This is a genomic window from Streptomyces sp. NPDC047043 (assembly GCF_040644055.1).
Taxonomy (GTDB): Bacteria; Actinomycetota; Actinomycetes; order Streptomycetales; family Streptomycetaceae; genus Streptomyces.
Window position 1 is genome coordinate 56,850 of sequence record NZ_JBEYVO010000035.1, and the last position, 55,084, is coordinate 111,933.

Below are 55,084 nucleotides of genomic sequence, written 5' to 3' on the forward strand. Positions count from 1 at the left end.
GCGCGTCGTACGCGCGCGCCCCCGGGCCAGATCCGATGAAGTGATCACATCAGGTCACGCCAACGGATCGCTAACATGTGGCCAACGGTTCCCCGTTCCGGCGTCGGCCGATTGGCGTGAAGTCGCTGGTGCCCTCGCCGGACAGCCGGAACGGTGGCGGGATTCCGCCAGGGACCGTCGTGCAATGGGTGGCGGGAAACCGTAGTGACGAGGGCGGGAATCCGCCAGGACGCGGGAAGGCAGTGGGCGGCGTGAGGCGGCGCGGGCTGCGGTTCGGACTGCTGGGGCCGCCGGTTCTCTACGACGACCAAAGTGGCGCCGTCGAGGTTGCGGAACCCCTCGCAAGCCTCGACGTCAAAGCCATCGGCAGCACCAAGGTCCGTGCCCTGCTCGCCGCCCTGCTGCTCGAGGCCGGGCGCATCGTCTCCGTCGAGTCGCTCAAGGACGCGCTGTGGGGCGGCTCGCCGCCCGCCTCCGCGCAGGCCTCGCTGCACAACCACGTGGCCCGGCTGCGGCGGCTGCTCGACGATCCCGAACGGCTGCGGGCGGTGCCGCCCGGGTATGTGCTGCGGGTCGAGCAGGGCGAGCTGGACGTCCATGTCTTCGAGCTGCATCTCGCCGCGGCGCGCGGCGCGTACGCGGCCCGCAACTGGGAGCGGGTCGTGCGCGAGTGCGCCTCCGCGCTCGCGCTGTGGCGGGGCACCCCGCTGAGCGGACTCCCCGCCGAACTGGGCGGATACGCGTTCGTGTCGCGTCTGCAGGAGGCCCGCCTGCTCCTCCTGGAATGGCGCTACGACGCCGAGCTGGCCGTCGAGGGCGCCCGACTGGACGGTCTCGTACCGGAGTTGGCGGCGCTGGCCGCCGAGTACCCGCTGCGGGAGGCCCACCACCGTCAGCTGATGCTCGCCCTGCACCGCACCGGCCGCCAGGCCGAGGCCCTGGCCGTCCACCGCGACCTGCGCACCCGCCTCGTGGAGGAGCTCGGCGTAGAGCCGGGTGCGGCGGTGCGGGAGGCGCACGTCGAGGTGCTCGCCGGCACCGCGGACCCGGGTGCCACGCGCGCGGACGACACCCCGCGCGGCAGCACGGACGACCCCGCGCCTGCCGTCCCACAACCGCCCCGGCCCGCCCAGCTGCCCCCGCCCCCCGCCCACTTCACGGGCCGCACCTCCACCCTCGACGACCTCCGCGGCACCCTCGAGCCCGGCCGGACTCCCGCGGTGGCCGTCATCAGCGGCATGGCCGGCGTAGGCAAAAGCGCCCTTGCTCTCCACGTCGCCCATGAACTCCGGGACCGCTTCCCCGACGGTCAGCTCTACGTCAACCTGCACGGCGCCACCCCGGGCATGACCCCCCTCTCGTCCGCCCAGGCCCTCACCGCCCTGCTCCGCGACCTCGGCACCGAGCCCCGTCACATCCCCGAACACCCGGACGCGGCCGCCGCGTTGCTGCGCTCCCTGCTCGCGCCGACCCACACGCTGCTGGTGCTGGACGACGCCGCCAGCGCCGCGCAGGTACGGCCGCTGCTGCCGGCCGGCTCCGGCTGCGCGGTCATCGTCACCAGCCGTTCACCGCTGACCGCCCTGGACGGCGCCCGGCGCTTCCCGCTCACCCCGCTGAGCGGCGAGGAGAGCGCGGCGCTGCTGCGGGCGGTCTCCGGCCGGGACGGCCTCGACGCGGCTCACCCCCTCGTCGAACTCACCGGCCGCCTTCCGCTCGCGCTGCGCATCGTCGCCGCCCGACTCGCGGCGCGCCGTGCCCTCACGCCGGACGTGCTCGCCGGTCAACTGGCCGCCACCGAAGGGCGGTTGCATCATCTGGAGTACGACGACCTGAGCGTGCGCCGCTCCCTGGCCGTCGCGCACGACGCCCTCGCCGCCTCGGAGCGCGAGGCCGACCGGGACGCGGCGCTCGCGCTGTGCGGCGTCGGTGCGCTCGACCTGCCCGCGTACGGTGCACCCCTGATCGCCCGCCTCACCGGCACCGATGCGCGCCGCGCCGAGGCCGCGCTGGACCGGCTCGTCGACGTGGCCCTCCTGGAGGAGACCGCCTACGGCCGCTACGCACCCCACGACCTGGTCCGTGACTTCGCCCACGAACTCGCCGGCGGCACCGCCGACGGCGACATCGACGAGTCCGCCCTGCGCTGGTACGCGGCCGTCGCCGAGCGCGCCCTCACCGCGATCGTCGAACCGGGTCTCGACCAGGACGACCGCCGCCGCCCGACCGCGGCCCAGCCGCCGGGCCACGCGGCGGAGGTCGCTGCCCTGCCCTTCTTCGAGTCCGCCGAACAGGCCTTCGCCTGGGGCGACACGGAGCTGGAGAACGTCGTCACGATGGTGGAGCGGTACGCCGACGACACCGACGACCGCAGGGCCGCCCGTGTCTCGGCACTCGTCCGCCTCTTCTTCCCCTATGTGCAGCGCAGCGGCCGTGTCGCCGAGATGGAGGTGCTCGGCCTGGCCGCCCTGCGCGTCGCGCGGCGGCTCGGCGACGAGGCGGCCGAGGCCTACGCGCTGGGCGACCTCGCCGGCCTGCACTTCCTGACCGGACGGCAGAGCGAGGCCCTGACCCTCAACGACCAGGCGCTGACGATCTGGCGGCGGCTCGACCGGGTCTCCTGGATGCGGCGCTGCCTCAACAACCGCGGGCTGCTGCTCGAAGGACTCGGCCGCTACGCGGAGTCCGGCCGGGCCCTGCGTCAAAGCCTGGAGTACTCGCGGCAGTTGAACGACCCGTACGGCGAGGCCGTGACCCACAGCCACCTCGGCAACCTGTACGAGCACACCGACCCGCGGGCCGCGATCGAGCAGCACCGGCGCTCGCTCGCCATCGGGGCCGAGATCGGCGCCGTGATCGTGCAGCACTCCGCGCACTGCAACATCGGCTACGCCCACCTCACCCTCGGCGAACCGGCAGCCGCCCTGCCGCACTTCGAGGAGAGCCTGCGCGTCCTCGGCGGCCACGGCGACTGGCACGGTGAGTCGCAGACCCGGCTGGGACTGGTGCGGGCACTTCGCCTGCTCGGCCGTACGGAACGGGCCGGAGGTGAATGCGCCGAACTGCTCCGCCGCGCGGACGAGCGAGCCGACCGCTACACCGGCGGTCTCGCCCGCCACCAGCAAGGGCTTCTGCTGCAGGAGCGCGGGCGCGCGGCGGAGGCGTACGAGGAGTGGCGCAAGGCGCTCCAGGCGCTGGACGGGACGGACGAGAAGGCCGTGGTGACGGAGCTGAGAGAGCTGCTGACCGGGACGAACACCCGCTGATCGCCACGTGCCCGGGCAACGGCCGACAGGTCAACCACCGCCGTCCCCCCTTCATTTCGCGTCCGCATAGCACTCCACCACCGCCGTCGTGAACGGAAACCGCACCGGCGTCTCCCCGAACGTCAGCCGTCCGGCCAGCTCCGCCGACTCCCGGATCGCCGTCACGACCGCCTCCGCCTCCTCCTCGGGGCAGTGCACGATCACTTCGTCGTGCTGGAAGAAGACCAGCTCGGCCGCCATGCCCGCGCAGGCCTGGCGGAGTGCGGCGAGCACCAGCAGGGTCCAGTCGGCCCCGCTGCCCTGGACGACGAAGTTGCGGGCGAAGCGGCCGCGGGCGCGGGTGTTCGTGGAGGCGTAGCCCGGCACCCACTCGGTGCCTGCCCGGGCCTCGGCCGGCTCGTCCTGGGGGATGCCGGCCTCCTCGGAGGCGTCGTCGCCCGCCCCGGCCGCCGGCGGGCAGGTCCGCCCCAGCCAGGTCCGCACGAGCCGCCCCTCCTCGCCCGCGCGCGCCGCGTCGTCGACGTACGCCACCGCCTTGGGGAACCGGCGTCTGAGCGCGGCGAGGTTCTTCAGGCCGTCGCCGGAGGTCTGGCCGTAGACCGCGCCGAGCACGGCGAGCTTGGCCTGGGCGCGGTCGCCGGAGAAGGCCCGGTCGGAGACGGACTGGTAGAGGTCGGTCTCGCGGCCGGCCACCTCCATCAGACCCGGGTCGCGGGAGATGGCCGCCAGCACGCGCGGTTCCATCTGGTCGGCGTCCGCGACGACCAGCCGCCAGCCCGGATCGGCGACCACGGCGCGCCGGATGACCTTGGGGATCTGCAGGGCGCCCCCGCCGTTGGTGACCCAGCGGCCCGTGACCGTCCCGTGCGCCATGAACTCGGGCCTGAAACGACCGTCGCGGACCCAGTCCTGCAGCCAGGACCAGCCGTGGGCGACCCAGATGCGGTACAGCTTCTTGTACTCGACCAGCGGCTTCACGGCCGGGTGGTCGACCGACTCGATCTCCCAGCGCCGGGTCGACTTGACCTTGATCCCGGCCTGCGCGAACGCCTTTATGACGTCGGCCGGCAGATCGGGCCGGACCCGGCGCCCGAACGCGGCGGACACCTCGTCCGCGAGCTCGGCCAGGCGCCGGGGCTCGCCACCGCCCGCGTACCGCTCGCCGAGCAGTTCGTGCAGCACCTGGCGGTGGACCTCGGCGCTCCAGGGCAGCCCGGCGCGGTTCATCTCGGCGGCGACCAGCATGCCCGCCGACTCGGCCGCGGTCAGCAGCCGCATCCGGTCGGGGTGCGCGGTGGTGTCGTGCCGGCGCTGCTGCTCGGCGTACACCTCGACGAGGTCGGGCAGCGGCACATGGACGGTCTGCGGTTCGAAGAGCGGGGACTGCGCGCCCGGTTCGGCGGAGCGCTGGGGCGGGTCGGGCGGTACGGGGCCGCCGCGCAGCCGGGCCAGGGCGGCGGCCGCCGAGTGGGGCTCGCCGTACCGCCCCTCGTGGCCGAGCAGGAGGGTCTCGGCGTCCTCGATGTCGTAGCACCGCTCCACTCGCACCCCCGTGGCGAGCAGTCGCGGATACACCTCGGCCGTGGACCGCCACACCCATCGCGCGACCTCCGGCCGGGCCCGCACGGCCGTCGCGAGGTCGGGCTCCCACAGGACCGGCCCGGCGAGCAGCCCGTCCGGACCGAGGGGGGCGAGCTCCACGCCACCGTCCTCGGCCGGGGCGAGTGCCCAGCGGTCGGTCATGGTTGCGAGTGTGGCAGGGGGGTCTGACAACGGCCTGCGGCAACGGCCTCAGCTCGGCTCGGGCGGTGCCTGCAGGTACTTCTCCAGAGCCTTGGCGAGCTCGGCCTCGATCGGCTGCTTCTCGATGCCGAGGCCGGCCAGCACTCCCGAGCCGTGCTCGAACTCCAGCAGGGCCAGCAGGATGTGCTCGGTGCCGACGTAGTTGTGGCCGAGGCGGAGGGCCTCGCGGAAGGTGAGCTCCAGGACCTTCTTGGCGTCGGAGGCGTACGGGACGAGCTCCGGGGCCTCCTCGGCGGCGGGCGGGAGCGCGGCGGTCGCGGCCTCCCGCACCGCGTCGTGGGAGACGCCCTGCGCGGCGATCGCCTTGGCGGCCAGGCCCTCCGGTTCGGCGAGCAGACCGAGGACCAGGTGCGCGGGCACGACCTCGGTGTGGGGACCTGCCTTGGCCTCGTTGTGCGCGGTCATCACCACGTTGCGGGCCCGCAGGGTGTAGCGGCCGAAGCCCTGGTTCGGGTCGAGGGCGGTCGACTCCTTCGGCACGAACCGCTTCTGCGCGGCCTGCCGGGTGACGCCCATGCTCTGGCCGATGTCCGTCCAGGAGGCCCCGGAGCGGCGGGCCTGGTCCACGAAGTGGCCGATCAGGTGGTCGGCCACCTCGCCGAGGTGATCGGCGGCGATCACCGCGTCCTGGAGCTGGTCGAGGGGTTCGGTGTGAACCTTCTTGATCGCCGCGATGAGGTCGTCGAGGCGTACGGATGACGTGGTCGGGTTCGTCGACATGTGTCAACCGTAGGTTGACAGCCATTACCCGTCAACCCCGGGTTGACACTCGAAATGCCTTACGCGCGCGTGCCTACTTCGGTGTGGCCACCAGCCGTACCGCCAGCCCCGTGAACACCGTTCCGCTGAAGATGTTCAGCCCGCGCGCCACCCGCCGGCTGCGGCGCAGCAGCGCGGAGAGCTTCCCGGAGAGCAGACCGATGGCTCCCTCGACGACGAAGCCCATCACGACGATCGTCACGCCGAGGACCATGAACTGGCCGGGCACGTGCCCCAGTTCGGGATTCACGAACTGCGGCAGGAAGGAGATGCTGAAGAGGATCGCCTTGGGGTTGAGCAGGTTGGTGAGGGCTCCCTGCCAGAAGGCGCGCCGCCGGCCGGGCCCGGCGGGTGCGGCGCCCTCCCCGGCCGGCGTCCCGCGGTCGCGGAACGCCTTGACCGCCAGGTACAGCAGATAGGCCGCGCCCGCCCAGCGCAGGACGTGATAGAGCGTCGGAACCGTCGTGAACAGCGCCGAGAGACCGAGCGCCGCGGCGGCCGTGTGCACGAGCATCGCGCAGGCGGTGCCGAGGGCCGCCAGCACCCCCGCCGTGGGTCCTCCCCGTCCGCCCATCGCAACGATGAACATCATGTCGGGGCCGGGAGTGATACAGAGCGCGAAAGCGGTGACGAGATACGCCGCGTACAAGGACATGTCCACCATGCGGCCATGGTCGAACCCACCGGGGAGGGGAGCGACCGAATTTCGGGGTGTGAGACGAGTCCGGAGAAATGCCGTGTGAGTCGTAGGTGGACGGTGGTTGACTCACCTGCCATGACGACGACCACGCTGACGACGAGCTCCTCCGCAGACCCCGCCCCGTCCTCAACTCCCGCCCCCCTCACGGACGTTCCGTCAGTCGTCGACGAGACGGCCCGGCTCCTCACCGAGCACTACGTCTTCCCGGACGTCGCCGAACAGCTCGCCGCGCTGCTGCGCCGGCGCCTGGCGGAGGGGGCGTACGACGTGGAGAGCGCCGAGGAGCTCGGCGGCCTGGTCACGGCGGATCTGCAGTCCGTCAACGGCGACCTGCACCTGCGCCTCAAGTACCACCCCGACCGGGTGCCGCAGGGCCGGGGCGAGGCCGCGGCCGCCGAGATGCGCCGCAAGTTCGACGCCTCCCTGGGCGGCGTGCCCCGGGTCGAGCTGCTGGACGGCGGAACCGCCCTGCTCGAACTCGCCCCCGCGCTCTTCCCGCTGTCCTGGTCGGCCGAGCCGCTCGCCGCCGCGCTCACCCTGGTCGCCCGCGCCGACGCGCTGATCCTGGACCTCAGGGCCAACACCGGCGGCGACCCGGACACCGTCGCCTTCGTCTGCAGCTACCTGCTGGACGAGCGCACCCACCTCAACACCATGTACGCACGCGTGGGCGACCGCTACGACCAGTCCTGGACCCTGCCGCACGTCCCCGGCGCCCGCTTCGGCGGCACCAAGCCGGTCTACGTCCTCACCGGCCCCCGCACCTTCTCCGCCGCCGAGGAACTGGCCTACGACCTCCAGCAGCTGGGCCGCGCGACCGTCGTGGGGGAGACCACCCGCGGCGGCGCCCACCCGCGCGAGGGCTGGACCGTCCACCCGAACCTGGAGGCCACCATCCCCGTCGGCCGCTCGATCAACCCGGTCTCCGGCACCAACTGGGAGGGCACCGGCGTCCTCCCGGACGTCCCGTGCCCGGCCCCCGACGCCCTCGACCGGACACAGGCCCTGATCCGCGGCTGATCCGGCTGTCAGTGCCGCGTGGCACGATCGACGAGTGACCAGCACTACGTCCAGCACCGTCGAACGCGCCTTCCGGGCCGCCCTGTACGCCGAGACCGACACCGCCCTCGACACGGGCGCGTCCCTGCTGGCCGCAGACCCGGCCGCGGACGCCGAACTCGCCCGCCGCGGCCGGGAGTTCGTGGCGGCGGCCTGGCGGCGCGGCTGGCAGCCCGCCGACGTCGTACGGATCGTGCGGCGCGAGCTGGACGACGTGCACGTACATCTGGCATCGGCGCTGATCCGCGCGCAGGCGCCGGACGACCGGCGGCGCGGCCCCCGCTGGCGCGCTCAGCTGGACGAACTCGCCGAGCAGGCCGCCGACACCCCACCCCGCACCGACCGCTTCACGCATGCGACCACGGTCCTGGAGCTGTACCGCGTGCTGCTGCGCCTGCCGACCCTGGAACCCCTCGAGGAGCACGAGTCCACGGCCACCCGGCAGCCCAGGCCCGAGTCCCGCATGCTCACCCGCATCCGCGCGCTGCTCGCCAAGGCGGAGGCGACCGGATTCCCGGAGGAGGCGGAGGCGCTCACGGCCAAGGCGCAGGAGCTGTCGGCCCGGCACAGCATCGACGAGGCGCTGCTCGCGGCGCAGGCACCGTCTCCCGACGCGCCCGGCGCCTGCCGGATCGGCGTCGAGGCGCCGTACGAGCAGGCCAAGGCGGTCCTGCTGGACGCGGTCGCCACGGCCAACCACTGCCGGGCGGTGTGGAACGAACCGCTGGGCTTCTCCACGGTCGTCGGCTTCGAGGCCGACCTGGAGGCCGTCGAGCTGCTCCACACCTCGCTCCTCGTACAGGCCATGCACGCGATGACGAAGGCGGAGGCGGCCCAGCGGGCGGGCGGCCGCAAGCGCACCAAGACCTTCCGGCAGTCCTTCTTCGCGGCCTACGCCCACCGCATAGGCACCCGCCTCGCGGCCGCCGCCGAGACGCAGGTCACCGACGATCTGCTCCCGGTCCTGGCCTCCCGCGAGGTCGCCGTCACGGCGCACACGGACCGCATGTTCCCGCAGACGACCACCACCCGCCTGCGCGGTGTGACCGACGAGGCGGGCTGGACACAGGGCGCGGAGGCGGCGGACCGGGCCCAGGTGGGAGCCCGGCCGCGGCTTCCATGAGCTGTTCCGTACGTCAGTCGCCGGCCTGCGCGAAGGCGGTGACCGAGGCGTTCGGCTCGCCCGCGTCGCTCTTGAGGGCGACCTCGCCGTACGACCAGGTGAAGCTGTGGTCGGCGGTGGAGCCGGGCAGGCTGAACTTCGCCGTCTTCACCGGGAGGCTCTTCTTGCCGCCCGCCGCGCCGCGTACATAGGTGATCGTGAAGGAGGCGGTCGCGTCCTTGGCGAGGGTCAGCTTCCGGGCCTTCGCCGCCTTGTCGGCCGGGACCTTGGTCGAGGTGTCCCCGGCGTCGAGGTCGACGCCGGGGAAGCCGTTCACCGTGCACTTGGTGCCGCGGTTGGTGATCGTGACGGTGACGTTGCCGGTGTCCCCGGCGGCCGGTGCGGCGCTCGCCGTGACCTGCACGCCGACGCCGTCCAGCGTGCAGGCGTCACCGGCCTTGCTCTTGCCGCCGCCGCTGTCACCGCCGTTGTCGTCGCAGGCGGTCAGGAGAAGGGCCGCGGAGAGGGCGGCGACGGTGATCGGGATGGCGCGCATGTGGTTCCTCTGGTGCTCTGGGGCGGGCGGGACGCCGGTGATCGCGTGCATGGATCATCACGCACCGACCCATGAAGCGGTTGCCTGCCCCCACCAACTCGTCGGGGCCCCGGAAAGCTACGTCCCAAGGGGTGGGGAGCTACGATCCCGGACTTCGGGAGTCGGGAGGCTACGACCCCAGACTCGCCGTGGGCAGCCCCGACGGCAGCGTCCCGCCCTCCGACCTGGTGTACGTCTCCTTGCCGGTGCTGCCGGACCAGGTGATCTGCAGCGAGCTCTTGGTCACGGAGTCGACCATGCCCGTCCCCCGGGCCTTGCTGCCGTCCGTGCAGTTCAGGTGGAGCATCTGCATGCCGGCCTCCTTGCCCGCGGTCCCGCTGCACACGGCCCCGCCGGTCGAGAAGAGCCCGGCCTGCTTGCCGTTGATCACCAGCGCCACGGCCTTGCCGTCGGTCGTGGCGAGCCAGCTGCCCTGCAGGCTGTCGGACGCGGTCGTCGTCCCGCCGGTGCCGCCGCCGGTGTCCGCGGTGGAGGTCGCGGAGGGGGAGGGGCTGGACGAGGAGTCGTCGTCGGAGTCGCCGCCGCTGCTGCATGCGGTCAGCACGAGCGCCGCCGCCAGCCCCGCGGCCGCCGCCGCGATCCGCACCGGCCGGCGCGACACCGTGCGAGAGGGACGCGTGAAGGTCGCCGAAGTCACTGGTAGCTCCCAAGCAGTAGCAACGAGCAGTAGCAAGCCGTAGCCGGTGGGCCGGGCCGCACGGCCCGAACGCCCGCAGCAAGCTACCAGGGACGGCCGTCCGGACCATGGGGAGCGGCTGTGAGATTCACGAGACCCACCCGCGCTCACCAGGACGACTTGCGCACCCCCGGCAAGTACCCCGCATGCGCCTGCTCCCGCAGCGAGACCCTCGACAGCCCGAACGCCCGGAAGTATCCGCGCGGCCGCCCGTCCACCTGGTCCCGGTTGCGTACGCGCGTCGCGCTCGCGTCGCGTGGCTGGCGCCGCAACTCCTGCTGGGCGGCGAGCCGTTCGGCCTCCGTCGACGACGGGCGCCGGATGATCTCCGTCAGCTCGGCGCGCCGCTCGGCGTAGCGGGCGACGGTCTCCTGCCGCTTCCCGTTCTTCGCGATCTTGCTCTTCTTCGCCATCAGACCCGCACCCCCCGGGCACGGATCCGCGCCACGGCCGCCTCGACGCCGATCGTGTCGACGGTCCTGATCCCCTTCGCGCTCAGCCGCAGCCGTACGTACCGGCCCTCGCTCGGCAGCCAGTACCGCTTGCTCTGGATGTTGGGGTCGAAGCGGCGGGAAGTGCGCCGGTGGGAGTGGGAGATGCGGTTGCCGAAGCCGGGTTGGGCGCCGGTCAGCATGCAGTGCGCGGACATGGGTGACGTACCTCTCCTGAAGCGATGGTCGCTAATGGAATTCATTTTCAGTAAGGTACCAGCATGGCTCGCAACGAACTCCGCCCGGTCATCAGGCTCCGCTCCACGGCGGGGACCGGCTACACCTACGTGACCCGCAAGAACCGCCGCAACGACCCCGACCGCTTGATCGTGCGCAAGTACGACCCGGTCGCCGGCCGCCACGTCGACTTCCGAGAGGAGCGCTGAACCACCGCCATGCGCAAGGGAATCCACCCGGCCTACGGTCTCGTCGTCTTCCGTGACCGCGCCGCGAACCACGCCTTCCTCACCCGCTCGACGATGGCGAGCGAGAAGACGATCGAGTGGGAGGACGGCCACACCTACCCGGTCGTGGACGTCGAGATCTCGAACGTCAGCCACCCCTTCTACACCGGCGCGGCCCGCGTCCTGGACACCGCCGGCCGAGTGGAGCGCTTCGAGCGCCGGTTCGGGAAGCGGGGCGGGGCGTGAGCCTGTCGGTCGTGATCCTCGGCGGCCTGCACGCCGACGCCCGCAAGGCTGCCGTCGCCCAACTGCTGGCCGACGTCCCCGGCAGCGTCGTACTCCACCACGACCTCGCGACGGCCGCGGCGGGCACGGTCATGCGGACGATCCGCGACGCGACCGGCCTCGTGTCGGCCGGCGAGACGCCCCTCGTCAACGACTGCGCCTGCTGCGCGCTCAGGGAGGACCTCGTCCCCGAGCTGCGCCGGCTCGCGGACGCCGGGGGCACCCGCCTCGCCGTCGTCGAGCTGTGGGACTCCGTCGAGCCCAAGGCCATGGCCGAGGTCGTCGTGGCCGGTGGCCTGATGGTCACCGGCGTCATCACCGCAGTCGACCCGGCGCTCGTCCTGCCCTGCCTCGGCAACGGCGACGACCTCGCCGAGGGCGGCCTCGCCGCGGCGGCCACGGACCAGCGGACGGTCGCGGACACGTTCGCGCGCCAGCTGGAGTACGCCCCCGTCCTCGCCGTCACCGCATCTGCCGAGGCCGACGACGAGGACCGCGAGCTGCTGGAGCAGCTGCACCCGACGGCCCGCCAGGTCGTCATCGGCCACGGCGACCTGGCGGGCGCGGCGCTCGCCGGCTTCGACGTCGAAGCGGCGGCCGCAGCCCAGCACCCGGCCTGTGCCCTCCTCCCCGCCGAGGCCGATGCCCACGGTGTCTCCACCTTCGTATGGCACCGGACCCGCCCCTTCCACCCGGAGCGGCTCTACGCGGCGCTGGAGGACCTGACCTGCGCCGCTGCCCGCAGTCGGGGCCGGTTCTGGCTCGCCGACAAGCCGGACACGCTGCTGCACTGGGACGCGGCGGGCGGGGCGCTGTGTGTGGAGAGCGTCGGGCCGTGGCTGGCCGCGCTCCCCGACGCCGCCTGGGACATGGTCCCGCCGGTGCGGCGAGCCGCCGCCGCGCTGGACTGGCACGCGGAGCACGGCGACTGCTGCCAGCACCTCGTCTTCACCTCACCCGGCCTCGACCGCCACGGGCTCGAACACCTGCTGGAGTCCTGCCTGTTGACCGACGCCGAGTACGCCGCCGGGCGCGACGCCTGGAAACGACTGCCGCCCGCCTTCGACGCCCTCCTGGAGGTCTGACCATGGCCCGCAAGCCCGACCGCAAGCCCGCCAAGGACCGCCCCAACCCACTGGACGCGGCCGGGATCACGCACATCGACTACAAGGACACCGATCTGCTGCGGAAGTTCATCTCCGACCGAGGCAAGATCCGCAGCCGCCGCGTCACCCGAGTCACGGCCCAGCAGCAGCGACTGCTGGCCCGAGCGATCAAGAACGCCCGGGAGATGGCACTCCTGCCGTACGGCAGCCGCTGAGCGCACCGCCAATGGGTAGGAGATTCCCTACGTTTGACATGTAGGGAATCTCCTACCTATCGTCGTGCCCATGAACATCACCCACGCCTCCTTCGTCACCCTCCCCGTCTCCGACCAGGACCGCGCCCTGCGCTTCTACACGGACGTCCTCGGCTTCGAGGTCACCGCCGACCTGGACATGCCGCAGGGGCGCTGGCTCCAGGTGGCCCCGAAGGGAGCGCAGACCGTCTTCACGCTTTCCGGTCCCGGGATGGGCGGTTTCGAGGCCGGTTCGGCCCGGGGGATCATGTTGGTCACGACCGATGTCGACGCGGACTGCGCCCGGCTCGCGGAGGCGGGGATCGCGGTGCAGGGGCCCGACGATCTCCCGTGGGGCCGCATGGCGTCCTTCACGGACCCCGACGGCAACGGTCTGCTGCTGCTCACGGAGGCACACCAGTAGGAAGGCCGGCATGACCGCAACCGGGGCCCGCGAAGAGGCCGTGGCGGACCGCGTCTTCGCCGCGCTCGCCAACGCCACCCGCCGCGAGGTGCTGCGGCTGCTCCGCGACGGCGGGCCCCAGCCCGTCCAGGCGCTGGCCGAACACTTCGACATGCGCCGCCCCAGCCTCTCCGAGCACCTGAAGGTGCTGCGCGACGCGGGCCTCGTCTCCGAGCAGCGCTCCGGCCGGCAGCGCATCTACCGCCTCGAGGCGGCCCCCCTCGCCGAGGTGCAGGACTGGCTCCATCCGTACGAGCGGTTCTGGCGCGACCGCTTGAAGGGCCTCGGCGACCTCCTCGACCGCATGCCCGACGATGGGCCGACATGAGCACCGAACCAGCAGGCGGCCGACCCTCCGACGGTCCTGACGACGACCTCACCGTCGTCCGCGTCGACCAGTTCTTCCCGCACCCGCCCGCCAAGGTCTGGCGCGCCCTGACCGAACCCGAGCTGCTCGTGCAGTGGCAGATGCACGGTTCCGAGGACTTCCGCCTCGAGATCGGCCACCGATACCGGCTCACCTCCGTACCGCGGCCCAACACCGACTTCTCCGGTGTTGTGGACGTCGAGGTCCTCGCCTACGACGTCGAGCGGATGCTCTCCGTCCGCTGGGCGGATGCCGATCCGGCCAATCCCGCGGACTGGACCATCACGTGGAAGTTGGAACAAGAAGGCCGCGGTACACGTCTCTTCCTAGTGCACGAAGGATTCGACCCCGACGACCCCGCACAGCTGATGGCCCGGACGATCATGGGCGGGGGCTGGAGAACGCATGTGATGCGAGCTCTGGGGCAAGCGCTGGAACGGGTGTAGCACCACGTACGTCACATCTGTAACCACAGAAACACCCCGCGTGCACGTGCATCTGCTCATGCATCCGCACGTGAACACAGCTATGATCCGGACCAGTTGACCACTGCATCACTGGCCCCAAGGCCACCGCACCACCGGGAGCGACCTGTGGACCACGACGTGTACAACGACGTGTACAACGGCATGGCAGCCACGGAGCTGAACGGGGTGGCCTGGCAGAAGAGCCGGCACAGCAACTCGCAGGGCTCCTGCGTGGAGTTCGCCCGGCTGCCCGGCGGTGACGTGGCCGTACGCAACTCGCGCTTCCCCGAAGGTCCCGCGCTCGTCTACACGCGCGCGGAGATCGAGGCGATGCTCCTGGGCATCAAGGACGGCGAGTTCGACCACCTGATAGCGGGCTGACGAAGAGGGCACTCCGGGCCGTCCCGGACCGCCGCGTCGCCGTAACGCGCGTAGAACCGCGGCGTCAAAAAACGCCGCGGCCGCTCACTCCGAGCAGTCGGCGGACGCGGCCGGAGGCAGCGGCAGCCGGAACAGCGCCCAGACGACCTTGCCGCCGAGCGTGCCCGCGAGCGGGTGCCAGCCCCAGCTGTCGGCGAAGGAGTCGACGAGGAACAGGCCGCGCCCCGACTCCGCCGAGAAGTCGTCCGCCTCGCCCGCGACCGGGCTGTCGTTGCTCGGGTCGCGCACCGCGCACACCAGCCGCTCGGTCCAGCGCATCAGGTGCAGCCGCACGCTCGGGCTGTGATCCGGTACGCGCGCGCCGGTCGCCGCCAGGCCGTGCCGCAGGGCGTTGGTGACCAGCTCGGAGACGACCAGGCAGATGTCGTCGAAGCGGTCGCCCGCATCCCACTGGTCCAGCGTTCTGCGGGTGAAGAGTCTCGCCTCGCGGACCGCCTCGTAGCGGGCGGGAAGGGCGCAGGAGGCGGCGTTGGACACGGCCGCGGGATCAAGCGGCGGAAGGCCCTGCCGTAACGGCTCGAGCATGGTCGATCCATTCGTCCCCATGCGAGGCACTCCCGGGAATTCGCGGTCGTTGCGATGCAGCGGTTGCGCGAGACCATGGTCTTGGATGCGCGGTGCAGATGCAAGGTGCAGATGCACGTGCACGCGACCGAATTGGACCCTCCCGTACCGCTTGTTGGCCATTTTTTCCGCCATCTTCTCTCCCCCTACTTGCCAACTCCTTCCTCGTTCCTGTGCAGAATCTTTGGCTTCTTTCCTTCTCTGTAATCGGACGAGTACTGCTCGGAGTGTTTTAGTGGCAGACTTCGGCCCCTGAAGGCGTTGGGGAGGCTGGCGAACGTGAGCGTGGGAGAGCCCGGATCGGTGGTGCGGCGCATGCTGCTCGGCTCGCAACTCAGGCGACTGCGCGAGGCGCGTGGGATCACGCGCGAGGCGGCGGGTTACTCGATCCGCGCGTCGGAGTCGAAGATCAGCCGGATGGAACTGGGCCGGGTGAGCTTCAAGACGCGTGATGTGGAAGACCTGTTGACGCTGTACGGCATCACGGACGAGCAGGAACGCACCTCGCTCCTCTCCCTCGCCCGGGAGGCCAACGTCGCGGGCTGGTGGCACAGTTACTCGGACGTGCTGCCGAGCTGGTTCCCCACCTATGTGGGGCTGGAGGGCGCGGCGTCCCTGATCCGGGCGTACGAGGTGCAGTTCGTGCACGGTCTGCTGCAGACCGAGGCGTATGCACGTGCAGTCGTACAGCGCGGTATGAAGGGCGCGAGCGCGGCCGACATCGAGAAGCGGGTGGCGCTGCGCCTTGAGCGGCAGAAGTACCTCGTCTCCGAGAACGCCCCGGACTTCCACATCGTCCTCGACGAGGCGGCCCTGCGCCGCCCGTACGGTGACCGGCAGGTGATGCGCGGTCAGCTCCAGCACCTGATCGAGATCTCCGAGCATCCGAACGTACGGCTGCAGATCATGCCGTTCAGCTTCGGCGGGCACTCGGGCGAGAGCGGCGCGTTCACGATCCTCAGCTTCACCGAGTCCGATCTGACCGACGTCGTCTACCTGGAGCAGCTCACCAGCGCCCTCTACCTGGACAAGCGCGAGGACGTCACCCAGTACGAGAAGGCCCTCAAGGAGCTCCAGCAGGACAGCCCGGGACTGGACGAGAGCCGCGATCTTCTACGAGGTCTCCTCCAACTTTCCTAGGGTTCTCCCCATAAGTTTGCTCTCAGTCCCCAACTCACTTGCGTCGCAAGTACGATGACGTGTGATCAGACCGTGATGTTGATCGTGTGTCTGCTAGTGATTTGGGGATCACATGTCGTCGTACTTCACCGACCTGGCCCAGCAGTACATCGACGGTGAGTGGCGCCCGGGCACGGGCTCCTGGGACATCATCGACTTCAACCCGTACGACGGCGAGAAGCTGGCGTCGATCACGATAGCCACGGTCGACGAGGTCGACGACGCGTACAAGTCGGCGGCCCGCGTGCAGAAGCAGTGGGCGGCGACCAACCCGTATGCGCGCCGTGCTGTCCTGGAGAAGGCCCTTGCGTTGATCGAGGAGCGTCAGGAGGAGATCACCGAGGTGATCATCGCCGAGCTCGGCGGCACGCATCTGAAGGCCGGCTTCGAACTCCACCTCGCCAAGGAGTTCCTGCGCGAGTCGATCCAGTGGGCGCTGCGCCCCGAGGGCAAGATCCTCCCGTCGCCGGTGGACGGCAAGGAGAACCGCCTCTACCGCGTCCCGGTCGGTGTCGTGGGCGTGATCAGCCCCTTCAACTTCCCCTTCCTGCTGTCGATCAAGTCGGTCGCCCCGGCCCTCGCGCTCGGCAACGGCGTGGTCCTCAAGCCGCACCAGAACACCCCGATCACCGGTGGCTCCCTGGTCGCGAAGATCTTCGAGGACGCGGGTCTGCCCGCCGGTCTCCTGAACGTCGTCATCACGGACATCGCGGAGATCGGCGACGCCTTCATCGAGCACCCGATCCCGAAGGTCATCTCCTTCACCGGCTCCGACAAGGTCGGCCGGCACGTCGCCACCGTCTGCGCCTCGCACTTCAAGCGCACGGTCCTCGAACTGGGCGGCAACAGCGCGATCGTGGTCCTCGACGACGCCGACATCGACTACGCGGTCGACGCTGCGGTCTTCAGCCGCTACGTCCACCAGGGCCAGGTCTGCATGGCTGCCAACCGCGTGCTCGTGGACCGCTCGATCGCCGACGAGTTCACGAAGAAGTTCGTCGCCAAGGTCAGGACCCTCAAGGTCGGCGACCCGCGCGACCCGCAGACCGTCATCGGCCCGGTGATCAACTCCTCGCAGGCGGACTCCCTTTCGGCCACGGTCGAGCAGGCGATCGCCGAGGGTGCGACGGCCCTGGTGCGCGGCGAGACCACCGACAACCTGGTCGAGCCCTCCGTCCTCACCGGCGTCCCCGCCGACTCCGCCCTGCTCCGGCAGGAGGTCTTCGGCCCGGTCGCCTTCGTCATCCCCTTCGACGGCGAGGAGGAAGCCGTACGCATCGTCAACGACACGCCGTACGGCCTGAGCGGCGCCGTCCACACCGGTGACATCGAGCGGGGCGTCTCCTTCGCCAAGCAGATCGACACCGGCATGTTCCACGTGAACGACGGCACCGTCCACGACGAGCCCCTCGTCCCCTTCGGCGGCGAGAAGAGCTCCGGCGTCGGCCGCCTCAACGGTGAGGGCACCGTCGAGTGCTTCACCACGCAGAAGTGGATCTCGGTGCAGCACGGGCGGAGTGGGTTCCCGTTCTGAGCGAGGCTTCGCGCGGCAGGGTGGCGGACATGTGCTCATGTGCACACTGGGTGCATGGCCGCCACTCTTTGCGCCAGCCTCCGATTGAGGACAGAACCTGACCTAAACGCCCCGTAGCTTCGTCGGTGTCAGGAGGCCTCCCGAGGTCCCGATCCGACGAAAGGCGACGGTCATGGTCACGCACGTACCGGCAGAGGCGCAGGGCGACGAGCGCGGGGCGCTGCTCGCGTTCATCGAGGAGCAGCGCGGCGGCATCCGCCGGGCGCTGCTCGGGCTCACCGAGGAGCAGGCCGCGAGCAGGCCGAGTGCCAGCGAGTTGTCCCTCTCCGGTCTGCTGAAGCATGTCGCCGAGGTCGAGCAGGGCTGGATCGCCAGGGCCAAGCAGGAGCCGCCGGCGATCAAGCGGGACGAGACCAACTGGCACGAGACGTTCCAGCTCGTCGAGGGCGAGACCGTCGCGTCCCAGCTCGCGTACTGGGAGAAGGTCGCCGCAGAGACCGAGGCGTACATCCGCTCGGTGCCGAGCCTCGACGACACCTTCCCGCTGCCGAACGACCCGTGGTTCCCGCCGGAGGGCCGCGTATCCGTGCGCTGGCTCTGTCTGCACCTGATCCGCGAGACGGCCCGGCACGCCGGTCACGCCGACATCATCCGGGAGTCCCTGGACGGTGCCACCGCCTTCGAGCTGGTGGCCAAGGAGCAGGGCACGAGCTGGGGCTGACGTCGCGGGTCCTACGCTGGCCCCATGTCAGCGATCCGTCTCCTCGTGCTGGGCGCCGTCCGCCAGCACGGGCGGGCCCACGGCTACCAGGTGCGCAACGACCTGGAGTACTGGGGCGCGCACGAGTGGTCCAACGCCAAGCCCGGCTCGATCTACCACGCGCTCAAGCAGATGGCCAAGCAAGGGCTGCTGCACGCGCACGAGATCGCACCGTCCACGGCCGGCGGCCCGCCCCGCACCGAGTACGAGATCACCGCTGCGGGCACCGAGGAGTACCTCAGGCTGGTGCGCGAGGCGCTGACTTCCTACGACCAGAAGATGGATGTGAAGTCGGCGGCCATCGGCTGCATGGTCGACCTGCCGCGCGCCGAGGTGGTGTCCCTCCTGAAGGAGCGGACCCGGCGCATCGAGGAGTGGCGCGGGGCCGTCACCGAGCACTACATCCCCGAGGACGGCCCCGAACAGCTCGGCCACATCGGCGAGATCATGAACCTCTGGATCCACACGGCCGACGCCGAGGCCGAGTGGACCCAGGGGTTGATCGGCCGGATCGAGGGCGGGGCGTACACGTTCGCGGGGGAGGGCGAGCCCTTCGTCGGCGTCCTGGTGGAGGGGCAGAAGAATCCGTACGCGACCGGGGAGCGGCACCCGGAGGACGATCGCTAATCAAGTTTGACCAATCGGGACTCCGGCGTTAGCTTTCCTAGGTAGTCAACTTTGACTAGTGAGGGAGTGGCAGTGGCCGACGCGGCGATCACCGTCGACGGAGCACACAAGAAGTACGGCGAGAAACACGCACTGGACGGGCTCGACCTCACGGTCGCCCGCGGCACGGTGCACGGAGTCCTGGGCCCGAACGGTGCGGGCAAGACGACCCTGGTCCGGATCCTGTCCACCCTGCTCAGGCCCGACGCGGGCCGCATCGAGGTGGCCGGGCACGACGTGGTGGCCGAGGCCCGCTCGGTGCGCCTGCGCATCGGCCTGCTCGGTCAGCACACGGCCCTCGACGAGGAACTCGGCGGCCGGCAGAACCTGGAGATGTTCGGCCGCCTGTACCACCTGGGCGCACGGCACGCGCGCGTGCGTGCCGGCGAACTCCTGGAGCGCTTCGGCCTCGCCGACGCCGGCCGCAAGCCGGTCCGCGCCTACAGCGGCGGCATGCGGCGCCGTCTGGACCTGGCCGCCTCCCTGGTCCGGGACCCGGAGGTGCTGTTCCTGGACGAGCCGACGACCGGCCTCGACCCCCGCGGCCGCGCCGAGGTGTGGGCATCGGTCCGCTCCCTGGTCGGCGGCGGTACGACGGTCCTGCTCACGACGCAGTACCTGGAGGAGGCCGACCAACTCGCCGACCGCATCTCGGTCGTCGACGCCGGCCGGGTGATCGCGGAGGGTACGGCGGACGAGCTCAAGGCGGCCATCGGCGGCGACCGCATCGACGTCGTCCTGCGCGACGCCGGTCAACTGGGCGCCGCGGTCGCCCTGTTGCCCATTCCCGAGCCCGACATCTCGGTCGACCCCGACCGCCGTCTGCTCAGCGCCCCGGTCACCGACCGCATGTCCGCGCTATCCGGTGTCGTACGGGCCCTGGAGGAGGCCGGTATCGAGGCGGAGGACGTCGCGCTGCGCCGACCGACGCTGGACGAGGTGTTTCTCCATCTCACCGGTGACCACCGAGTCGAGGAGGCCGCGTGACCACGTACGCACTGACCGACTCCTGGACCATGACCCGCCGTGAACTCGCCCACTGGGCGCGGCAGCCGGGCCGGCTGGTCGTCGGGCTGGTCTTCCCGGTGATGCTGCTGCTGATGTTCGCGTACCTGATCGGCGGCGGCCGAGGGGTGAGCGGCGCGTACCGCGACTACCTGGTTCCCGGCATGCTCGCGCTCACCATGGCCTTCGGCCTGGAGGGCACGATGCTCGCCGTCACCCAGGACCTCGACAAGGGCGTGATCGACCGATTCCGCTCGCTGCCGATGGCCAACGGGGCGGTCCTGGTGGGGCGTTCGGCCGCCGACATGCTCCAGTCGGCGCTGGGGCTGACGATCCTGATCGGCGTCGGGTACGCGCTCGGCTGGCGCGCGCACGGGTCCGCGGCCGAATTCCTGGGCGCCGTGGGCCTGTTGCTGCTGCTCCGCTTCGCCATGCTGTGGATCGGCATCCATCTGGCGCTGGTCGCCGGGAAGCCGGAGATGGTGCAGGCCGTGCAGATTCTGGTCTGGCCGGTCGGCTTCCTGTCCAACGCCCTTGCCACCCCGAAGTCCATGCCCGACTGGCTGGGCACGGTCGTCGAGTGGAACCCGATGTCCCAGACCGCCACGGCCGTACGAGACCTGCTCGGCGGCCCGGGCGGGGAGCCGGGGCAGGTGTGGGCGGCCGTCGTATGGCCGTTGGGGCTGCTGGCGGTGTTCTTCCCGGTGGCGGTGCGGAAGTTCGCGCACATGAGCCGCTAGGCAACTAGTGATGGAAGCCGGTGGCCGCCCCCTTGTCCCTGGTCAGGGGCTGCGGCTGCCGGCGCAGTTCCGGCAGCAGGCGGGTCAGGTCCTCGATGAACAGGTCGGCGAGGTCGGCCGAGAAGCCGTTGCGGCACACCACCCGCAGCACGGACAGGTCCTCGCGGTTCGGCGGGAAGGTGTACGCGGGCACCAGCCAGCCCTTCTCGCGCATCCGCCGGGACACGTCGAAGACGTCGTACGACTCCACGCCCAAAGCCGTCGTGAACGCGAACACCGGCAGTTCGTCGCCCCGGGTCAGCAGCCGGAAGTCGCCGAGCGCCTCGACCCGGTCGGCGATGCCCCGGGCCACGTCCCGGGTCGTCTGCTGCACGGCCCGGTAGCCCTCGCGGCCCAGCCGCAGGAACGTGTAGTACTGCGCGACCACCTGGGCGCCCGGGCGCGAGAAGTTCAGGGCGAACGTCGGCATGTCGCCGCCCAAGTAGTTGACCCGGAAGACCAGTTCCTCGGGGAGCGCCTCCTTGTCGCGCCACAGCGCCCAGCCGACGCCCGGGTAGACCAGCCCGTACTTGTGCCCCGAGGTGTTGATCGACGCCACGCGCGGGAGGCGGAAGTCCCACACCAGGTCCTCGTCGAGGAAGGGCGCGACCATGCCGCCGGACGCGCCGTCGACGTGCACCGGGATGTCCAGGCCCGTGCGCTCCTGGAGGGCGTCGAGTGCCGCGCACAGGTCGGCGACGGGCTCGTACGAGCCGTCGAAGGTCGAGCCCAGGATGCCGACGACCCCGATGGTGTTCTCGTCGCACAGCTCGGCGGCGGCCTGCGGGTCGAGGTGGAAGCGGTCGCCCTCCATGGGGACCAGCCGGGCCTCCACCTCCCAGAAGTTGCAGAACTTCTCCCAGCAGACCTGGACGTTGACCCCCATGACCAGGTTCGGGCGGGCGGCAGGGGACGCATTCCGCTTGCTCCAGCGCCGCTTGAGGGCCATCCCGGCGAGCATGCACGCCTCGCTCGAACCGGTCGTCGAACAGCCCACGACGGCCGACGGATCCGGTGCGTTCCACAGGTCGGCCAGCATCGCCACGCAGCGGCGCTCCAGCTCGGCGGTGCGCGGGTACTCGTCCTTGTCGATCATGTTCTTGTCCCGGCACTCCGCCATCAGGACGCCGGCCTGCGGCTCCATCCAGGTGGTGACGAAAGTGGCCAGGTTCAGGCGGGAGTTGCCGTCCAGCATCAGCTCGTCGTGCACCAGCTGGTACGCCGTCATCGGCGGCAGCGGGGCGTCCGGGAGGCGGTGCTTGGGCGGTGCCTGGGTCATGCCGCCGACCGGATTGGCCTCCCCGAAGAAGGGGTTGACCGACAGCGGGCGCTCGTCGGGCTTCTCGGAACCTTTGTGGAGCGGCATGGGTATCACCTCGTCTCGTCTGAGGAACGGATGTCAGCGGAGCGGAGTTCCGTCGTCGCGCAGCTGCATCTGGGGCCGGCCGGTCACCAGCAGCCAGGCGGGCAGCGAGGCGATGCACAGCAGGGCGAGGATCGTGGGCGAGGACACCAGCACGGCGGCCGTGAACAGGCTCACCCAGGCCTGCCGGGTGACGGCGAGCAGCATGCCCAGGACGCCCGCGGCGACACCGAGCGCCGGTTGGACACCGGACACGAGCGCGTGCGCACCCAGCCCGAACGCGGCGCCCACGAACACCGCCGGGAAGATCCGCCCGCCCCGGAAGCCGCAGGACGCGGCCACGAGCAGCGCGGCCAGCTTCACCACCGCCATCCCGACGAACGCGCCCGCCGACCGGCCGTCGGGATCCCGTGCCAGCTCCGCGACCTCGTCCAGCCCCTTGAAGAGCGTGAGATGCCCGCCCAGGATCCCCAGCAGCCCCAGGACGAGCCCGCCGGCCGGAAGCGCCACCATCGGGTGCCCGAGGCGCCGGAAGACTCCGTGGACGTACGGGAAGGCGTAGACCGCGCACATGCCGAGTACCGCGGCGAGCGGGGCGATCACCAGGGCGGCCAGCAGATCGCCCCCGCTGGGATGCCGGCCGAACGCGGGCAGATCCAGGTCGAAGGTCGGATGCGCCACCAGGGTGGTCGTGATGGCTCCGGCCGCGGCGGCCATCAGCGGCCCGAACACGTTGTCCCACAGCTTCCCCTGCAACTGCCGCCCGGCCAGCGCCTCGGAGATGACCAGCGCCGCCGCCACCGGCGTCCCGAACAGCGCGCCGATCGTCGCCGCCTCCGCGAGCGCCGGCCACAGTCCGCCCGGCAGCCGCGGGCTCAGGCGTCTGCCGAGCCAGAAGGCGAGCCCCACGTTCACCGCGATGATCGGGTTCTCCGGACCGAGGCTCGGCCCGCCCGCCAGCATCAGCGCGGTCGCCAGCAGCAGCCCCGGCAGCACGGCAGACGGCAGCACCGGAGCGTCCAGCCCCACGGTCGCCGGATCGGGCCCCGCATGACCGGGCACCTTCCACACCACCAGCCCGACCGCCACCCCGGTCGCGGTGAGCATGACGAGCACCCAGAGCACGGAGTACCGGCCCACCCCCAGGGCGTCCGGCAGGTTCTCCCAGAGCACGTGCTGGAGTTGCTCGGCCGCCTCGCTCACCCCGACGAACAGCAGGCTCGCGCCCACGCCCACGACCAGAGCGGGCAGGATCAGCGGCAGCAACGCGCGCGCGGGTGCGGCGGGCGCCTGCTGCGCGGTGTCGGGGGCCACGGGCTCACCATAAGGGGACAAAACTGACTCAACATCTCGAAGACGTCCTGAAGCGGGACTTGTGTGCGGCTTGCACCTCACGTGACGTGAGGACCCACCGTGGAGTGCGTACCGAGAAGGGAGCGGACGAAGTGAGCCACTCGGCAGGACGGATCGGCTACTCCGTGGGACAGGTCGCGGGCTTCGCCGGCGTCACGGTGCGCACGCTGCACCACTACGACGACATCGGCCTGCTCGCCCCGAGCGAGCGCAGCCACGCGGGCCACCGGCGCTACAGCGACGCCGACCTCGACCGGCTGCAGCAGATCCTGTTCTACCGGGAGCTCGGCTTCCCGCTCGACGAGGTCGCCGCACTGCTCGACGACCCGGACGCGGACCCGCGCGCGCATCTGCGCCGCCAGCACGAGCTGCTGACCGCCCGGATCGAGAAGCTGCAGAAGATGGCGGCGGCCGTGGAGCACGCCATGGAGGCACGGAAGATGGGCATCAATCTCACGCCCGAGGAGCGGTTCGAGGTATTCGGCGACAAGGACCCCGAGCAGTACGCCGAGGAGGCGGAAGCGCGCTGGGGCGGCACCGAGGCGTACGCCGAGTCGCAGCGCCGCGCGGCCACCTACACCAAGGAGGACTGGAAGCGCCTGCAGGCCGAGGTCGACGACTGGAGCGAGCGCTACGCCGCCCTGGTGGCCGCCGGTGAACCGGCGGCCGGTGAGGCCGCGACGGACCTGGCCGAGGAACACCGGCAGCACATCAGCAGGTGGTTCTACGAGTGCCCGTACGAGATGCACCGCTGTCTGGGCGACATGTACGTCTCCGACGAGCGTTTCAAGGCGTTCTACGACGCCATGCGCCCGGGTCTCGCGGAACACCTCAGGGACGCCATCAAGGCGAACGCGTCCCGGCACACCTCCTAGTGACCTGGCCCGGGACCCCGAGGGTCACTCCCGGGCCAGGACCACGGCCGTGCCGTAGGCGCACACCTCCGTGCCCACGTCCGCCGCCTCGGTCACGTCGAAGCGGAACATCAGGACCCCGTTCGCCCCACGCGCGCGTGCCTGCTCGACGAGCCTCTCCATGGCCTGGTTGCGGGTCTGCACGAGCGTCTTGGTGAGCCCCTTGAGCTCACCGCCGACCATCGACTTCAGCCCCGCACCGATCTGGCTGCCCAGATGGCGGGAGCGCACCGTCAGCCCGAAGACCTCACCGAGAACCTCCTGCACCCGGAAACCGGGAACGTCGTTCGTCGTCACGACCAGCACGTCCGGCTGGGGCCCCTGGCCGCCGCCGTATTCGTCGATACCCATGGCTCACAGCTTCGCCCCAGGCGGCCCACAGTGCATCCCGTGGACACCGGGGGAACCTGGGGAGGACACATGGCGTTGATAGCTTTGTGCGGCCGCACGAGTACGCCGTACTCGCCCCCATCCCTCAGGAGCCCGGAACCGTGACGACGCTTGCCCTCGGCCCGAGCTGGCTGGATCCGAACCATCTCCTCGACACGTTCGGCATCTGGGGCCTGCTCCTCATCGTCTTCGCGGAGTCGGGCCTGCTCATCGGCTTCTTCCTGCCGGGCGACTCGCTCCTGTTCACCTGCGGCCTGCTGATCACCGCGGGCACACTGGACTTCCCGCTGTGGGCGGCGATCCTGCTGATCTGCGTCGCCGCGATCCTCGGCGACCAGGCGGGCTACGTCTTCGGCAAGAAGGTCGGCCCCTCGCTCTTCACCCGCCCGGACTCCCGCGTCTTCAAGCAGGAGAACGTGGTCAAGGCGCACGAGTTCTTCGAGAAGTACGGCCCCAAGTCCCTGGTCCTGGCCCGCTTCGTGCCCATCGTGCGCACCTTCACGCCGATCATCGCCGGCGTCAGCGGCATGAAGTACCGCTCGTTCATCACGTTCAACGTCATCGGCGGCGTGCTCTGGGGCGCGGGCGTGACCCTGCTGGGTTCCTGGCTCGGCAATGTGGCCTTCGTCCACAAGAACATCGAGGCGATCCTCATCCTGATCGTCTTCGTCTCGGTGATCCCGATCATCATCGAGTTCCTCCGCGCCCGCTCCAAGGCCAGGAAGAACCCCCAGCAGCCCGCTCCGGCCCAGCACCGGCGGCCCCCGGTCATGGACGACGCGACGACGCAGCTGCGCCGCATCCCGCCGGCCGACCAGGACTACGGGCAGCACTACCAGCAGCCGCAGCAGCAGCCGTACGACCCGAACCAGCAGTACGGCGGGCAGCCGTACCCGCAGCAGTACGGCGGGCAGCAGAACCAGCAGCACCCGTACAACCAGGGCTACTAGCAGGCACTCAGAACCCTCGGGTCCGCTTGGCGGCCCGGCGCCCGGCCGCCGAAGCCCCGCCGGGAATCCGCAGGAACAGCCGCGAGATCTCCGACCCGAGATTGACCCCGATCGCGATGGCCATGGCCAGCGAAGCCGCCGTGGCCAGGGACACCAGTCCCTTGTCCACCTCGTTCTGCGCGATGGACAACAGCCCGAAGTACGTGGCGGATCCGGGCAGCAGGGGCCCGATCGCCGCCGTCGTGTAGGGCAGCGCGGACGCGAACCGGTACCGCGACAGCAGTTGCCCGAACAGCCCCACCAGCCCCGCCGCCACAGCCGTGGAAGCAACCGGCGAGAGGCCACCGGCGTCATGGAGCGCGCCGTACACCGACCAGGCGACACCGCCGTTCAGCGTCACCCACAGCACGGTCGACCGCTCCTGCTGGAGCAGCACCGCGAACGTCAGCGACAGCAGCATCGAGGCGCCGATCTGCCAGCCGGGCCGGGGAGTGATGCTCAGGGCCGCGTCGGGGTTGAGCTTGGCGCCCAGGTTCACCCCGAAGTACAGGATCACGAGCACGCCCACGACGATGCCGACGAAGAGGTACATCACCTCCAGCAGCCGCGCCGACGCGGTGATGTAGAACCCGGTCAGCCCGTCCTGCACACCCGCCACCAGCGCCCGCCCCGGCAGCAGCGCGAACAGCCCACCGGTGATCACCGCGGACGCCTTCACGTCCACGTGGGCCACGGTCAGCGCGATCCCGATCGCGGCCGGCGGCATCGCGGCCACCGTGAACTGGTAGAACTCCGGCAGCCCGCGCCCCGCGCACAGCCACGCCAGCCGGTCGCCGAGCATCGCGCCCAGCATGGCCGCGACGAACACGATCAGGTCACCGCCGACCAGCACGGAGGCCGCCCCCGCGAGCAGCCCGCTCGCCCCGGTCAGCACCCAGGTGGGGTACGGGTGCCGGTTGCGGCGTATCTCGGCGAGCCGCCGGTAGGCCTCCTCCAGGGAGATGCTGGTCTCCGGGTCGCTGAGGTCGTCCACCAACTGGAACACGGCCGCCAGCCGCGTGTAGTCGGTGGCCCGGCGCCGCACCGTCCGCGAGGCCGTCACCGGGTCGTCGACGAGCGAGGGCTGGTACGAGATCGACAGCAGCGTGAAGGTGACGTTCGGCTCGCAGCGGTCCAGCCCGTAGGACCGGCAGACGGCGAACATCGCCGCCTCCACGTCCTCCGCGCCCTCGCCGCCCGCCAGCAGCAACTCGCCGATGCGCAGTGTCAGGTCGAGCACGCGGGGGACGGCCGGACCGTCCTCCTCCGCCTTGCCCCTCGGCTCCGGCGCGGGCCGCTCGGCCACCGGCATGCGCAGCATCGTGCGCATCCGGTCCTGCCAGGGCGCGTCCTTGGTGAGGCTGACCACGGGGACGCCGGTCGCCGGCGTGAACGCGGCCGGGGCCTGCTGGGCGCTGTAGGTGCTCGGCAGGGTGAACGCGGACCCCTCGGGCTCGGCACCCGGCAGCTGCGGGACGTCCAGGCCGTCCGGGACGGCGAACTCGGACGTGGTCTCCGGCTCGGCGACGGCTCTGGGGGCGGCGAGCCCCGCCGGAACGGCGAACTCGGATGTGATCTCGGGATCGAATGCACCCCTGGCCTCGTCCGACTGAGGCTTGCGGTCCTCCAAATCCGTCACGTGAGTAATGCTCCCTGTACGACGCGTGCGGCAAGCCCCAGTATGCGCACAGAGAAGCGAACGGGCCGCACGCGTACGCGTGCGGCCCGAAAAGACTGCCGGGGGCTCAGTGGCCGCCCTGCTCCTTGAAGCGCTTGTAGGACCGCTCGATCTCGATCTCGGCGTCCGTACGGCCCACCCAGTTGGCGCCCTCGACGGACTTGCCGGGCTCCAGGTCCTTGTAGACCTCGAAGAAGTGCTGGATCTCCAGGCGGTCGAACTCGGACACGTGGTGGATGTCGCGCAGGTGCTCCTGGCGCGGGTCCGTCGCCGGAACGCACAGCAGCTTGTCGTCGCCGCCGGCCTCGTCCGTCATTCGGAACATGCCGATCGCGCGGCACTTGATGAGGCAGCCCGGGAACGTCGGCTCGTCCAGGATGACCAGCGCGTCCAGCGGGTCGCCGTCCTCGCCGAGGGTGTTCTCGACGAAGCCGTAGTCGGTCGGGTAGGCGGTCGAGGTGAAGAGTCGACGGTCCAGGCGGATCCGACCGGTCTCGTGGTCCACCTCGTACTTGTTCCGCGAACCCTTCGGAATCTCGATCGTGACGTCGAACTCCACCGGTGGCTCCTCCATGATCAGCACATAGTTCTGGTGATTAAGTGTCCCTCACGCAGGTGTGTGATCGCGAAAGGGGCTGGTGGTCGTGCCTGAGCTGAGGCCTTGGCGGGCCGCGAGACCGCATGTGGCGCGGGCCGCGAACGCCGTACGACCGCATCTGGCACGGGCCGCCGGGACCGTACGCCCGCATCTCGAACGAGCCGCGAACGCCGTGCGACCGGGCTTCGAACGAGCCGCGGCCGCCACGAAACCGCAGCTCGCACGCGTGCGGTCCGTCCGGTTCACGCGGCCGAAGACCGTCAGGACCTGGCAGTACACCGCGGGCGCGGCCACCGCCGGTCTGGCGCTGGCCGCCACAGTGGCGACCGCCGCCGGCCCCTGGGACTCCACCGGTCAGCGTACGGCCGAGGCGGATCGAGCGGTCGCCCTGGAAGGCACGGGTGGCACAGATCACGGTCGTAATTCCGATACGTCCGATACGGCCACCGGGATCCCCCGGCCCGCCCCCAGCGCAGGGTCCGTCCTGACCGGCCTCGGCGGCTCCGCGAACACCGTGAAGTCGGCCCCGACCGGCACCGCCCTCTCCGAGGTTCTGCGCCCCCTCCTGAACGACGCGGCGCTCGGCAGCCGCCACACCGCAGCGGTCGTCGACGTAGCCAGCGGCAAGCGCCTCTACGGCACGGGCGCCGACGACGCCCTGACCCCCGCCTCCACGACGAAGATCGCCACCGCGGTCGCCGCGCTCTCCGCGATGGGCGCCGATCACCGCCTGACGACCCGCACGGCCCTGGAGCCCGACACCAGGGAACTCGTCCTGGTCGGCGGCGGTGACCCGACCCTGACGGCCCACAAGGAGGCCGAGGGCTGGGCGAGCCTGCGCGACCTGGCCGACCGGACGGCGGCCGCGCTCGAGAAGCGCGACATCCACGAGGTCACGCTCTCCTACGACACCACCCTGTACGCCGGTTCCCTGATCCACCCCATCGGCATCAACGACAACCTCGCGCCGGTCAGCGCCCTGATGGCCGACGAGGGACGCACGGACGACTCGACGAGCGGCCCGGCCCCGCGCGTGACGGACCCTGCGGCGGACGCGGCCCGCAGGTTCCGGGAGTTCCTCGGGGACCACGGCATCAAGACCACGTCTCCCGGGCCGTCCAAGGCGACCGACCGCGCGGAGCCGCTGGCCTCGGTCGCCTCACCGCCCCTCTCGGACCTGGTCGAACGCATGCTGACCAACAGCGACAACGACATCGCGGAGGCACTGGCCCGCCAGACCGCCGCCGCGACGGGCGGCCGGGCGAGCTTCGGGGGCGGCGCCTCCGCGATCGCAGCGCAGCTGAAGAAGCTCGAACTCCCGCTCAAGGGCGCCGAGTTCCACGACGGCAGCGGCCTCGACCGCGACGACAGACTGACGGCCGACCTGCTCACGGCCCTCCTCGTCAAGGCGGGCGACCCATCCCGCCCCGAACTCCGCCCGGTCCTCACGGGCCTCCCGGTGGCAGGCTTCACCGGCACCCTGACCAGCCGCTACACGAACGGCGCGGCAGGAGTCGTACGAGCGAAAACAGGAACCCTGACCGGCGTGAACACGCTGGCGGGAACGGTGGTCGACCAGGACGGCCGCCTGCTGGCCTTTGCGTTCCTGGCGTTCGACACGACCAGCCCGTCGGAGGCCCAGTCGGCCCTGGACAAGACCGCCACGGCGCTGGCGGCGTGCGGTTGCGGCTGACGCCGGACCCGAACCGACGTCCACCCCCGCCAGCCCACACGGCCTGCCCCAAGTGGGAACGCTCACGTACGGTTGACGCATGACGAGCATCGGTGGTGCCGAGATGGTCGACTGGAATCTCGCGGTGGCGACCGCGACCCGGCTCGTGCGGCCGGGCCCCGACGTGAGCCGCGACGAGGCCCGGGCCGTCGTCGCGGAACTGCGCCGGCATGCCAAGGCCTCGGAGGAACACGTCCGGGGCTTCACTCGTATGGGGACGGAAGAAACCCACGACACCCCGGTCCTCGTCGTCGACCGCCCCGGCTGGGTCCGGGCGAACGTCGCCGGCTTCCGGGAGATCCTCAAACCGCTGCTCGACAAGATGCAGGAGCGGCGTGGCAACACCCCCGGCGGCGCGGTCCTCGGCGCAGTGGGCGGCAAGGTCACCGGCGTCGAACTCGGGATGCTGCTGTCCTTCCTGGCCTCCCGGGTCCTCGGCCAGTACGAGACCTTCGCCCCGGCGACGCGCGAACTCCCGGCGGGGGAGCACGGCGGCGGCCGGCTGCTTCTCGTCGCCCCGAACATCGTGCACGTGGAGCGCGAACTCGACGTACAGCCCCACGACTTCCGCCTCTGGGTCTGCCTGCACGAGGAGACGCACCGCACGCAGTTCAGCGCGGTGCCCTGGCTGCGCGACCACCTCGAGGGTGAAATCCAGTCGTTCTTGGGGGAGACCGACGTCGACCCCATGACGGTTTTGGAGCGCATCCGCGAGGCCGCCCAGTCCCTCGCCGGCTCACGCCCCGAGGCCGAGGAGGACGACGGCGGGCGCTCCTTCGTCGAGATCGTGCAGACCCCGGCGCAGCGCGAGATCCTCGGGCGGCTCACCGCCGTGATGTCCCTCCTGGAGGGCCACGCCGACTTCGTGATGGACGGGGTGGGCCCGGCCGTGGTGCCGTCCGTCTCCGAGATCCGCGAGAAGTTCCAGCAGCGCCGCGCGAAGGGCGCCTCGCGACTGGACATGGCCCTGCGCAAGCTGCTGGGTCTGGACGCCAAACTCAGGCAGTACCGCGACGGCGAGCGGTTCGTACGGGCCGTCGTCGAACAGGTCGGCATGGACGGCTTCAACCGAGTGTGGACGTCCCCCAACACCCTCCCGACCAAGGCGGAGATCGCCAAACCGGCGGACTGGGTCGCGCGGGTGCACCGCAAGAGCGAGTCGTGAACACCGTGGGAAGGTCGTGAACCGATTCCGGCCGACGGCAGACGAACGCCCCTTCAATCACCCGTCCGAGGGACCGTGGGGCATGGGTAGGCGTGCGATGCTCGGGGAACGGCCCGGTTCTGTCACCATCTACACACTCTGAGTGACCAACCTCGGGCTCACCCCCGAAAACTTCATGAAGGGAACCGGACATGGGTCCCCATCCTGCGGTCGCGGCGATACGCCTGGCGGTCCGCCGCGCCCTCCACGACATCCTCAACGACCACCGGACGACCACCGGGGCTCCCGAGCCCTCCGAGCAGCCCCTGTACGACCGCCCGTCGTCGCCGGTCGTGCTCGTGGCGTGCTCCGGCGGCGCCGACTCCATGGCTCTCGCCTCCGCCCTCGCCTTCGAGGCACCCAAGCTCGGCATCCGCCCGGGTGGCATCACCGTCGACCACGGCCTGCAGCCCGGCTCCGACCTGCGCGCGGACGAAGTGGCCCTGCGCCTGCGCGAGATGGGCCTCGACCCGGTCGACTCCGTCGCCGTGACCGTCGGCCGCGAAGGCGGACCCGAGGCCGCCGCCCGAGACGCCCGCTACGCCGCCCTGGACGCAGCCGCCGCCCGCCACGGCGCCGCCGCGGTCCTGCTCGGCCACACCCGCGACGACCAGGCCGAAACCGTCCTGCTCGGCCTCGCCCGCGGGTCCGGCATCCGCTCCCTGTCCGGAATGGCCGCGGTCTCGGGGGCCGACGGCCGTTACCGCCGCCCCTTCCTCCAGCTGGACCGGCAGACCGCCCGCAAGGCCTGCATGGTCCAGTCCCTGCCCGTCTGGGACGACCCGCACAACGCGGACCCCGCCTACACCCGCTCCCGCCTGCGCCACGAGGGCCTGCCCGCCCTGGAGAAGGCGCTCGGCAAGGGCGTCGTCGAGGCCCTCGCCCGCACCGCGCAGCTCTCCCGCGACGACGCCGACGCACTCGACAGCTGGGCGGGCCAGGCCGAGAACTCCGTACGCGACGCCGCAGGCCTTCTGGAGTGCGCCAAGCTCTACGCCCTGCCGCCCGCCGTGCGCCGCCGTGTCCTGCGCCGCGCGGCCATCGCCGCCGGGGCACCCGCCGGTTCGCTGTTCGCCCGCCACATCGAGGAAGTCGACCGGCTGATCACCGGCTGGCGCGGTCAGGGAGCCATCAATCTCCCGGGCAAAGTCGTCGCACAGCGCCAGGGTGGCAGACTGGTGATTCGGCAAGGCTGAAACCTTGCCCCCTTTCGGGGGGTGATGGGTGGCCGGTGGGACGACCGAAAGTGATGCGGGTGGACGCGAAAGACATGGGCACCGACCTCAAAGAGGTGCTCATCACCAAGGAAGAGATCGACGCGAAGCTGGCGGAGCTGGCCGCGAAGATCGACGCGGAGTACGCGGGCAAGGACCTGCTCATCGTCGGCGTCCTCAAGGGCGCGGTGATGGTCATGGCCGACCTCGCACGGGCGCTGTCCACCCCCGTCACCATGGACTGGATGGCCGTGTCGTCGTACGGCGCGGGCACCCAGTCCTCCGGTGTCGTGCGGATCCTCAAGGACCTCGACACCGACATCAAGGGCAAGCACGTCCTGATCGTCGAGGACATCATCGACTCGGGCCTGACCTTGTCCTGGCTGATCAACAACCTCGGCTCCCGCGAGCCCGAGTCCCTGAAGATCTGCACCCTGCTGCGCAAGCCCGACGCCGCCAAGGTCGCCATCGACGTGGAGTGGGTCGGGTTCGACATCCCGAACGAGTTCGTCGTCGGCTACGGCCTCGACTACGCCGAGAAGTACCGCAACCTCCCGTTCGTCGGTACGCTCGCGCCCCACGTCTACGGCGGCTGAACCGCTCTTCGCGGTGGCTGAGGCCCAAAGGGCCGAACACTCGTAAGACGATCGGGAACCCCAGCGGGTTTCGCGCCGTTGGAGCATGCAGACGGGTTTGCCAGCCGTCCCGTGCGGCTTCGCGCGACAATGCTGGGGTACCGTCAGAAGAACTGTCTTATCAAACTCACTATGGCAGGAGGGACGGGGCGACATCGCTCCGTATGGATGGACGTGAAGCGATACTTCCGTGGGCCGGTCATGTGGATCGTGCTGGCCGTCCTTGCCGTGGTCGTGTTGATGCAGGTCGTCGGCTCGTCCGGCGGCTACAAGACGGTGGACACCGGCCAGGTCGTCCAGGCGATCAATGACAACAAGGTCGAGTCGGCCAAGCTGACCACCGGCGACGAGCAGACCGTCAAGGTCCAGCTCAAGGACGGCGTAAAGGTCGAGGGCAGCTCGAAGATCCAGGCGAGCTACATCGGCGATCAGGGCGTGACCATCGCCAACACGCTGCAGACCAAGTACCAGGACAAGCAGATCCCGGACGGCTATACGGTTTCGCCGTCCAAGCAGAACCCGTTCCTCGGAATCCTGCTCTCCCTGCTCCCCTTCGTACTGATCGTGGTCGTCTTCCTGTTCCTGATGAATCAGATGCAGGGCGGCGGCTCCCGGGTGATGAACTTCGGGAAGTCGAAGGCCAAGCTGATCACCAAGGACACCCCGAAGACGACGTTCTCCGACGTCGCGGGCTGTGACGAGGCGGTCGAGGAACTCCACGAGATCAAGGAGTTCCTGCAGGAGCCGGCGAAGTTCCAGGCCGTCGGCGCCAAGATCCCCAAGGGCGTGCTCCTCTACGGCCGTCCCGGTACCGGCAAGACGCTCCTCGCGCGTGCCGTGGCCGGCGAGGCCGGGGTCCCCTTCTACTCGATCTCCGGTTCCGACTTCGTCGAGATGTTCGTCGGTGTCGGTGCCTCCCGGGTCCGCGACCTGTTCGAGCAGGCCAAGGCGAACGCCCCGGCGATCGTCTTCGTCGACGAGATCGACGCGGTCGGCCGCCACCGCGGCGCCGGCCTCGGCGGCGGTCACGACGAGCGCGAGCAGACGCTGAACCAGCTGCTCGTCGAGATGGACGGCTTCGACGTCAAGGGCGGTGTGATTCTCATCGCTGCGACGAACCGTCCGGACATCCTCGACCCGGCGCTGCTGCGTCCCGGTCGCTTCGACCGCCAGATCGCGGTCGACCCGCCGGACCTGCAGGGCCGCCTGGAGATCCTCAAGGTCCACCAGAAGGGCAAGCCGGTCGCGCCGGACGTCGACCTGTCGGCCGTCGCCCGCCGCACGCCGGGCTTCACCGGCGCGGACCTGAGCAACGTCCTCAACGAGGCCGCGCTGCTCACCGCCCGCAGCGACAAGAAGCTGATCGACAACTCCATGCTGGACGAGGCGATCGACCGTGTGGTCGCGGGCCCGCAGAAGCGGACCCGGATCATGTCGGACAAGGAGAAGAAGATCACCGCGTACCACGAGGGCGGACACGCCCTGGTCGCGGCGGCATCTCCGAACTCCGACCCGGTCCACAAGATCACGATCCTGAGTCGCGGCCGTGCGCTGGGCTACACGATGGTGCTCCCGGACGAGGACAAGTACTCGACCACCCGCAACGAGATGCTGGACCAGCTCGCCTACATGCTGGGCGGCCGCGCGGCCGAGGAGCTCGTCTTCCACGACCCGACGACCGGCGCTGCGAACGACATCGAGAAGGCCACCGCAACGGCCCGCGCGATGGTCACGCAGTACGGCATGACCGAGCGGCTGGGCGCCATCAAGTTCGGCGGCGACAACACCGAGCCGTTCCTCGGACGTGAGATGGCTCACCAGCGCGACTACTCGGAAGAGGTCGCCGCGCTGGTGGACGAGGAAGTCAAGAAGCTCATCGAGAACGCGCACAACGAGGCCTGGGAGATCCTGGTCGAGAACCGCGACGTCCTCGACAACCTCGTCCTGCAGCTGTTGGAGAGGGAGACGCTGGGCAAGGAGGAGATCGCCGAGATCTTCTCCGCCATCGTCAAGCGCCCGGCACGCCCCGCCTGGACCGGCTCCTCCCGCCGCACGCCGTCCACCCGTCCGCCGGTGCTCTCCCCGAAGGAGCTCGCACTGACGAACGGCGCCAACGGCGCGACCCCGGCGATCACCACCGCCAAGGCCACCGCGGCGGAGCCCGCCCCGGCGACCGAGTCGGCCCCGGAGGACCGTCCCGAGAGCTGAACCGGCTCCCGGCGGCCTCAACAGGCCCGGAATGAATGCCGCGCCCCCCAGGTTCTAGCCTGGGGGGCGCGGCATTTTCAGCCATGCCGCAGATGAGGCGCGTGGCCCGCACGCGTGACCCGCACAGGAACGAGGCACCAGATGACCGACCCCGTGACGCTGGACGGCGAGGGCTCGATCGGCGAGTTCGACGAGAAGCGCGCCGAGAACGCCGTGCGTGAACTGCTGATCGCGGTCGGCGAGGACCCGGACCGGGAGGGGCTCAGGGAGACGCCGACGCGGGTGGCGCGGGCGTACAAGGAGATCTTCGCGGGGCTGTGGCAGAAGCCCGAGGACGTACTGACGACGACGTTCGACCTGGGGCACGACGAGATGGTGCTCGTGAAGGACATCGAGGTGTACTCGACCTGCGAGCATCATCTGGTGCCGTTCAGGGGCGTCGCGCACGTCGGGTACATTCCGGCCACCACCGGCAAGATCACCGGCCTGTCCAAGCTGGCCCGTCTGGTGGACGTCTATGCCCGCCGGCCGCAGGTGCAGGAACGACTCACCACGCAGATCGCGGACTCCCTCATGGACATCCTGGAGCCGCGCGGCGTCATCGTCGTCGTGGAGTGCGAGCACATGTGCATGTCGATGCGCGGCATCCGCAAGCCGGGCGCGAAGACCATAACGTCGGCGGTGCGCGGGCAGCTGCGGGACGCGGCCACGCGGAACGAGGCGATGAGCCTGATCATGGCGCGCTGACGCCGTACGGCCTCAGGCCGCCGAAGCCGCCCCGTTGTTGTGCTCGTCGTCCTCCGGGAGCTTGCAGACGCGCTCCAGGAAGATGGCCGCCGCTATGACCGCGATGCCCGCCGCCACCGAGAAGCCGGCGTAGATGGCCTGGTCGCGGCGGGCGGGGATGTCGAGGAGTTCCAGGAGGAAGACGCCCGTGCCGCCGTACATGCCGGCGACGAGGGCCGCCACCAGGGCGCTGGCCTGGCCGAAGACGACCGCGCGGGCCGCCATCAGCGGGTCGACGCCCTTGGCCTCGGGGCGGCGCTCGCGCTGGGCCTTGAGGCGGGCGCGGATCGAGAGCGCCGTGGCCGTCAGGACCACGGCGATCAGGGCCAGGACGATGGGCGCGGCCAGGGGGACGCTGGGGAGGGTCCCGATCGAGTTCCAGAGGCGGGCGCCCGCCCAGGACAGGATTCCGGCCACGACGAACACGCCGACCAGCACCCTGATGCGCAGCTCTCTCACGGTGTCCCTTCAGCTCCCCCGGGTCCTGCGGACCGTCCCGCGGACTCTGGTCTTCCCGACCTTGCCGTCCTGACCTTAACGACTACTCGGGCAGGTGGAGTTCCAGGTCCTTGCGGGTCGCCACGCCCTCGCGCGTCACGGCGTCGAGGAGGTCGGCGACCGCACCGCGGCCGGGCAGCTGCGCTCCGGGTTCCACGTCGTGCCAGGGGGCGAGGACGAAGGCGCGTTCGTGTGCGCGCGGGTGGGGCAGCGTGAGGTGCGGGTCGTCGGAGACGACCTCGGCGTACGCGACGATGTCGACGTCGAGTGTGCGCGCGCCCCAGCGCTCGTCCCGTACGCGGTGGAAGGCCTCCTCGACCGCGTGGGCCCGCTCCAGGAGCGAGGAGGGCGGGAGGGTGGTCTTCAGGACGATCACCGCGTTGAAGTACGACGGCTGGCTGCCGGGCTCGACGCCCCACGGCTCCGTCTCGTACACCGGAGACACGGCCTTGATGCGGACGCCCGGGGTGTCCTCGAGGGCGTCGATGGCGCCCTGGAGGGTCTCCAGGCGGTTGCCGAGGTTGGCGCCGAGGGAGATCACCGCGCGTTTGGGGTTGTGCAGGGTCGTGTCGGCGGCGTCCACCTGCTGCACGACGGAGGCGGGTACCGGCTGTACGGTCGGGTCGCTGTGACCCTCGGTGAAGGACGCGGTCATACTCGGCTCCGGGTGATGGTGACGGTCACGTCGTCGAAGGCGACCGTGATCGGCGCGTCCGGTTTGTGGACGCAGACCTCGACCTCCTGGACCATGTCGTGCTTCAGACAGGCCTGGGCAATGCGCTCGGCGAGCGTCTCGATGAGGTCGACGGGCTCGCCCTCGACGACGGCCACGACCTCCTCCGCCACGATGCCGTAGTGCACGGTCTTCGCCAGGTCGTCGTCGGCCGCGGCCGGTCGGGTGTCCAGGCCGAGGACGAGGTCCACGACGAAGGTCTGACCCTCCTCGCGCTCCTTGGGGAACACCCCGTGGTGCCCGCGGGCCTTGAGGCCGCGCAGCGCGACACGATCCACGCGAATCACTCCTGCAATCGTCGGTAACGGCCGGCCTATGCCGTGTGCGGGCGGCACACCGGCCTCGAACGAATCTACCTGCGGGCACTGACAGGACCTGGCCACGAGGGTGTGGTCCGTGCCGGGATCAGGAGGTTTCATCGCGTGTTTCCCCTGGGGAACCCGGCGGCTCACGGGTTGGTAGCCGCCCCTACCCACGGGTTCGTGATTCCAACCACTTCTTGGTCCCGGCGGGTTCGGGGCGGGTGCCCGTGAGTGTCCTTCGAGGGGCGCCTACCCCGTCAGGAGGGTGTCTCCTCGTCCGCTTCCTCGTCGTTTTCGGACAGAACCGGGGAGGCGTGGTGGGACCAGAGCTTCCAGCCCTCGGGGGTGCGGCGGAACACGTTGGTGGCGACCACCAGCTGCCCGACGAGCGGGCCGAGCTCCTCGCCGCCCTCGGGCGCGGGGCCGCCGCTGAGGATGTTCTCGGTGCAGGTCACCAGGGCGGTGTCGCCGGTGACGGAGACATGCACGTCGGTCAGGAAGAACTGGATGTAGTCGGTGTTCGCCATGATCAGCGCGTACGACCTGAGGACCTCGCCGCGGCCGGTGAGCACCGGCCAGCCTGGGTGCACGCACGAGACCACGCCGGCGTCCGCCGGGTCGTGGTACTCCTCGTCGACGCCCAGATCGGCCGGCGTGAGCCAGAGCGAGGACAGCTCTTCGAAGTCGCCGCGCTCCATGGCCTCGTAGAAGGCGGTGTTGGCGGCTTCCACCTGCTCGACGTCGGTGTGGGGGGCGCTCACCGGGCTCCTTCTGCGCGGCGGGCGTCTGCGCCGGGCGCATGCCCTGTGGTGCGCGCCCCTTCCACGGCGCGTGCGACCCGTACCGCGTCCGCCGTTGCGCGCACCTCGTGTACGCGTACCGCCCATGCGCCGGCGTGCGCCGCGAGCGCGGACACGGCGGCCGTGGCGGCGTCCCGCTCGCGCGCGGGCGGCGGTGCGGACTCGGGTCCGGCCAGGACGCGACCGAGGAACCGCTTGCGGGAGGCGGCGACGAGGAGCGGGTGGCCGAGGCCGAGCAGGCGGTCGAGGTGGGCGAGGAGGACGAGGTCGTGCTCGGCGTCCTTGGAGAAGCCGAGGCCGGGGTCGACGACGATGCGCTCGGGCGCGATGCCGCCGGCGAGGACGGCCTCCACGCGTGCGTGCAGTTCGTCGACGACTTCGGTGACGACGTCCTCGTAGACGCCCTTGACGTTGCCGCCCTCCAGGAAGCCCCGCCAGTGCATGACGACGAACGGGGCGCCCGTCTCGGCCACCACCGGGATCATCGCGGGGTCGGCGAGGCCGCCGCTGACGTCGTTGACGAGGGCGGCGCCGGCGGCGAGGGCCCGCTCGGCGACGGAGGCGCGCATGGTGTCGACGGAGACCTGGACGCCCTCGGAGGCGAGGCCGCGGACGACGGGGATGACGCGCTTGAGTTCCTCGGCCTCGTCGACGCGGGTGGCGCCGGGGCGGGTGGACTCGCCGCCGACGTCGACCAGGTCCGCGCCCTCGGCGACCAGGCCGAGGCCGTGCTTGACGGCGGCCGTGGTGTCGAAGAAGCGGCCGCCGTCGGAGAAGGAATCGGGAGTGACGTTCACGACTCCCATGACCGCGCAGCGGTCCCATTCCGGAAGGCCCGCGACGCGCCCGCGTCCGCTCTGCTTGCTCATACGTTCAGCGTAGAGCCCGGACCCGGCCGTGGGACGCCGCGGCCCGGGCGGGAGCCCCCCGGGCTGGGGGTGGGGCTCCCGCCCGGGCCCGTCTCAGTGGCTGTGGTGGTGCCGGTCACGCCGCCCGGACGTCTCTTTCGGCCACCGCATGGGCACACGCGCGTGCGGGGGTCCTGCGGCGGCGCAGGAACCGCGGCAGCGGCAGGGCGAGGTTGACGAAGCCCTCCGCCTGCATGGCGGCGAAGCCGATGCGGGGCAGGTCCGCGGATGCGCGGTAGACGACGAAGCGGGGCTCCCAGCGGGGGCGGAACTTCGCGTTGAACTTGTACAGGGACTCGATCTGGAACCAGCGGGAGAGGAAGACCAGGAGACCGCGCCAGGCGCGCAGCACCGGCCCCGCGCCGATCTTCTCGCCGCGCGCGAGTGCCGAGCGGAACATCGCGAAGTTGAGCGACACGCGCGTGATGCCGAATTTCGGCGCCGCCTGGAGGGCCGCGACGATGAGCAGTTCGTTCATGCCGGGGTCGGCCGAGCGGTCGCGGCGCATCAGGTCGAGGGAGGCGCCGTCCTCGCCCCAGGGGACGAAGTGCAGGATCGCCTTCAGGTCGCCGTACTCCCCGGGCTGGTCGTCCGCCTTGTGGGCGGTGGCGATCAGGCAGTCGCCGTCGGCGGTGTCGCCGATGCGGCCGAGCGCCATGGAGAAGCCGCGCTCGGTGTCGGTGCCGCGCCAGTCCTCGGCGGCCTGCCGGATCCGCTCCAACTCGGTCTCGCCGAGGTCACGTACACGTCGTACCCGGGTTTCGTAACCGGCGCGCTCGATGCGCTTGACCATCTGGCGCACGTTGCGCATCGCGCGGCCGGCGAGGGAGAAATCCGCTACGTCCACCACCGCCTCGTCGCCCAGTTCGAGGGCGTCGAGACCGGTCTCGCGGGTCCACACCTCGCCGCCCGTCTCCGAGCAGCCCATGACGGCGGGGGTCCAGGAGTGCGCCTTCGCCTCGTCCATGAAGCGCTCGATGGCGCCGGGCCAGGCCTCGACGTCGCCGATGGGGTCGCCGCTGGCGAGCATCACGCCGGACACGACGCGGTACGTCACCGCCGCCTTGCCGCTGGGCGAGAAGACGACGGCCTTGTCGCGGCGCAGCGCGAAGTGGCCGAGGGAGTCGCGGCCGCCGTGCTTCTCCAGCAGGGCGCGCAGATGGGCCTCGTCCTCCTCCGTGAGGCGCGCTGCCGGGTGTTCGGGCCGGAAGGCGAGGTAGATCGTCGTGACCGCCGTCAGGAGGCCGAGAGCGCCCAGCGAGAAGGCCACCGTCCAGGAGGTGTTGCCCTGGTAGTCGACCGGGCCCTCGAAGCCGAACAGGCCGTACAGCACATGGGTGATGCGATCGGCCAGGCTCGGGTCGCCGACCATGCGGTTCGGGTGGACGCTCACGATGACCAGGCCGAGGACGAGGGAACCGGCGCCCATCAGGACGAAGTTCGCCAGCGCACGCCACCGGCTGCGCGGATCGGGCAGTGCCCGGAACTGGTCACGGTGTCGCAGCAGGGGTGCGAGCAGCGCCAGAGAGATGATCACCCCGATGAGGGAGTGGCGGTATGTGAACTGCGCCACCGCGCCTGCGGGCAGCAGCGCCACCGCGGCGCGCCAGGCCCGCCGCTTGCCGCGCTTCAGGCCGTGCGCGAGGAGCAGCAGCAGGATGCCGGCGCTGAGCGAGAGCGCGGCCGCGAACGGACCGAACGATCCCGGCAGCACCTCGGCAATGGTGTGCATACGGCTGTGCCTGAAGCGGGGGAAGACGCCCGCGGCGATGTCCAGAAGGCCAACGACGGCACAAGCTCTGGCGACGAGGACGGGGACGGCCTCGGGGCGCGGTCCGCGGAGTACGCGCCGCGCGTTGCGTGATCGGGACGGAACCCCGCCCGACATTTCCTCATCTGTCCTGACAGACATCGCATCCCGTAGTTCTGCGAGAGACCTTGGATCCGGTGCCGATTCGGGCATCCGGCGACATTGCGCCCTCTAGGACGGTGTCTCGAGGAGGAAGGTTCCAGACCCTCCTCAAAGCCGGTTCAAAGGCCGAGGAAAGTCCCGGACAAGCCCTTGCGAAGGTGTGGGGGAGCCGGGTGGAAACCGCAGGCAGGAAGCAGGTCATGGGTCTTACGAGCAACAAAGTGCTGGGATTGGCAGTCGCGTCGGCGGTGCTGCTGTTCGTCGGCACGGTGTGGCTGTGGCCGCGTCTGGCGCGGCGGAACTGGCGAGCCGTCAGCGGGCGCGTGGGCCTGCTGCTCGGCACCCAGCTGGCCCTCTTCATGTCGCTGGGCCTCGCCGCCAACCAGGCCTTCGGGTTCTACGCCAGCTGGGCGGACCTGTTCGGTCAGGAGAAGGACCAGGGTGTGGTCGTGAACCACACGGCGCTCGGCGGTTCGGGCGGCCCGCTGCAGGTGGTCGAGACGGCGAGCGTGCGTGGAGCCGGCGGTTCCAGGCCGCAGATCGGCGGGCAGATCCAGAAGGTCGACATCGTCGGCCGTACGACGAACATCGCCACGCCCGCGTACGTGTACCTGCCGCCGGAGTACTTCCAGCCGCAGTACCGCACGCGTACGTTCCCCGCAGCCGTCGTCCTCACCGGATATCCGGGCACCGCCCAGGCGCTCGTGGACAAACTGCACTACCCGCGCACCGCCCAGGACCTTGCCAAGGACGGCCGTATGCAGCCGATGATCCTCGTGATGATGCGGCCGACGGTGGCGCCGCCGCGGGACACGGAGTGCGTGGACATCCCGGGCGGCCCGCAGACCGAGACGTTCTTCGCCAAGGACCTGCCCGACGCGATGCTCGCGCACTACAGGGTGGGCAAGGAGCCCGGCAGTTGGGGCATCATCGGCGACTCCACGGGCGGCTACTGCGCGCTGAAGCTCGCCATGCACCACCCGCGGTCGTACGCGGCCGCGGCGGGCCTGTCGCCGTACTACAAGGCGCCGATCGACCCCACTACGGGAGATCTCTTCCACGGCGACAAGGGGCTGCGCGATCACGCGGACCTGTTCTGGTACCTCAAGCACCTTCCCGCCCCCGACACTTCACTGCTCGTCACCAGCAGCAAGATCGGGGAATCCAACTACAAGGACACGTTGAAGTTCATAGAGCGGGTGCAGGCCAACGGGCTGACGCGGATCTCGTCGATCATCCTCGAAAGCGGCGGGCACAACTTCAACACCTGGCGACGGGAGATTCCGGCGACGCTGCAGTGGATCAGCGGGCGGCTGACCGACCGGTGACCGGACGGCCGTCCCGGCAGCGCAGCCGGGGGTTCGATCATTGTTGATCTTGTCGAATTCGGCGAAGTGCTATTCCTGATGCCCTGTGAACGTTTCGGGATGGCTGTGTTTTTGCGGGGCGGGGCACCAAGGGTCGCCTACGCGCGGTAAGTTTCTGGCCATGCCACGTGGACGTCACCGCCATTCCCCGCCCTTGCACAGGCTGCTGCCTCCGTCGGCGATCGCAGGCGTCTCCCTTGTCTGCGCCTTCGGACCCTGGGTGTTCTCGCAGCCGGCCGTGCTCCGTGTCGTCGCCGCGTTCGCCGCGGCGACGGCTGTCGTCGGCGCGGCCGTCATGCGCCGCTGGGACTCGCAGGCAGGCAAACAGGTCGCCGACCTCACGCGCGCGCGTGCGAGCGACGAATGGCGGCACGAGGAGCGGGTCGCCGAGCTCGAGACCGACCTCGAGGAGTCGCGCGAGCTGCGCACCAAGCTCGAGCAGCGGCTGCGGGCCAAGCGCGCCGAGCTGGCGGGGCTGCGCAACGAGCACGCGGCGCTGCTGCGGCGGTACGCGACGGCGGAGACCGAGCGGGCGAGCGCGCTGGAGGGCCGCCGGCTGCTCGAGATAGAGGCCGCGGCTCCCGCTCCCGCGTTGCCGCCGGTGCCGACCGACGAGACGGCGGACGCGGAGGCCGAGGCTGTGGCTGCCTCGGCGGAGGACGCCGCCGAGGGCACCGAGGAGACGCCGGAGGCTCCGGCGGTCTTCTCCCCGGAGGGATCCAAGCTGTTCCTGCGGGCGAATGCGGCGCTGAAGAAGTTCGACGAGGACGGTGACGGTTCTCCGAAGGACGACGGTGACGTGACGAGCGAGGACGGCTCGCAGGACGACGCGGCGCTCACGGACGACGACTCGGCCGAGGACGACGCCGCAGCCAAGGACGACGCGTCGGCCGAGGACGACACCGACCCCAAGGACGACGGTTCCCCGAAGGGTGACGGTCCCTCAAAGCGCGGCTCCAAGAAGGGCGAGCCGGTGAAGGTGAAGGCCGGTTCGGACTCCGCCGCGGCGGCAGCCGCCGCGACCGAGGCCGTCGTCACCGAGCCCGCCGCCGTCGTGACCGGGGCCGCCGCAGACGACGACACGGAGGCCGCGGCGCAGGAGGACGAGGCGCAGGGGCAGCCCGAGGCGGTCGACGGGCATGAGCGCGCGGCCGCCACCACTCCGGTCAGGCCCGCCCCCACGGCCCAGCCCGTGCAGCAGCCCTCCGGGCACTTCGTCGCACCGACCGCGGTGGCCGTCGTACCGGCCGCGCCCGTGCGACGACCGGCAGTCGAGGGCGGATTCGACTTCTTCGGTACGAAGACCGAGCAGTCGGGCACGGCCCTGGACGCCGTGCAGAACGAGGACCTCGCCGACGTCGTCGGCCAGGAGGCGCTCGCCCTCCATAAGGCCGAGACCGAGGCGGAGTTCAAGCCGGCCGACGAGGACTCGCGCGGCGTCGGCCAGGTGATCGACCTGACGGCCCACGACGAGACGGAGCAGATCGACGTGCAGGGGCTGCGCAGCGCGGTGTCCTGAAGCAGCTCGTACCGGATCTCATGGCGCCGTGGGGTGACTGCCCTGCGGCGCCATCCATCTGTCCGGCCGCGCGTCCCTGCGCCCGGTGCGTGACCTCTCCGCCTGCGCCCGCAGCAGCTCCGCGGCCTCCTCGGCGTCCCGCAGCCGAGCCGTGACGGTCTTGTTGGCCCCCGTGTCCACGTGGACGTCGGCGACCCGCCACAGCCGCTCCCAGGGCCCCTGAGCGAGTCGTACGCTCTGCACCTTCGCATGCGGCACGAGCGCCAGGCTCCGGCGCAGCAGTCCGTGCCGGGCCGCGAACACCGTGTCGGTGACGGCGAGTCCGTAGCCGCGCCACCACACCGGCATGCACCGCCCGGCGCGCCGCGGCGGCCGTGACAGCGCCGAAGCCGCCGGGACGGTCACCCCGGGCAGCACGCGCGAGACGACCGACTCGGCGAGCGCGCGCGGAGCGACCGGCACGAGCACGGAGTTGGACGAACCGGCCACGTCCAGCTCCACCCGGACCCAGCCGCGGCGCCGCCACAGCAACGGCTCCACGATCCGCACGGTCTGCACGCGTCCGGGCGGCACCGTCTCGTGCGTGCGGTCGAGCAGCCCGTGGTCGATGCGCAGCCCGTCCGGGGACTCGCCCACTGTCCAGTCGTACTCGCCGACGAACCGGCCCACGCTGCTCGTGGCGGCCGCGCCCAGCAGGGGGACGCCGGTCGCGAGGACCGTCCACACGCTGTGGGTGGCCAGCCACAGCACCGGCGGGACGACGAGTGCGGCGGCCAGGGTGCCCCAGGTGGCGCCCGTCAGCACGAGGGAGATCGCGAGGTCGCGCGCGGGCGTGCGCAGCAGTTCGCGCGCCGGTGCCTCGCCGACTTCGTGCGCCGTCTCGGGCGCGAAACCGGCGGCGCGCGCGAGCAGTTCGGCGCGCAGCGCACGCGCCTCGCGCTCCCCGAGGAAGGCCAGCTCGTCCTTCTTGTCGGTGCCTATGACGTCGAGTTTGAGCTTGGCGACGCCCGCCACGCGCGCGAGGAGCGGCTGCGTGATGTCGATGGCCTGGATGCGTTCGAGCCGGATGTGCGCGGTACGGCGGAACAACAGGCCGGTACGGATGCGCAGTTCGGCGTCGGTCACCGCGAAGTGCGTGAACCACCAGGTGAGGAAGCCGTATAGGGCGGCGGCCGGGACGAGGACCGCGAGCGCGATCAGCAGGGTGGTGGTCGTCAGCTTCGTCAGCTGGCGCTGCGCCTGGTCGGGGTCGTGCACCGCCCACCCGATCAGTACGGCCACCGGCGCCCAGGCCCGCCTGAGGGGCGTCACGGGATGCAGTCGCCGCTCGGTGACGGGCGGCTTCTCGAGTACGGCGTCGTCGACGCCCGGCGCCGTCACAGACCCGCCGATCGGGCCTCGCCGAGCTCGGTGAGCCGGTCGCGCAGCCGTTCCGCCTCGGCCGGGTCGAGGCCCGGGATGGTCGCGTCGGTCGCGGCGGCGGCCGTGTGCAGCTGCACGCTGGCCAGCCCGAAGTGCCGCTCGACCGGCCCGGAGGTCACCTCCACCAGCTGCATCCGCCCGTACGGCACCACGGTCTCCTCGCGCCACAGCACGCCCCTGCTGATCAGCAGGTCGTCGGCGCGCTCGGCGTACCGCCAGGAGCGCCAGTTGCGGCCGAGCAACACCCAGCCCCAGGCCATGAGCGCGAGCGGCAGCAGCGCGAAGGCGGCCCAGCCGGGCCCGGCCAGCAGGCCGAGCAGCAGGCCCAGGGCGAGAGCCAGCAGCCCCAGCCACACCACCAGCAGCAGGCGGCGCATCCGCAGCAGCCCGGGCGGCAGCCCGGTCCACACGGGTCCCGCGGCCTCGTCCCCCGTCGTGCCCGTGCTGTGCGGGCTCCCCGTTTCCATACGGCCAGCGTACGTAGGAGAGACTGTGTGCATGACTCCCACGACGGAGACCATGGTCGGTATCGGCGGCGCCGCGGAGAGCACCGACATGGTGCTCAACATCGGACCGCAGCACCCGTCCACGCACGGCGTACTGCGGCTGCGACTGGTGCTGGACGGCGAGCGCATCGTGCACGCGGAGCCGGTGATCGGGTACATGCACCGCGGCGCGGAGAAGCTCTTCGAGGTGCGCGACTACCGCCAGATCATCATGCTCGCCAACCGCCACGACTGGCTGTCGGCGTTCTCGAACGAGCTGGGCGTGGTCCTCGCCGTGGAGCGCATGCTCGGCATGGAGGTCCCCACGCGCGCGGTGTGGACGCGCACGCTGCTCGCGGAGCTCAACCGGGTGCTCAACCACCTGATGTTCCTGGGCTCGTACCCGCTGGAGCTGGGCGGCATCACCCCGGTCTTCTACGCCTTCCGGGAGCGCGAGGTCCTCCAGAACGTCATGGAGGAGGTCTCCGGCGGCCGTATGCACTACATGTTCAACCGCGTCGGCGGCCTCAAGGAGGACCTGCCGGCCGGCTGGGCCTCACGCGCGCGTGAGGCAGTCGCCGCCGTGCGCTCGCGCATGGACGTCTACGACGACCTGGTGCTCGGCAACGAGATCTTCCGGGGACGCACGCGGGGCGTGGGGGCGCTCGCGCCGCAGACCGTGCACGCGTACGGCGTGAGCGGGCCCATCGCGCGCGCCTCCGGCGTGGACTTCGACCTGCGCCGCGACGAGCCGTATCTCGCGTACGGCGAGCTGCAGGACACCCTGAAGGTCGTCACCCGGCAGGAGGGAGACTGTCTCGCCCGCTTCGAGGTGCTCCTGGAGCAGACCCATGTCGCCCTCGACCTCGCCGACGCCTGCCTCGACCGGCTTGCCGAGCTGCCGCCCGGGCCGATCAACCAGCGGCTCCCGAAGGTCCTGAAGGCGCCCGAGGGGCACACGTACGCGTGGACCGAGAACCCGCTCGGCATCAACGGCTACTACCTCGTCAGCAAGGGCGAGAAGACCCCGTACCGACTGAAGCTGCGCTCGGCCTCGTACAACAACATCCAGGCGCTCGTGGAGCTGCTGCCGGGGACGCTGGTGGCGGACATGGTGGCGATCCTGGGGTCGCTGTTCTTCGTGGTCGGGGACATCGACAAGTAGGGGCGGGCAAGCAACGGGTCAGTCGACCGGCACGTCCGGCAGTACGTCCGGAATTCCAACTGACTGCAGCAGCCAGCCGAAGTCGCCGAGGCCGCCCGGAGCGGTGAGTTCGGCGGCTTCGCCGGCGCTTGCGAGGGCCCGTACGTAGGCGGCGGGTTCGGTGGACGCGAGGGCGAGCGGGGGGCGTGCGCCTGTGATGCCCAGGGCGCGCAACGCATCGCGCTGCCGCAACAGGCGTGCGCCGGAGAGCGTGTGTGCTTCCGCGCGCGCCGCGCACGCGTCCAGCGCGACGTGCGCCGTGATGTCGCACGACCCGTCCGGCACGGGCGCCGCCTCCCGCCCCGCGCGGAAGCCGGTGAGCGTCCCGAACGGGGGGCGCGCATCCAGGCCGTGCGCGTAGTCGACGGCGACCGCGAGGCCCTGGCCGACGCTCGCGACCGCGTCCGCCCACGCCTCTTCCCTGGGCAGCCCGATCTCCGCTCGCAGCCCTTCCGCGCCGCCCAGCGGCCACCACCGCGAAAGCCACTCCGCCTCGGCATCGCCGACCGGGCCCCCGAGCCGCTCGGTCCCGTCCTGTCGTACGAGCACCTTGCGAGGTACGCCCGCGGAGTCCACCTCGGCGACGTCCACCGGGACGTTGTCCAGCCACTCGTTGGCGAACAGCAGCCCGGTGACTTTCTGCGGAGGCTCGGGCAGCCACTCGATCCGGTCGTCCAGGCCTTCGGGGCGGTCGGCGATCTCGACGGCACACGCGCGCGTGCGGGCGGCCACGTCCGCCGGCAGCGCGGCCAGCACACCGCCGACGAGTTCGCCCCGCCCCGCCGCCATGTCGACGAAGTCGAGCCGAGCGGGCCGGCCCAGGGCCTCGTCGACCCGGCCCAGCAACCCCGCCACGGCCCCGGCGAACAGCGACGACGCGTGCACGGACGTACGGAAGTGCCCGGCCGGGCCCTCGGGCCTGCGATAGAAGCCGCCGGGCCCGTACAGGGCGTCCTCCGTGGCCGCCCGCCAACCGCGCCACTCGTCCGTTGCGTCGTCCGTCACCGGGCCAGGCTAAGCGTGCAGGAGAACGAAGCCTCCACCTTGCGGAGTATGCGCGCCGGATGCGGATCGGTCCTCCGGTTGACCCCTGCACGCATCCGGCTTCCCTACGCTGGGTTACGTGCAGCGCCTCTATGACTTCCTCCGCAGACACCCGACAGGGGTCGACACCTTCTGGGCCGTCTTCCTGTTCGGGATCTCGCTGCTGAGCGGAACCGCCAGTTCGGCGGTCCGGGGCACCGACTCCCCGGCGCTGATCGTTCCGATCACGTTTCTGCTGTGCCTGGTGATCGCGCTGCGTCGGCGCATGCCGGAGAAGATGCTGCTGCTGTCGATCGGGCTCGGTCTGACGCAGCTGGTGCTGAACGTCCAGACGATGGCCGCGGACTTCGCGATGCTGGTGATCGTCTACACGGTGGCCGCGACGGGCGCCCGATGGGCCTCCCGGCTCGCCCTGGCCGTGGGGCTGGGTGCGGCGCCGCTGGCGCAGATGCGCTGGCCGCTGGACGGGAGCGCGCTGGGCAATGCCGCGAAGGCGGTCTTCCTGACGGTGCCGTTCGCGCTCGCCTGGGTGCTCGGCGACTCCATCCGCACCCGCCGCGCCTACTTCGCGCAGCTGGAGGAGCGCGCGGCCCGCCTGGAGAAGGAGCGCGAGGCGCAGGCCAAGGTCGCGGTGGCCGCCGAGCGCGCCCGGATCGCGCGCGAGCTGCACGACGTCGTCGCGCACAACGTGTCGGTGATGGTGGTGCAGGCCGACGGCGCCGCCTACGTCCTGGACGCCGCCCCCGACCAGGCCAAGAAGGCCCTGGAGACCATCTCCTCCACCGGCCGCCAGGCCCTCGCCGAGATGCGCCGCCTGCTCGGCGTACTGCGCACCGGTGAGCACCAGGAGGTCGGCGAGTACGTCCCGCAGCCCGACGTCGAGCAGATCGACGAGCTGATCGAGCAGTGCCGCACCTCGGGCCTGCCCGTCGACTTCAAGGTCGAGGGCACCCCGCGCCCGCTGCCCAGCGGCGTCGAGCTCACCGCGTACCGCATCGTGCAGGAGGCGCTGACGAACACGCGCAAGCACGGCGGGCCCAACGCGGGCGCGAGCGTGCGGCTGGTCTACTTCGACGACGGTCTCGGCCTGCTCGTCGAGGACGACGGCAAGGGCGCCCCGCACGAGCTCTACGAGGAGGGCGGCGCCGACGGCCAGGGGCACGGTCTGATCGGGATGCGCGAGCGGGTCGGTATGGTCGGCGGCACGCTGGACGCCGGGCCGCGGCCGGGCGGAGGATTCCGCATCAGTGCCCTGCTGCCGCTCAAACCGGCGCACTGACGCCGACGCACGCCCCGTATTGACACCTGTAACGGCCTTGTAGACGGAGACGGAAGAGGACCCCGATGACGATCCGCGTGATGCTCGTCGACGACCAGGTGCTGCTGCGCACCGGGTTCCGGATGGTGCTCGCCGCGCAGCCGGACATGGAGGTCGTCGCGGAGGCGGGGGACGGCGTCGAGGCTCTGCAGGTGCTGCGCGCCACGGCCGTCGACGTGGTGCTGATGGATGTGCGTATGCCCAAGCTGGACGGCGTCGAGACCACCCGCCGCATCTGCCAGGAGGCGAACCCGCCGAAGGTGCTGATCCTGACCACCTTCGACCTCGACGAGTACGCCTTCTCCGGGCTGAAGGCGGGCGCCTCCGGCTTCATGCTCAAGGACGTGCCGCCCGGTGAACTTCTCGCCGCCATCCGCTCCGTGCACAGCGGCGACGCGGTGGTGGCCCCGTCGACCACGCGCCGCCTGCTGGACCGGTTCGCGCCGATGCTGCCGAGCGCCGGAAAGGAGCCCCAGCACAAGGAGCTGGAGCGGCTCACCGACCGCGAGCGCGAGGTCATGGTCCTGGTCGCACAAGGCCTGTCGAACGGCGAGATCGCGGCTCGGCTCGTGCTGTCCGAGGCGACGGTGAAGACCCATGTCGGCCGCATCCTCACCAAGTTGGGGCTGCGTGACCGGGTGCAGGTGGTGGTCCTGGCGTACGAGACCGGGCTGGTGCGCGCGGGCGGGCACGGCTGACCCATCGGGCCGATCCACGGGGGCGTGACCCTCGCGTAACCGGTGCCCACTAGGGTCTGCGCATGCTCCTGTGGATCAACGGCCCTTTCGGGGGCGGCAAGACACAGACCGCGCACGAGATCCAGCGGCGACTGAGGGGCAGCGTCATCTGCGACCCCGAGCACGCCGGATTCGGTCTGCGCCGGATGCTTCCGCCCGAACTGCGCGGAAACTTCCAGGACTTGACCTCGTGGCGGCAGGGCGTGGTCGAGGTGCTCGACCACGCCCTCACCAAGCACGACGGAGTCGTGATCGCACCCATGACGGTCACCGACTCCGGCTACTTCGAGGAGACCGTGGGGCGGCTGCGCGAACTCGGCCACGACGTACGGCACTTCACTCTCCTCGCCCAGCGCGAGACCGTCCTGAGACGGCTGCGCGAGCGCGGCTTCGGACACCTCCTGCAGTACGTCGCCGGAAAGAACGCCGGTCTGGGGCGCGAGACTTGGGCCGTGCAGCAGCTCGACCACTGCCTGGAGCGGCTGCAGGAACCGGAGTTCGCCGAGCACCTGTGGACGGACCACTCGACGGTGCCGAAGACGGCGGACCGCATCGCCGTACTGGCCGGGCTGACGCTGCGGCCGAACAACGAGGGCGCGCTGCGGACGCGGCTCAGGCAGGCGCGGGTGGGCATCCGGCACATCCGGTTCGACTGAGCCGAGCATCCGGGCCGGCGCTCAGCGCAGGATGCCCTCCAGGAAGTCGCTGCCCAGCCGGGCCACGACGGCTATGTCCAGCTGGTGCTGGACGTACCGGCCGCGGCGCCGCGTGGTGATCAGGCCCGCCTTCTTCAGTACGCCCAGGTGCCGGGATATCTCCGGCGCCGTCACGCCGTGCGCCTGCGCCAGCTCGCTCGTGGTGTGGGCGCTGCGGGCCAGATAGCGGCAGATCCGCATCCGTACGGGGTGGGACAGGGCGGTCATCCGCAGGGTGAGCTGCTCGACGGAGGGCGGGGCCGCGAGCTCCGGGGAGCCGACCGGGTAGTGCAGCACCGGCTGCCAGCCGGGCCGGTAGAGGACGGCCAGGTGGGGCCAGCCGAGACTGGTCGGTACGAGGAAGAAGCTGCCGTCCCGCGTGGAGGTACGGCCCACGCTCAGCTTGTCGACCGTGATCTCGGCGGCCGCCTCGTCGAGCGTGATCGCCGGGGACGCGGCGGCCAGCGCCTCGGCCAGGCCCTTGCGGCGCATGAGGTCGGTCTTGTGGCGGGCGTCCGCCGTGAGCTGATGGCACAGCCGGGACCAGGTCTCCGCGAAGAACGCCTCGTCGCAGTCCTGGAGGAACTGCCGCAGCCAGGCCCGGATCTTGGGCGGGTCGGTCAGCAGCAGCTCGGTGAACCGCTCCTGGCGCGGTCCCCGCGCGGCGGCCAGCTCCAGGGAGAGCCGGCGCAGCTCGGCGTCGACGAGCGGGCCGGGCCCGACGCCGTAGGGCAGCGCGCAGCTGAACTCCAGCGCGGCGTCCACGAACTGCTCGTCCGTCAGCTTGTCCAGCAGGTCCAGCTCCTCGGCGAGCGTGGCCCCCGGGAGGGCGGCGCCGCCCGGGATGCCCGCGTACGGCAGGAACAGGTCCGAGAACGTCGAGCGCCACAGGAAGTCCGCCTCGCACATCCGGTCGGCCAGATGCGGGTCCAGCCGGGCCGTCACGCCCGTCACCCAGCCCTGCAGTCCCGGATGGTGCCCCGGCTCGGACAGCGCGTGCAGCGCCATGCCGAGCTCGGCCAGGGGCGAGGGGACGACGGCGACCCTCTCCGGCCGCAGCCCCGCGATGTCGATGTGCACGCTCATGACCTCATGGTGCACCCCGCCACTGACAACGCCGCCGTCGATTGACGGCCGCCGTCAATCGACGCGACGTCCACCGTCACGGCGACGCAGCCTGGGACCACCGGGGCAGCCGCGGAGCCCATCCCCAGGTACGGGAAGCGTCCCGAGAAGGCGATCAGCCATGAGCATCACGCAGCAGTACCTCCTCGACATCTACCGCGCCCAGCGGCTCGGCGAGCCCGCCCCGCCCGCGCCGGGCGCCCACGACTGGCAGGTCGTGCGCGAGTGGGGCGACCACCGGCAGTTCCGTGCCGTGATCGCCGGGCGCCCGGCCCACGGGCGGATACGGCGGACCCTGGGCCGGTGGCTGCATCTGCGGCCGCGTTCTACCTGCTGACCGCTCCCGCCCTGCCGGCCTCCTCGGTGAGGCGGGAGACGAACTCCGCGACCGCTGCCTTGACGTCGTCGACGGTCCACTCCAGGCCGGCGGCACCGACCGTGACCTCGGTGAGGGCCAGGCCCGGCCCGCCGCGCTCCCAGTAGCCGGTGAACAGATACGTGCCCGTCTCCTCCGCCTGCCGCACCGCCGCCTCGACCAGTACGTCCGGGTCGTACGGCAGCCAGACCTGGAACTGGTGGGTGTGCGGTTCCTCGGGGTGCACGCGAGCCCAGGCCACGCCGGTCCCGGCGAACCCCTCCCGCAGCGCGGCCGCCACCACGCGCGCGTGGCGGACGTACTCCGGCAGCCTGGGCAGCTCCCGCTGCAGACCGGCCAGCGCCGACAGCGCCGTGGGGAACTGCTGGAAGGCCATCCCGCCGTATCGGTGGCGCCAGGTCTTCGCCTCCGCCACGAGCGTCTTCGGGCCGGCGAGGGCCGCGCCGGCGAAGCCTTCGAGGGACTTGTAGAACGACACATAGACGCTGTCCGCCAAGTCCGCGATCTCGTCCAGGGGGCGGCCGAAGTGGACGGTCGTCTCCCACAGGCGTGCGCCGTCGAAGTGCACCACTGCGTCGCGCTCGCGTGCCGCCGCCACGACCTCGGTGAGCTCCTCCCAGGTGGGCAGGACGAATCCGGCGTCCCTGAGGGGCAGTTCCAGCATCAGCGCGCCGTAAGGCTCATCGAACTCGCGCACCTCCTCGGCGGTGGGCAGCCGGGGCTCGCTGGTCAGGCGTACCGTACGCAAGCCGCTGACCTGGGTGAAGGCGTGCCGTTCGTGGACCTCGGGGTGAGCCAGGGGGTGCAGGGCGACCGTCGGGTTGCCGGTGCGGGCCGCCCAGCAGCGCAGGGCGACCTGCTGAGCCATCGTGCCTGTGGGGAAGAACGCGGCGGCCTCCTTGCCGAGCAGCGCCGCCACCCGTTCCTCCAGGGCCGCCACTACGCCGTTCCCGTAGATGTCCGCGGGCTCGTCCACGTCGTACACCTCGGGCGCCGCCTGCGCCAGCGACGCGAGCCGCTCCCGGATCGTGAGGCCGAGTCCGCCGCGCCACAGTACCCGCCGCGCAGCCCGCACGGCGGCCCGGCGCCGCTCGCGCAACTGCTCCTCCGCCGACCGCTCTTCAACCTGCTCCGCCTCATCGCTCATGGCCGGGATCATGCCTGGCGCGGGTCCGCGCGAGCACCCGGATTTCCACAGGCTTTCCGTACGCCGACGACGGGGGCCCTCGGCGTGCAATTACCCACAGCCTGTGGACAACCGAACGGCTCTCGAACCGATCGCGTTAACATGACGAGAAATCGTCCGGTACCCGGAGCGGACTGGAACGGGAAGGCCGCCGTCGAGTGAGTACAAGCCAACAGCCAGACCCCAGGGACCGCCCCGCGCGGCTCACCGTAGGCGTTGTCGGCGCCGGTCGTGTGGGCCCCGCGCTGGCCGCGTCCCTGCAGCTCGCCGGGCACCGTCCGGTGGCCGTCTCCGGGGTCTCCGACGCCTCCCGGAGGCGTGCCGCGCAGATGCTCCCGGACGTACCCCTGGTCACGCCCGCCGAGGTGCTCGAGCGCGCCGACCTGGTCCTGCTGACCGTCCCGGACGATGCCCTGCCCGGCCTGGTGGAGGGCCTCGCCGAGACCGGGGCCGTGCGGCCGGGGCAGCTGCTCGTGCACACCTCCGGGCGCTACGGCGCCAGGGTCCTGGACCCCGCCCTGCGCGCGGGCGCACTGCCGCTGGCTCTGCACCCGGCGATGACCTTCACGGGCACCCCCGTGGACGTCCAGCGCCTCGCGGGCTGTTCCTTCGGGGTCACCGCGCCCGAGGAGCTGCGGCTGGCCGCCGAAGCGCTGGTCATCGAGATGGGCGGCGAGCCGGAGTGGATCGCCGAGGAGAGGCGCCCGCTCTACCACGCGGCGCTCGCGCTGGGCGCCAACCACCTGGTGACACTGGTCGCGCAGTCCATGGAGCTGTTGCGCGAGGCCGGCGTCGAGGCGCCCGACCGGATGCTCGGCCCGCTGCTCGGCGCGGCGCTCGACAATGCCCTGCGTTCCGGCGACGCGGCCCTCACCGGCCCCGTCGCGCGCGGGGACGCGGGCACGGTCGCCGCGCACGTGGCGGAGCTGCGCAGGCACGCGCCGCAGACCGTCGCGGGCTATCTCGCGATGGCCCGTGCCACTGCCGACCGGGCGCTCGCCCACGGGCTGCTGAAGCCGGAGCTCGCCGAGGACCTCCTCGGGGTACTCGCCGACGGGACCAACGGCGCCGAGGGAGACGCCCGATGACCACCGCCTTGCTGCGCACCGCCGACGAACTGCACGCACGCACGCGTGTCGGGCGCCGCGCCGTGGTGATGACCATGGGCGCTCTGCACGAGGGCCACGCCACGCTGATCCGCACCGCGCGTGAGATCGCCGGACCGGACGGCGAGGTCGTCGTCACCGTCTTCGTGAACCCCCTGCAGTTCGGCAAGGGCGAGGACCTCGACCGCTACCCGCGCACCCTGGACGCGGACATCAAGATCGCCGAACAGTCCGGCGCGGACGCCGTGTTCGCGCCTTCCACCGACGAGGTCTACCCGGGCGGCGAACCCCAGGTCCGCATCAGCGCCGGCCCCATGGGGGAGCGCCTGGAGGGCGCCTCGCGCCCCGGCCACTTCGACGGCATGCTCACCGTCGTCGCCAAGCTCCTGCACCTGACGCGCCCCGACATCGCGCTCTACGGCCAGAAGGACGCCCAGCAGCTCGCGCTGATCCGCCGCATGGTGCGGGACCTGAACTTCGGGGTGGAGATCGTCGGAGTGCCCACCGTGCGCGAGGAGGACGGCCTGGCGCTCTCCAGCCGCAACCGCTACCTCTCGC

General features: G+C 71.1%; 58 protein-coding genes (1 of these 58 running past the window's edge). 34 read left to right on the forward strand and 24 right to left on the reverse strand.

Annotated features, from left to right (window positions below):
- The first annotated feature begins 242 nt into the window (after window positions 1–242).
- Window positions 243–3,266, forward strand: coding sequence for a BTAD domain-containing putative transcriptional regulator (locus ABZ880_RS42465; RefSeq protein ID WP_361275075.1), 3,024 nt, complete (start codon window positions 243–245; stop codon window positions 3,264–3,266).
- 51 nt (window positions 3,267–3,317) lie between these two features.
- On the opposite strand, the gene ABZ880_RS42470 is transcribed toward ABZ880_RS42465, so the two are convergent.
- From ABZ880_RS42470 to ABZ880_RS42480, 3 genes are all read right to left on the reverse strand, one after another.
- Entirely contained in the window at window positions 3,318–5,009 is a 1,692-nt protein-coding gene (locus ABZ880_RS42470; RefSeq protein ID WP_361275077.1) for a bifunctional 3'-5' exonuclease/DNA polymerase, read from the reverse strand.
- Between the two features lie 48 nt (window positions 5,010–5,057).
- The gene (locus tag ABZ880_RS42475) at window positions 5,058–5,789 is read right to left on the reverse strand and encodes a Clp protease N-terminal domain-containing protein (RefSeq protein WP_361275079.1); all 732 of its coding nucleotides are present in this window, start codon (window positions 5,787–5,789) and stop codon (window positions 5,058–5,060) included.
- A 73-nt stretch (window positions 5,790–5,862) separates the two neighbouring features.
- Window positions 5,863–6,492: a LysE family translocator gene (locus tag ABZ880_RS42480; RefSeq protein WP_361275082.1), complete on the reverse strand. Its 630-nt coding sequence runs from the start codon at window positions 6,490–6,492 to the stop codon at window positions 5,863–5,865.
- A 111-nt stretch (window positions 6,493–6,603) separates the two neighbouring features.
- Between ABZ880_RS42480 and ABZ880_RS42485 the strand changes: the two genes are divergently transcribed.
- Both ABZ880_RS42485 and ABZ880_RS42490 read left to right on the forward strand, forming a co-directional pair.
- Window positions 6,604–7,548, forward strand: coding sequence for a S41 family peptidase (locus ABZ880_RS42485; RefSeq protein ID WP_361275085.1), 945 nt, complete (start codon window positions 6,604–6,606; stop codon window positions 7,546–7,548).
- Window positions 7,549–7,582: 34 nt separating this feature from the next.
- Window positions 7,583–8,710, forward strand: a complete 1,128-nt coding sequence (locus ABZ880_RS42490) for a DUF2786 domain-containing protein (RefSeq protein ID WP_361275087.1) — start codon at window positions 7,583–7,585, stop codon at window positions 8,708–8,710.
- Between the two features lie 13 nt (window positions 8,711–8,723).
- On the opposite strand, the gene ABZ880_RS42495 is transcribed toward ABZ880_RS42490, so the two are convergent.
- The 4 genes from ABZ880_RS42495 to rpmB all read right to left on the reverse strand — a co-directional run bounded on the left by ABZ880_RS42495 (window position 8,724) and on the right by rpmB (window position 10,630).
- Entirely contained in the window at window positions 8,724–9,245 is a 522-nt protein-coding gene (locus ABZ880_RS42495) for a DUF4232 domain-containing protein (protein WP_361275090.1), read from the reverse strand.
- 169 nt (window positions 9,246–9,414) lie between these two features.
- Entirely contained in the window at window positions 9,415–9,942 is a 528-nt protein-coding gene (locus ABZ880_RS42500) for a hypothetical protein (RefSeq protein ID WP_361275092.1), read from the reverse strand.
- Between the two features lie 146 nt (window positions 9,943–10,088).
- Window positions 10,089–10,394: a 30S ribosomal protein S14 gene (rpsN, locus tag ABZ880_RS42505; protein WP_361275094.1), complete on the reverse strand. Its 306-nt coding sequence runs from the start codon at window positions 10,392–10,394 to the stop codon at window positions 10,089–10,091.
- Window positions 10,394–10,630, reverse strand: coding sequence for a 50S ribosomal protein L28 (gene rpmB, locus ABZ880_RS42510; protein WP_361275096.1), 237 nt, complete (start codon window positions 10,628–10,630; stop codon window positions 10,394–10,396). The genes rpsN and rpmB overlap by 1 nt, the downstream gene beginning before the upstream one ends.
- Window positions 10,631–10,693: 63 nt before the next feature.
- Between rpmB and rpmG the strand changes: the two genes are divergently transcribed.
- The 8 genes from rpmG to ABZ880_RS42550 all read left to right on the forward strand — a co-directional run bounded on the left by rpmG (window position 10,694) and on the right by ABZ880_RS42550 (window position 14,178).
- The gene (gene rpmG / locus ABZ880_RS42515; RefSeq protein WP_361275099.1) at window positions 10,694–10,858 is read left to right on the forward strand and encodes a 50S ribosomal protein L33; all 165 of its coding nucleotides are present in this window, start codon (window positions 10,694–10,696) and stop codon (window positions 10,856–10,858) included.
- 9 nt (window positions 10,859–10,867) lie between these two features.
- Window positions 10,868–11,122 (forward strand): type B 50S ribosomal protein L31, encoded by a 255-nt coding sequence (locus tag ABZ880_RS42520; protein ID WP_361275101.1) that lies wholly within the window; start codon window positions 10,868–10,870, stop codon window positions 11,120–11,122.
- Window positions 11,119–12,246, forward strand: coding sequence for a GTP-binding protein (locus ABZ880_RS42525; RefSeq protein ID WP_361275104.1), 1,128 nt, complete (start codon window positions 11,119–11,121; stop codon window positions 12,244–12,246). Before ABZ880_RS42520 ends, ABZ880_RS42525 begins: the two co-directional genes overlap by 4 nt.
- Window positions 12,247–12,248: 2 nt before the next feature.
- On the forward strand, window positions 12,249–12,482 hold the full coding sequence (gene rpsR / locus ABZ880_RS42530; protein WP_361275106.1) for a 30S ribosomal protein S18: 234 nt from the start codon (window positions 12,249–12,251) through the stop codon (window positions 12,480–12,482).
- Window positions 12,483–12,552: 70 nt separating this feature from the next.
- A complete protein-coding gene (locus ABZ880_RS42535) occupies window positions 12,553–12,924 on the forward strand; it encodes a VOC family protein (protein WP_361275109.1) in 372 nt (123 codons plus the stop codon).
- Between the two features lie 10 nt (window positions 12,925–12,934).
- Window positions 12,935–13,291, forward strand: coding sequence for a metalloregulator ArsR/SmtB family transcription factor (locus ABZ880_RS42540; protein WP_361275112.1), 357 nt, complete (start codon window positions 12,935–12,937; stop codon window positions 13,289–13,291).
- Window positions 13,288–13,776: an SRPBCC domain-containing protein gene (locus tag ABZ880_RS42545; protein WP_361275114.1), complete on the forward strand. Its 489-nt coding sequence runs from the start codon at window positions 13,288–13,290 to the stop codon at window positions 13,774–13,776. The genes ABZ880_RS42540 and ABZ880_RS42545 overlap by 4 nt, the downstream gene beginning before the upstream one ends.
- A 183-nt stretch (window positions 13,777–13,959) precedes the next feature.
- Window positions 13,960–14,178 (forward strand): DUF397 domain-containing protein, encoded by a 219-nt coding sequence (locus ABZ880_RS42550; RefSeq protein WP_361275248.1) that lies wholly within the window; start codon window positions 13,960–13,962, stop codon window positions 14,176–14,178.
- 84 nt (window positions 14,179–14,262) lie between these two features.
- Here the strand turns inward: ABZ880_RS42550 and ABZ880_RS42555 are convergent, their stop codons facing one another.
- The gene (locus ABZ880_RS42555; protein ID WP_361275116.1) at window positions 14,263–14,784 is read right to left on the reverse strand and encodes an ATP-binding protein; all 522 of its coding nucleotides are present in this window, start codon (window positions 14,782–14,784) and stop codon (window positions 14,263–14,265) included.
- A 333-nt stretch (window positions 14,785–15,117) separates the two neighbouring features.
- Between ABZ880_RS42555 and ABZ880_RS42560 the strand changes: the two genes are divergently transcribed.
- The 6 genes from ABZ880_RS42560 (at window position 15,118) to ABZ880_RS42585 (ending at window position 20,686) form a co-directional block, all read left to right on the forward strand.
- Entirely contained in the window at window positions 15,118–15,942 is an 825-nt protein-coding gene (locus tag ABZ880_RS42560; RefSeq protein WP_361275250.1) for a helix-turn-helix transcriptional regulator, read from the forward strand.
- Window positions 15,943–16,054: 112 nt separating this feature from the next.
- Window positions 16,055–17,515: an aldehyde dehydrogenase family protein gene (locus tag ABZ880_RS42565; RefSeq protein WP_361275118.1), complete on the forward strand. Its 1,461-nt coding sequence runs from the start codon at window positions 16,055–16,057 to the stop codon at window positions 17,513–17,515.
- A 172-nt stretch (window positions 17,516–17,687) separates the two neighbouring features.
- Window positions 17,688–18,236 (forward strand): DinB family protein, encoded by a 549-nt coding sequence (locus ABZ880_RS42570; protein ID WP_361275120.1) that lies wholly within the window; start codon window positions 17,688–17,690, stop codon window positions 18,234–18,236.
- A 24-nt stretch (window positions 18,237–18,260) separates the two neighbouring features.
- Window positions 18,261–18,902, forward strand: coding sequence for a PadR family transcriptional regulator (locus tag ABZ880_RS42575; protein WP_361275123.1), 642 nt, complete (start codon window positions 18,261–18,263; stop codon window positions 18,900–18,902).
- A gap of 72 nt (window positions 18,903–18,974) precedes the next feature.
- A complete protein-coding gene (locus tag ABZ880_RS42580) occupies window positions 18,975–19,928 on the forward strand; it encodes an ATP-binding cassette domain-containing protein (protein WP_361275125.1) in 954 nt (317 codons plus the stop codon).
- On the forward strand, window positions 19,925–20,686 hold the full coding sequence (locus ABZ880_RS42585; protein ID WP_361275128.1) for an ABC transporter permease: 762 nt from the start codon (window positions 19,925–19,927) through the stop codon (window positions 20,684–20,686). Before ABZ880_RS42580 ends, ABZ880_RS42585 begins: the two co-directional genes overlap by 4 nt.
- A gap of 4 nt (window positions 20,687–20,690) precedes the next feature.
- Here the strand turns inward: ABZ880_RS42585 and ABZ880_RS42590 are convergent, their stop codons facing one another.
- Both ABZ880_RS42590 and ABZ880_RS42595 read right to left on the reverse strand, forming a co-directional pair.
- Window positions 20,691–22,091 carry a glutamate decarboxylase gene (locus tag ABZ880_RS42590; RefSeq protein ID WP_361275130.1) on the reverse strand — a complete coding sequence of 467 codons (1,401 nt, stop codon included), beginning with the start codon at window positions 22,089–22,091 and terminating at the stop codon, window positions 20,691–20,693.
- Between the two features lie 33 nt (window positions 22,092–22,124).
- Window positions 22,125–23,402: an ion channel protein gene (locus ABZ880_RS42595; protein WP_361275132.1), complete on the reverse strand. Its 1,278-nt coding sequence runs from the start codon at window positions 23,400–23,402 to the stop codon at window positions 22,125–22,127.
- Window positions 23,403–23,554: 152 nt separating this feature from the next.
- On the opposite strand from ABZ880_RS42595, the gene ABZ880_RS42600 reads away from it, so the two are divergent.
- A complete protein-coding gene (locus tag ABZ880_RS42600) occupies window positions 23,555–24,316 on the forward strand; it encodes a MerR family transcriptional regulator (protein ID WP_361275253.1) in 762 nt (253 codons plus the stop codon).
- A 24-nt stretch (window positions 24,317–24,340) separates the two neighbouring features.
- Here ABZ880_RS42600 and ABZ880_RS42605 read toward each other — a convergent pair whose 3' ends face one another.
- Window positions 24,341–24,706 carry a YbjQ family protein gene (locus ABZ880_RS42605; RefSeq protein WP_361275135.1) on the reverse strand — a complete coding sequence of 122 codons (366 nt, stop codon included), beginning with the start codon at window positions 24,704–24,706 and terminating at the stop codon, window positions 24,341–24,343.
- Window positions 24,707–24,846: 140 nt separating this feature from the next.
- Here ABZ880_RS42605 and ABZ880_RS42610 point away from each other — a divergent pair, with 140 nt between their 5' ends.
- Window positions 24,847–25,695 (forward strand): VTT domain-containing protein, encoded by an 849-nt coding sequence (locus ABZ880_RS42610; RefSeq protein ID WP_361275137.1) that lies wholly within the window; start codon window positions 24,847–24,849, stop codon window positions 25,693–25,695.
- A gap of 7 nt (window positions 25,696–25,702) precedes the next feature.
- On the opposite strand, the gene ABZ880_RS42615 is transcribed toward ABZ880_RS42610, so the two are convergent.
- On the reverse strand, window positions 25,703–27,373 hold the full coding sequence (locus ABZ880_RS42615; RefSeq protein ID WP_361275140.1) for a threonine/serine exporter family protein: 1,671 nt from the start codon (window positions 27,371–27,373) through the stop codon (window positions 25,703–25,705).
- 106 nt (window positions 27,374–27,479) lie between these two features.
- Window positions 27,480–27,971 carry an inorganic diphosphatase gene (locus ABZ880_RS42620; protein WP_048586153.1) on the reverse strand — a complete coding sequence of 164 codons (492 nt, stop codon included), beginning with the start codon at window positions 27,969–27,971 and terminating at the stop codon, window positions 27,480–27,482.
- A gap of 79 nt (window positions 27,972–28,050) precedes the next feature.
- Between ABZ880_RS42620 and dacB the strand changes: the two genes are divergently transcribed.
- From dacB to folE, 6 genes are all read left to right on the forward strand, one after another.
- Complete coding sequence (dacB, locus tag ABZ880_RS42625; protein ID WP_361275144.1) at window positions 28,051–29,703, forward strand: D-alanyl-D-alanine carboxypeptidase/D-alanyl-D-alanine-endopeptidase; 1,653 nt, start codon at window positions 28,051–28,053, stop codon at window positions 29,701–29,703.
- A 79-nt stretch (window positions 29,704–29,782) separates the two neighbouring features.
- Window positions 29,783–30,907, forward strand: a complete 1,125-nt coding sequence (locus tag ABZ880_RS42630) for a zinc-dependent metalloprotease (protein ID WP_361275147.1) — start codon at window positions 29,783–29,785, stop codon at window positions 30,905–30,907.
- A gap of 191 nt (window positions 30,908–31,098) precedes the next feature.
- A complete protein-coding gene (gene tilS, locus ABZ880_RS42635; protein ID WP_361275149.1) occupies window positions 31,099–32,142 on the forward strand; it encodes a tRNA lysidine(34) synthetase TilS in 1,044 nt (347 codons plus the stop codon).
- Window positions 32,143–32,195: 53 nt separating this feature from the next.
- Window positions 32,196–32,756, forward strand: a complete 561-nt coding sequence (hpt, locus tag ABZ880_RS42640; RefSeq protein WP_242778646.1) for a hypoxanthine phosphoribosyltransferase — start codon at window positions 32,196–32,198, stop codon at window positions 32,754–32,756.
- Between the two features lie 207 nt (window positions 32,757–32,963).
- Window positions 32,964–35,003 (forward strand): ATP-dependent zinc metalloprotease FtsH, encoded by a 2,040-nt coding sequence (ftsH, locus tag ABZ880_RS42645; RefSeq protein ID WP_361275152.1) that lies wholly within the window; start codon window positions 32,964–32,966, stop codon window positions 35,001–35,003.
- A gap of 141 nt (window positions 35,004–35,144) precedes the next feature.
- Entirely contained in the window at window positions 35,145–35,750 is a 606-nt protein-coding gene (gene folE / locus ABZ880_RS42650) for a GTP cyclohydrolase I FolE (protein ID WP_361275154.1), read from the forward strand.
- Window positions 35,751–35,762: 12 nt separating this feature from the next.
- Here the strand turns inward: folE and ABZ880_RS42655 are convergent, their stop codons facing one another.
- The 6 genes from ABZ880_RS42655 to ABZ880_RS42680 form a co-directional block, all read right to left on the reverse strand.
- Window positions 35,763–36,248 (reverse strand): DUF3180 domain-containing protein, encoded by a 486-nt coding sequence (locus tag ABZ880_RS42655; protein ID WP_361275157.1) that lies wholly within the window; start codon window positions 36,246–36,248, stop codon window positions 35,763–35,765.
- 82 nt (window positions 36,249–36,330) lie between these two features.
- Window positions 36,331–36,942, reverse strand: a complete 612-nt coding sequence (folK, locus tag ABZ880_RS42660; protein ID WP_361275160.1) for a 2-amino-4-hydroxy-6-hydroxymethyldihydropteridine diphosphokinase — start codon at window positions 36,940–36,942, stop codon at window positions 36,331–36,333.
- Window positions 36,939–37,298: a dihydroneopterin aldolase gene (gene folB / locus ABZ880_RS42665; RefSeq protein ID WP_361275163.1), complete on the reverse strand. Its 360-nt coding sequence runs from the start codon at window positions 37,296–37,298 to the stop codon at window positions 36,939–36,941. Before folB ends, folK begins: the two co-directional genes overlap by 4 nt.
- Window positions 37,299–37,579: 281 nt before the next feature.
- The gene (locus ABZ880_RS42670) at window positions 37,580–38,083 is read right to left on the reverse strand and encodes a nuclear transport factor 2 family protein (RefSeq protein WP_361275166.1); all 504 of its coding nucleotides are present in this window, start codon (window positions 38,081–38,083) and stop codon (window positions 37,580–37,582) included.
- Window positions 38,080–38,991, reverse strand: a complete 912-nt coding sequence (gene folP, locus ABZ880_RS42675) for a dihydropteroate synthase (RefSeq protein ID WP_361275169.1) — start codon at window positions 38,989–38,991, stop codon at window positions 38,080–38,082. Before folP ends, ABZ880_RS42670 begins: the two co-directional genes overlap by 4 nt.
- Window positions 38,992–39,106: 115 nt before the next feature.
- Complete coding sequence (locus ABZ880_RS42680) at window positions 39,107–40,918, reverse strand: phosphatidylglycerol lysyltransferase domain-containing protein (protein WP_361275172.1); 1,812 nt, start codon at window positions 40,916–40,918, stop codon at window positions 39,107–39,109.
- 224 nt (window positions 40,919–41,142) lie between these two features.
- Between ABZ880_RS42680 and ABZ880_RS42685 the strand changes: the two genes are divergently transcribed.
- Window positions 41,143–42,270 (forward strand): alpha/beta hydrolase-fold protein, encoded by a 1,128-nt coding sequence (locus ABZ880_RS42685; RefSeq protein WP_361275175.1) that lies wholly within the window; start codon window positions 41,143–41,145, stop codon window positions 42,268–42,270.
- Between the two features lie 160 nt (window positions 42,271–42,430).
- Complete coding sequence (locus tag ABZ880_RS42690) at window positions 42,431–43,828, forward strand: hypothetical protein (protein ID WP_361275177.1); 1,398 nt, start codon at window positions 42,431–42,433, stop codon at window positions 43,826–43,828.
- An 18-nt stretch (window positions 43,829–43,846) separates the two neighbouring features.
- Here ABZ880_RS42690 and ABZ880_RS42695 read toward each other — a convergent pair whose 3' ends face one another.
- Together ABZ880_RS42695 and ABZ880_RS42700 are read right to left on the reverse strand one after the other, a co-directional pair.
- A complete protein-coding gene (locus ABZ880_RS42695) occupies window positions 43,847–45,208 on the reverse strand; it encodes a PH domain-containing protein (protein WP_361275180.1) in 1,362 nt (453 codons plus the stop codon).
- The gene (locus ABZ880_RS42700) at window positions 45,205–45,717 is read right to left on the reverse strand and encodes a PH domain-containing protein (protein WP_361275183.1); all 513 of its coding nucleotides are present in this window, start codon (window positions 45,715–45,717) and stop codon (window positions 45,205–45,207) included. The genes ABZ880_RS42695 and ABZ880_RS42700 overlap by 4 nt, the downstream gene beginning before the upstream one ends.
- Before the next feature lie 31 nt (window positions 45,718–45,748).
- On the opposite strand from ABZ880_RS42700, the gene ABZ880_RS42705 reads away from it, so the two are divergent.
- Window positions 45,749–46,900, forward strand: coding sequence for an NADH-quinone oxidoreductase subunit D (locus tag ABZ880_RS42705; RefSeq protein WP_361275185.1), 1,152 nt, complete (start codon window positions 45,749–45,751; stop codon window positions 46,898–46,900).
- An 18-nt stretch (window positions 46,901–46,918) separates the two neighbouring features.
- Here the strand turns inward: ABZ880_RS42705 and ABZ880_RS42710 are convergent, their stop codons facing one another.
- The gene (locus ABZ880_RS42710; RefSeq protein ID WP_361275188.1) at window positions 46,919–47,944 is read right to left on the reverse strand and encodes an SAM-dependent methyltransferase; all 1,026 of its coding nucleotides are present in this window, start codon (window positions 47,942–47,944) and stop codon (window positions 46,919–46,921) included.
- Window positions 47,945–48,062: 118 nt separating this feature from the next.
- On the opposite strand from ABZ880_RS42710, the gene ABZ880_RS42715 reads away from it, so the two are divergent.
- From ABZ880_RS42715 to ABZ880_RS42725, 3 genes are all read left to right on the forward strand, one after another.
- A complete protein-coding gene (locus ABZ880_RS42715; protein ID WP_361275191.1) occupies window positions 48,063–49,262 on the forward strand; it encodes a sensor histidine kinase in 1,200 nt (399 codons plus the stop codon).
- A gap of 65 nt (window positions 49,263–49,327) precedes the next feature.
- Window positions 49,328–49,999 carry a response regulator transcription factor gene (locus tag ABZ880_RS42720; RefSeq protein ID WP_361275194.1) on the forward strand — a complete coding sequence of 224 codons (672 nt, stop codon included), beginning with the start codon at window positions 49,328–49,330 and terminating at the stop codon, window positions 49,997–49,999.
- A gap of 62 nt (window positions 50,000–50,061) precedes the next feature.
- Entirely contained in the window at window positions 50,062–50,694 is a 633-nt protein-coding gene (locus ABZ880_RS42725) for an AAA family ATPase (protein ID WP_361275197.1), read from the forward strand.
- 21 nt (window positions 50,695–50,715) lie between these two features.
- Here the strand turns inward: ABZ880_RS42725 and ABZ880_RS42730 are convergent, their stop codons facing one another.
- Window positions 50,716–51,819 carry a DUF5937 family protein gene (locus tag ABZ880_RS42730; protein WP_361275200.1) on the reverse strand — a complete coding sequence of 368 codons (1,104 nt, stop codon included), beginning with the start codon at window positions 51,817–51,819 and terminating at the stop codon, window positions 50,716–50,718.
- 160 nt (window positions 51,820–51,979) lie between these two features.
- On the opposite strand from ABZ880_RS42730, the gene ABZ880_RS42735 reads away from it, so the two are divergent.
- Window positions 51,980–52,195, forward strand: coding sequence for a hypothetical protein (locus ABZ880_RS42735; protein WP_361275203.1), 216 nt, complete (start codon window positions 51,980–51,982; stop codon window positions 52,193–52,195).
- Here the strand turns inward: ABZ880_RS42735 and ABZ880_RS42740 are convergent.
- Window positions 52,185–53,381, reverse strand: a complete 1,197-nt coding sequence (locus ABZ880_RS42740) for a beta-eliminating lyase-related protein (protein ID WP_361275206.1) — start codon at window positions 53,379–53,381, stop codon at window positions 52,185–52,187. The two genes, ABZ880_RS42735 and ABZ880_RS42740, sit on opposite strands and share 11 nt — an antisense overlap.
- 197 nt (window positions 53,382–53,578) lie before the next feature.
- On the opposite strand from ABZ880_RS42740, the gene ABZ880_RS42745 reads away from it, so the two are divergent.
- A complete protein-coding gene (locus tag ABZ880_RS42745; RefSeq protein WP_361275208.1) occupies window positions 53,579–54,508 on the forward strand; it encodes a DUF2520 domain-containing protein in 930 nt (309 codons plus the stop codon).
- Window positions 54,505–55,084: the 5' portion of a pantoate--beta-alanine ligase gene (gene panC, locus ABZ880_RS42750; RefSeq protein ID WP_361275211.1), read on the forward strand. Its footprint extends 413 nt past the window's final position; the window shows 580 of its 993 coding nt (coding positions 1–580); its start codon is at window positions 54,505–54,507; its stop codon lies beyond the right edge, outside the window. Before ABZ880_RS42745 ends, panC begins: the two co-directional genes overlap by 4 nt.

Bases quoted from the DNA above. Each gene is read 5' to 3' on its own strand.
- ABZ880_RS42470 (WP_361275077.1), bottom strand. From the start codon at position 5,009: ATGACCGACCGCTGGGCACTCGCCCCGGCCGAGGACGGTGGCGTGGAG.
- ABZ880_RS42475 (WP_361275079.1), bottom strand. From the start codon at position 5,789: ATGTCGACGAACCCGACCACGTCATCCGTACGCCTCGACGACCTCATC.
- ABZ880_RS42480 (WP_361275082.1), bottom strand. From the start codon at position 6,492: ATGGTGGACATGTCCTTGTACGCGGCGTATCTCGTCACCGCTTTCGCG.
- ABZ880_RS42485 (WP_361275085.1), top strand. From the start codon at position 6,604: ATGACGACGACCACGCTGACGACGAGCTCCTCCGCAGACCCCGCCCCG.
- ABZ880_RS42495 (WP_361275090.1), bottom strand. From the start codon at position 9,245: ATGCGCGCCATCCCGATCACCGTCGCCGCCCTCTCCGCGGCCCTTCTC.
- rpsN (WP_361275094.1), bottom strand. From the start codon at position 10,394: ATGGCGAAGAAGAGCAAGATCGCGAAGAACGGGAAGCGGCAGGAGACC.
- rpmB (WP_361275096.1), bottom strand. From the start codon at position 10,630: ATGTCCGCGCACTGCATGCTGACCGGCGCCCAACCCGGCTTCGGCAAC.
- rpmG (WP_361275099.1), top strand. From the start codon at position 10,694: ATGGCTCGCAACGAACTCCGCCCGGTCATCAGGCTCCGCTCCACGGCG.
- ABZ880_RS42520 (WP_361275101.1), top strand. From the start codon at position 10,868: ATGCGCAAGGGAATCCACCCGGCCTACGGTCTCGTCGTCTTCCGTGAC.
- rpsR (WP_361275106.1), top strand. From the start codon at position 12,249: ATGGCCCGCAAGCCCGACCGCAAGCCCGCCAAGGACCGCCCCAACCCA.
- ABZ880_RS42535 (WP_361275109.1), top strand. From the start codon at position 12,553: ATGAACATCACCCACGCCTCCTTCGTCACCCTCCCCGTCTCCGACCAG.
- ABZ880_RS42540 (WP_361275112.1), top strand. From the start codon at position 12,935: ATGACCGCAACCGGGGCCCGCGAAGAGGCCGTGGCGGACCGCGTCTTC.
- ABZ880_RS42545 (WP_361275114.1), top strand. From the start codon at position 13,288: ATGAGCACCGAACCAGCAGGCGGCCGACCCTCCGACGGTCCTGACGAC.
- ABZ880_RS42550 (WP_361275248.1), top strand. From the start codon at position 13,960: ATGGCAGCCACGGAGCTGAACGGGGTGGCCTGGCAGAAGAGCCGGCAC.
- ABZ880_RS42555 (WP_361275116.1), bottom strand. From the start codon at position 14,784: ATGGGGACGAATGGATCGACCATGCTCGAGCCGTTACGGCAGGGCCTT.
- ABZ880_RS42560 (WP_361275250.1), top strand. From the start codon at position 15,118: ATGCTGCTCGGCTCGCAACTCAGGCGACTGCGCGAGGCGCGTGGGATC.
- ABZ880_RS42565 (WP_361275118.1), top strand. From the start codon at position 16,055: ATGTCGTCGTACTTCACCGACCTGGCCCAGCAGTACATCGACGGTGAG.
- ABZ880_RS42570 (WP_361275120.1), top strand. From the start codon at position 17,688: ATGGTCACGCACGTACCGGCAGAGGCGCAGGGCGACGAGCGCGGGGCG.
- ABZ880_RS42575 (WP_361275123.1), top strand. From the start codon at position 18,261: ATGTCAGCGATCCGTCTCCTCGTGCTGGGCGCCGTCCGCCAGCACGGG.
- ABZ880_RS42590 (WP_361275130.1), bottom strand. From the start codon at position 22,091: ATGCCGCTCCACAAAGGTTCCGAGAAGCCCGACGAGCGCCCGCTGTCG.
- ABZ880_RS42605 (WP_361275135.1), bottom strand. From the start codon at position 24,706: ATGGGTATCGACGAATACGGCGGCGGCCAGGGGCCCCAGCCGGACGTG.
- ABZ880_RS42630 (WP_361275147.1), top strand. From the start codon at position 29,783: ATGACGAGCATCGGTGGTGCCGAGATGGTCGACTGGAATCTCGCGGTG.
- tilS (WP_361275149.1), top strand. From the start codon at position 31,099: ATGGGTCCCCATCCTGCGGTCGCGGCGATACGCCTGGCGGTCCGCCGC.
- hpt (WP_242778646.1), top strand. From the start codon at position 32,196: ATGCGGGTGGACGCGAAAGACATGGGCACCGACCTCAAAGAGGTGCTC.
- ftsH (WP_361275152.1), top strand. From the start codon at position 32,964: ATGGACGTGAAGCGATACTTCCGTGGGCCGGTCATGTGGATCGTGCTG.
- folE (WP_361275154.1), top strand. From the start codon at position 35,145: ATGACCGACCCCGTGACGCTGGACGGCGAGGGCTCGATCGGCGAGTTC.
- folK (WP_361275160.1), bottom strand. From the start codon at position 36,942: ATGACCGCGTCCTTCACCGAGGGTCACAGCGACCCGACCGTACAGCCG.
- folP (WP_361275169.1), bottom strand. From the start codon at position 38,991: ATGAGCAAGCAGAGCGGACGCGGGCGCGTCGCGGGCCTTCCGGAATGG.
- ABZ880_RS42680 (WP_361275172.1), bottom strand. From the start codon at position 40,918: ATGTCGGGCGGGGTTCCGTCCCGATCACGCAACGCGCGGCGCGTACTC.
- ABZ880_RS42685 (WP_361275175.1), top strand. From the start codon at position 41,143: ATGGGTCTTACGAGCAACAAAGTGCTGGGATTGGCAGTCGCGTCGGCG.
- ABZ880_RS42690 (WP_361275177.1), top strand. From the start codon at position 42,431: ATGCCACGTGGACGTCACCGCCATTCCCCGCCCTTGCACAGGCTGCTG.
- ABZ880_RS42700 (WP_361275183.1), bottom strand. From the start codon at position 45,717: ATGGAAACGGGGAGCCCGCACAGCACGGGCACGACGGGGGACGAGGCC.
- ABZ880_RS42705 (WP_361275185.1), top strand. From the start codon at position 45,749: ATGACTCCCACGACGGAGACCATGGTCGGTATCGGCGGCGCCGCGGAG.
- ABZ880_RS42720 (WP_361275194.1), top strand. From the start codon at position 49,328: ATGACGATCCGCGTGATGCTCGTCGACGACCAGGTGCTGCTGCGCACC.
- ABZ880_RS42725 (WP_361275197.1), top strand. From the start codon at position 50,062: ATGCTCCTGTGGATCAACGGCCCTTTCGGGGGCGGCAAGACACAGACC.
- ABZ880_RS42730 (WP_361275200.1), bottom strand. From the start codon at position 51,819: ATGAGCGTGCACATCGACATCGCGGGGCTGCGGCCGGAGAGGGTCGCC.
- ABZ880_RS42735 (WP_361275203.1), top strand. From the start codon at position 51,980: ATGAGCATCACGCAGCAGTACCTCCTCGACATCTACCGCGCCCAGCGG.
- ABZ880_RS42740 (WP_361275206.1), bottom strand. From the start codon at position 53,381: ATGAGCGATGAGGCGGAGCAGGTTGAAGAGCGGTCGGCGGAGGAGCAG.